The organism is Limnohabitans sp. (assembly GCF_040401495.1).
Taxonomy (GTDB): domain Bacteria; phylum Pseudomonadota; class Gammaproteobacteria; order Burkholderiales; family Burkholderiaceae_C; genus Limnohabitans.
Map to the genome: position 1 here is coordinate 1 of NZ_JBBAOI010000009.1, position 57,671 is coordinate 57,671.

Here is a 57,671-nt window from a genome sequence, read left to right on the forward strand (position 1 = left end):
CAATCTCTCCTTTAAGAAATTAGCCCATCTGTCTCAAACCATTTGAAGACGGACACGTCCGTAGGTGGGGCGTATACCCACAATGCCATTGATGGCCGAGGGCAATCGAATGGAGCCACCAGTGTCTGTGCCAATGGCGCCCCAGCAGGTACGCGCTGCCACCGCCACGCCTGAGCCGCCGCTGGAACCTGCGGGGAAACGTGTGGTGTCCCAAGGGTTTTTCACCGCGCCGTAATGCGGGTTGTCCGAGGTGCCGCCCCAAGCGAACTCGTGCATATTGAGCTTGCCCACAAAAATCGCACCCGAGGCGCGAAGCCGCGAGGCGATGGTGGCATCATGGTCGGGCAGCCAATCGGACAGCACCTTGCTGCCTGCGGTGGTACGCAAACCTTTTAAAGCAATGTTGTCTTTCAGTGCAATAGGGATGCCATGCAGCGGCCCCAAATCGTGACCCGCGGCTTGCATGATGTCGGCAGCCTTGGCCACCTCTCGCGCCTGCTCATAGACGCTGATGTAAGCGTGTAAATCGCCATCGATTCTGGCAATACGCGCCAAAGAAGCGTCGACCAACTCCACCGGCGAGACTTTGCGGCTTTTGACCAAAGCAGCGGCTTGGGTCAGGCTGAGTTCTAACAATTCGCTTGGGGTGTTCATGCTGCGCCCTCGCCTTCATGGTTGCCGGGATGGGCGAACACCGTCGCTGGCACCAGTGCTTGGTGTTGGGCGGCCGACATTTTCTCGCTGAGTTGGTTGGCGTCTTTCAGCCACGCATCCAGCAAAGGGGCGACCACGGCCAAGCGTTCTTTACTCAGTGGCAAGGCACCAAAGTGACCCAGTTGGGCCACCAGTTCAGGGGAGACGGGGGTATGTGTGCTCATGGTTTTCTCCTTGTTCACATCGACGCTTGCAGCATGACGCGGTAATCGTCTGGCGAGGCTTCACGCGGATTGGTTTTGTGCGAGTGGTCAGCGATAGCGCCCACAATGATGTCGTCAAACTGCAAGGCACTCACACCCATCGAGGCTAAACCGCTTGGCAGGCCCAAAACAGCGTTCATGGCGTGGATGGCGTCTCCTAGGGTTTGTGCAGGTTTGGCGCTTTCGGGCAAACCCATGGCTTGGGCCATGCGGGCCAAGCGAAGTTCTTTTTGCATCGCAGGCGCTTGGGCATTGAAGGCAATGACCGCGGGCAAAAACATGGCGTTCAAAGTGCCGTGGTGCAACTTGGGGTTGATGCCGCCCAAACTGTGGCTGAGCGAATGCACACAGCCCAAACCTTTTTGAAACGCCATCGCCCCTTGCATGGAGGCGCTCATCATGTTCAGGCGTGCATCGCGGTCGCTGCCGTCACGGGTGGCGCGTTCGATATTGGCCCAACCACGCGCCAAACCGTCCAAAGCGATACCGTCGGCAGGTGGGTTGAAAGCCGAGGACATGAAAGTTTCCATGCAGTGTGCAATGGCGTCCATGCCTGTTGCTGCGGTCAAGAGGGGCGGCAAGCCCAGGGTGAGCGCAGGGTCGAGCAAAGCCACTTTAGGCACCAAATGCCAAGAGTGAAATCCCAGCTTGCGACCATCGTCCACAATGAGAATGGCACCTCGGGCCACCTCACTGCCCGTACCCGCCGTGGTGGGCACCGCAATCAGAGGCAAGACTTTGTCGGTGATGCGGGGTGAGCCACCCTCGATGGTGGCGTAGGTGGTGAGCGGCCCCTCGTGGGTGGCAGCAATCGCTACGCCCTTGGCGCAGTCGATGGAGGAGCCGCCGCCAAACGCAATCAGGCCATCGCATTTGTTTTGTAGACACAAAGCGGTGGAGGCGCGAACTGCGGCTTCGGTGGGGTTGGACGGTGTGGCATCAAACACCGTCACCGAAACGCCTTTGAGCGCATCCAGCGCCTGTTGCAGTAAACCCGCGGCTTTGATACCTGCATCGGTAACGATCAGAGGACGCGAGACCCCAATGCGCTGACACTCATCGGCCAAGCGTTGCAAAGCGCCGTATTCGATATGGACTTGGGTGATGTAAAAAATACTCGCCATGGTGATTTCCCGCTCTGCTCGTTGTAGGATGCCCCCCACTTTAACGGACAACACCCCCGCCATGAACCGCCAAGACTTTCGCTTTTTTCACGCCCTCAGGGTGCGCTGGGTTGAGGTCGATATGCAAAAAATCGTCTTCAATGGTCACTACCTGATGTACCTAGATACCGCTGTTTCTGACTATTGGCGAGCCTTGGCCCTGCCCTACGAGGAAAGCTTGCACGGCATGGGCGGCGATTTGTTTGTGGTCAAGTCCAGCTTGGAATACAAAGCCTCGGCGCTCTACGACGATTTGCTGCACATTGGTATGCGTTGTTCGCGCATAGGCAACTCCTCCATAGTGTTTGACGGCGTGGTATTTCGTGGTGAGCAAGTTTTGGTCAAAGGCGAGTTGGTGTATGTCTATGCCGACCCCGATACACAAACCTCCAAACCCGTGCCACAGGTTTTGCGCGATGCCTTGCTGGGCTTTGAGCAAGGCGAGCCTATGACGAGCTTGCAGCTAGGCACTTGGGCGCAATTGAAACCGCTCACAGGCCTCTTGCGTACCGAGGTATTTGTTCAAGAGCAAGGCGTGGACCAAGCCATGGAATGGGACTCCCTCGATGAACATTGTGTTCACGCGGTTTTGTGCAACCGTTTAGGCTCGCCTGTGGCAACAGGTCGTTTGCTTCCATCGGCCAATGGCGTGGCCAAAATTGGACGCATGGCGGTCAAACGGGTGCTGCGCGGTCAGCGTTTAGGCGATCAAGTCTTGTCAGCGTTGATGGACGCAGCCCGCGAGCGTGGTGACAAACAGATACTGCTCCATGCCCAATGCAGCGCTGAAAACTTCTACCGCCGCCAAGGCTTTAGCCGCCAAGGCGAGGTATTCATGGAAGCCAATATGGCGCATGTAGAGATGGTCTGCGCTTTGTAACGCAAGCCCTTAGAGGGCTTCGACTTTGCCAAAGTCGGGTTGCAACAACCAGTTGGCCAACTCGTCTGCCAAACGCTCAGCCTCACCCACGGCTTGTTTCCATACCTTGACCCGAGCGGTCAAATCTTGGCCGTAGGTGGTGAAGTCACTGCGATCAGGTAACTTGCCGTTGGGCAGACTGCTCACCCATTCGGGGTCAGGTGCCAACAAAATGGTGCTGTCTAAAAACACGCTGGCGTGGTGGCGGCTGGTCAGCTTTTTGTCCAACCAGCCAGGCACCACGGCTTTTTGGAAATGCGGATACAGCGTCAAGCCCTTGGCTTGGCGGTAATCCAAGTGCAAGTGGTAGTCGGTGATACCGCCATCCCAATAGGCACCCGCAGGTGCGCCATGAATGGCTTTGACCGCTTCCAACACAAAAGGGATGGAGCAACTGGCTTGTACTGCGTCCATGAAGTTGTCTTCGCTCAGGGCCAGTTGGCGTGAGGGGTAGTCGCTGGTTGCAAATGGCAGTGGGTGGGGCTGGCCCATGAAGGGGCTGGAAAACACCACACGCTCTAACCACTTGCCCATGGCGGGGCGGCTGACAAAGTTGCTGATGTAGGCCGCGGCATAGCCCAGTGGTGTTCGCCACGCATTGTCTTTTGACAGCAAACCCAAGCCGCGCGAGGTCATCACATGCAGGCGATAGCGCGGATGCTGAATCACTTGGTGAATACGTCCGCTGTAAAAGCGCTGCAAATTGGCGGCGAAATCTGTGCTGACTTGGTGCGGCGTGGGGCGACGCTGGCCGGCACTGAGTTGGTAGTGCTGATGGATATAGGCTTCTTCCAGCGCCAGCAATTCTTGTTCGGGGCGCGGTAAGCAGGCGGTGGCCAAACGCCATGCCCCAATGGAGGCACCCACCAGATCGATGGGCTGGTCACTGCGAGAAAGCCAATGGCCAAACAAAAAGCGGTCCATGGGCCCCAAGATCAAGCCCTTGGGGCCGCCCGCCGCCCCTGGCACCACGCTGATGTGCTGGGGCAACAAGCCTTTGTCTGCAATATGCTGACGCGCCGTGGGCCCCGCGTAAATGCGCAAGGCCTTCACGGGTAAACAGCGCTCAGGGTTTGCAGGCTTGGATGTCGGGGGGTAACTGGGCGAACCACGCTTGGTATCTTGGGTCTTGTAATGACATCAAGTGTATTTGAATTGACATCCAAGTTTCTTTGGGTACGTTCATGCACATGCGCTTGGCCAATTGGTTGGCAATCTCGGTATCTCTGTCTTGGATGGTGATTTTGAGTAGCGGTAAGTTGATGAACAAAGTTTGCGAAAACACATTGGCGTTTTGTTTGGCAATGGAGCGCAGCGCTTCTCGTGTGTTGTCATTGACCACGGTGTTGACCATGAAAACACTTTGGAACAGCAAACGGTTCCACCATACGCTTCGGTTGTCGGCTATGTATTGTTCTTGTGATGATTTTTGGAGGGAAAAACGCTCATAAGCGCTCACAGCTTTGTCATGGTCGATGCCAAACCATGCGGTGAAAAAAAGCATGGCGATACCCAAGGCCTTCACTGCCCACAAGGGTAAGCGCCAAACTATCGCGTCGTTGGGTAGCAAGGCGATCGCAAAGCCAAACAAGAATAAAAACAGCGCATGCCACAAGGGATATTCCAACATGCTGTGAATGCCCAATGCCAGCACCATGCACAGCATGGCCAGTTGCGGGCCGTCCACCTTGCGCCAAGGTTGTTGCTTGAACAACCAATAGGCTGCAAACCCCAGCAAAGACAGTGTGCCAAAGATACCTAACTCGACTTGCACTTGGGCCAACAGGTTGTGCGCATGGTCGACGGGTTCGTCGATGCTGGGGCTTAGCACCTCGCTGACTTGCAGTTGACGCCAGCCCACACCCATGAAAGGATGGTGTTGGATCAATAGCCAAACATCTTTCAATATCCGAAGACGGTGATTGCTGGAAGCTTCCACGGCTTTGCGTGAGTCATCCATTAATTGGCCTGACATCAGACCATAATTGGAGAGCAATTCCCCCGCGCCTATGGCCAACAGCTGCCAGACAATCATCGCCACCCAGACTATGGAGAGGCCTAGGCGATGGCGCATCCACACGAAAACTGCGCTGAGCATCGCTATCTCTAAGTAGCCGGTGCGTGAACTGGTGGCATAAATCGCCACCATCATGAAGCCCATGGCGATCAAGCGCCATGCTGAAGGTTGAGCACTTTCTTGCCCCTCCTCAGGATGCACAAATACCAAGCTAACCAGTGCGCAAACCATCAAACTGGCACTTAAATTAGGTTGAGCTAAAAAACCACCTTGGCGCGGAAACGATGCCGAAGTGTTCAGCCACGGACTAAGCCAGCTTTCCAGCTGAAGCATTTGCAGCCAAATGCCTGCGGCTTGCATCAGACCAGCTACCAACACACAGCTCATGACCGCTTGCGCCAGCGCCCTGCCCAGCCCAGCTTGTAGCCACATCTTGACCCAGATAGACAGCAACACACTGGCCAACAGGTAAGAGAGGGATACCAGTAAATAGCAAAAATATGCGGTGTTGACCCCTGCGATGTATTGAACAAAGCCCCACAACAGCCAAACGCCACACAAAATACCCAGTGAACCCAGTTCAATGTGCTCAGAGTGCCTTGGCAGACCGTAACAGCTGACCAAGCCGAACAAGCTCAGCCCGAAAAAGGCCATAAGGTCGCTGTTGAGGCGCGGTGTAACGGGGTTGACGAACGCAAGGGCAGCGCCTACAAACAGCAGAAAAAGTGCTAAAAACGCTATATTTATAGGTTTATTTGAATCGGCAAATGTTTTTTTGAAAGTATTCATTTTTTCAGTTTTGGTGAAATAAATGAATACATTATACACATTTATTGTTTTAATGAATTCCTAAGTGTTATACCTATATCGGGGCGCTCCGCAAACGGGTCAGGCGGGTTGTTTCCATGAACAATTGCATCAAAGCGGGTTTGGGCATTTCCCAAAGCTTTGGGATGGCTGTACACATAGAACTGATCCGATTTCATGGCATCAAACACCATTTGTGCCACCTGCGCTGCGCTGACTTTGCCGCTGCTCACGGCCTTGTCGCTCATGGCCTGACCGATCAATTGGCTTTGCGTGGGCGTTTGTGCGCTTAAATGTTCAGGGCGGTTGCGCTCGCTTTGGTTGATACCCGTAGGCACAAAGTAAGGACACAGCACAGAGGCACTGACTTGGTCGTTGACCAACTTCAGGTCTTGGTAAAGGGTTTCGGTCAAAGCCACCACCGCGTGCTTGGTGACGTTGTAAATGCCCATATTGGGTGGAGTCAGCAACCCCGCCATGCTGGCCGTATTGACAATATGCCCTTGGTAAGCGGGGTCGTGTTTGGCAGCTTCGAGCATCATGGGGGTGAACAAACGTACCCCGTGAATCACGCCCCACAGGTTGACGCCCAATAACCACTCCCAGTCCTTGACTGAGTTTTCCCAGACCAAGCCGCCCGCACCCACACCGGCGTTGTTGAACACAAAGTGCGGAGCGCCAAAGCGCTCTTGCACCGCCGTGGCCAGTTCTTGCATATCCTCGGCGTTGGAAACATCCACACGCTTGGCCATGACTTGAACACCCAAAGCTTTCATTTCGTCGTGTGCAACTTTGAGGGCGTCTTTTTGCACATCCACCAACACCAGGTTCATGCCCAGCGAGGCGCCAATGCGGGCGCATTCCAAACCGAAACCCGAAGCGCCGCCTGTCAAGACAGCGGTTTTGCCTTTGAAATCAGAAATCATGCCTCTGCCTTTTTCATGATGAATCCGTTGCGAGGGAAATGCACATGCACAGTGCCTGTAAGCGCGTCGTGGCGGCGCAAGCTAAAACGCGTACGCGTGGCAGCCACCAACTCGCCCTGAGTGGGTTCGGTGCCAAAACTCTCCGCATGCACAACAACCTGTGTGCCCAAAGGAATGCCGTGCTCATCTTGAAACACCTCTTTGCTCACATCCAAAGGCGAGGCCTCATGGGCGACCTTCAGCGCATCGGTGGCGCTCAGGCTTGTGCTGCTGCCATGGCCAAAAGCTTGCATGCGTTCAACCCAGGCTTTCACTAAGGGGGTGGTGTCCAAAATACCCGCCAGTACAGGGACTTTAACCACCGTGAACCACACCGAGTGGTAGACAGAAAAGTCAGCCAAAGTAGGCTGTGCACCCAGTAGAAAGTCCTTGCCTTCCAACATACTGGAGACGCGGCGCAGGTAGTTTTTATAGGCGCCTGTGGCGTCTGCGGCGGGCATACGAGATGCACCGCCACGCATGGCTTGGCGGTCGGCAGCAAACACTTTCACCACCTCGGGATCGGTACTGGCAAACACATGAGCAGCACCTGCAGGTTGGAAGTTGTAGCCCATGGCAGCGGGAAACACAATGTTGTCGGCCCATTGCGCCAAGGATCGAACCAAGCCTTTGGCATGTGAGCCATACAAAGAGGGGTTGGGCTGAGCGTGTTCCAACATGGTGCAAATCAGGCTGGTATCGCAGTAAATGTCAGCGCCAATTTGCAACACAGGGGTACGCCGGTAGCCGCCCGTCAATGGCATGAGGTCAGGTTTGGGCATGACCATGGGAATCGTCACACCTTGCCAAGACAGCTTTTTATAGCCCATGATCAAACGCACTTTTTCAGCAAAGGGCGAGGTGGGGTAGTGGTGAAGAATCAGTGCGGACATCAGATTTTCACCACTTGCTTGCCAAAGTTTTTGCCTTTGAGCAAACCAAAAAATGCCTCGGGTGCATTGGCTAAACCATGGGCCACGGTTTCGCGGGGTTTGAACTTTCCGCTGCCGACCATTGCGCCCAGTTCTTTCAAAGCTTCAGGCCAGTCGGCAGGGTGTTCGCTCACGATAAAGCCTTGCACTTTCAATCGGCTCATCAAAATCAAGGAAGGGTTGGTCATGGGAATCGGTTTGCCGTTGTAGCCGGCGATCATGCCGCACACTGCAATGCTGCCGAACTCGTTCATGCGCAGCATGACCGCATCCAAAACCATGCCACCCACGTTTTCAAAGTGGCCGTCGATGCCGTTGGGACATGCGTCTTTCAAGGCTTTAGACAAGGACAGGTAGTCGCTGTGCTGTTTGTAATCGATGCAAGCGTCAAAGCCGAGTTCTTTCACAACGTAATCACACTTGTCTTGGCCTCCCGCAAAACCCACCACGCGGCAACCGCGGGCTTTGGCCAAGGCACCAAAGGCGCTGCCCACTGCGCCACTGGCAGCGCTCACCGTCAAGGTTTGACCTGCTTTGGGGTTGATGATGCGAACCAAGCCGTGCCATGCGGTCACACCTGGCATACCGACAGCACCCAAAAAGTGGCTGATGGGCACGTGGATGGTATCGATCTTGCGAAGCGCAGCCGGTACATCGGCATCCACCACGCTGTAGGTTTGCCAACCGCCCATCCCGACCACCTTGTCGCCTACGGCAAATTGGGGATGGCGGCTTTCGACCACCTCGCCAACGGTGCCAGCGACCATGACGGCGTTCAAGGCTTGGGGAGCGGTATAACTTTTGCCGTCGTTCATGCGGCCACGCATATAGGGGTCAAGGCTCATGTACTCGTGCTTGACCAGCACCTGCTTGTCTTGCAAAGCGGGCGTGTCCAAGGTGAGAAGTTTGAAGTTGTCAGCAGAGGGTTCGCCTGTGGGGCGGCTGACCAAATGGATTTGGGGGTTGTGTGGCATGGAAGTCTCCTGTTTTATCCGCTGGTGATGCAGCTCACGCCGCCGTCCACCGCCAGCCATTGGCCGGTGATGTGCTTGCCAGCATCCGATGCGTAAAGCACCGTGATGCCTTTCAAGTCTTCGTTGTCGCCCAAACGCCGCAAGGGGGCGCTGGACTTCAATAGATCTTCGCCGTAGGTCTCAAAGGTGCCCGCAGTCATTTTGCTGGGGAAGAAGCCTGGGCAAATCGAGTTAACGCGGATATTATGAACACCCCACTCGCCAGCCAAGGCGCATGAGAAATTGATGACCGCAGCTTTGGAGGTGTTGTAGGCGATGGTGTTGATGCCTGTGGGGTTGCCCCCCAAACCGGTGATGGAGGCCACATTGATGATGCTGCCGCTGCGTCTAGGAATCATGCTGTGCTTGCCAATGTACTGGCTGAGGATGAAATAACCACGCACATTCAGGTTCATCACCTTGTCCCAGGCTTCCAAAGGGTGGTCCTCGGCAGGCGAACCCCATGCAGCACCAGCGTTGTTGAGCAGCACATCAACATGGCCAAATTGTTTCAAAGTTTGTGCACCCAGTGTTTGCAAATCATCGGGGTCGGCGCAGTTCGCCGCCATCCAATGTGCATCAATGCCAGCGGCTTTCAGTTCTGCGGCGGCTTGCTCTAACTCGGACGCTTTGCGGGCGCTGATCATGACCTTGGCACCCGCTTCGCCCAAGGCATAAGCCATTTGCAAACCTAAGCCCCGAGAACCGCCTGTGACCAAGGCGGTTTTGCCGGTTAAATCGAAGAGTTGGGTGACGGTGCGGGTCATGTGGCGGTCTCGCAGAAAAATGGGGCTGGGTAAAGTTGAAACGAATGGGCATTGTGCCGTGGCCTCAAAACGCCGCTTCTGGCGTATCGGCGCAGGTGTTGTCGCGGCTGTTGACCACGTTCAACCAAGCGCCAATTTTGGGCAATTCGTAGTGAAAGAAAAACTGGCAAGCCTGTCTGCGACCCAGGTTGGCGTCGCCCTCGCCTTGTGAAGACATGGCCACTTGCAGCCACACCCAAGCAATGACGGTGTGGCCAAAAGCCTGCATGTACGGCACGGCATTGGCCAGTGCCACAGCGGGTTCGCCACCTGACCAAGCTGCTTGGGTGGCATCACTCAGCTGTTGCACCGCTTGTTGTAAAGCTTGGGCATGGGGTTTGAATTCAGGGTTCGCCGCTTGTGCTTGGGCCACGGTGGCCAACATGTGTTGCGACAGCAGTTTCAAGCCGCGCCCGTCTTCCAATAGCACTTTGCGTCCGAGCAAGTCCATGGCTTGGATGCCGTGGGTGCCTTCGTGGATCATGTTCAGGCGCTGGTCGCGCCAATACTGCTCGACCGGAAAATCGCGGGTGTAACCATAGCCACCATGGATTTGGATGGCCAAGCTGTTGCCCTCCAAACACCACTCGCTGGGCCAGCTTTTCACAATCGGGGTCAGCACCTCCAGCAGCCATTGGGCGTCGCTTTGTTGCGTGGCGTCGCCGGTGTGCAACTCGTCGACCAAGCGAGCGCAGTACAACCCCAGCGCCAAAGCGCCCTCCCCATAGGCTTTTTGCGCCAGCAACATGCGCTTGATGTCGGCGTGTTCAATGAGGCGCACGGGTGGCTTGGAGGGGTCTTTGCCCGCTGGCCCCACAGGCCGACCTTGGGTGCGGGTTTTGGCGTAGTCCAGCGATGCGTAGTAACCCGCCAATCCCAGCATGGTGGCGGCCAAACCCACGCCAATGCGGGCCTCGTTCATCATGTGGAACATGCATTGCAAGCCCTTGCCAGCCTCGCCCACCAAGTAACCAATGGCGCCAGATGAACCCCGCACCGGGTATTTGCCCTCGCCAAAGTTAAGCAAGGTATTGACCGTGCCGCGCCAGCCGAGTTTGTGGTTCAACCCAGCCAGCGCCACGTCGTTGCGTTCACCCGTGAGTTGCCCTTGGACATCGACCAAATGTTTGGGCACGATGAACAGCGAAATGCCTTTGGTGCCGGCGATGGGTTTGCCGTCAGGGCCTGGAATTTTGGCCAACACCAAGTGGATGATGTTCTCGGTCAACTCGTGGTCGCCAGTTGAAATCCACATCTTGTTGCCCTTGAGGCGAAAACGTGGTCCCAAGGGGTCTTGTGCGTGGTCGTCACCATCGGGCGTGGCGCGGGTGGCCACATCGGACAAGGACGAACCCGCTTGCGGTTCGCTCAAACACATGGTGCCGGCAAAGCGGCCGTTGAACTCGTTGATCGCAAAAATGGTCTTTTGCAAGTCACTGCCGTGCTTCATAAGCAAATTGGCGTTGCCCACCGTCAACATGCCCCCGCCTATGCTGACGGATGCGCAAGCGAAAAACGCATTGGCTGCGGCCTCGACGGTGTAGGGCAGTTGCATACCGCCGATGTCGTGGTCTTGGGCCGCGCTCAACATACCGCTTTGCACATAAGCATCGTGGGCGTATTGGGTGCAGTCAGGCAGTATGACTTTTTCACCATCAAATGAGGGCTCTTGAATATCTACCGTGCGGTTGAATGGCGCGTACTTGTCGCGGGCGATGCGCTCGCAGGTATCCAAGACCGCATCAAAAGTTTCACGGGAATGGTCGGCAAACCTGCTTCGCGACGTCAAGCCATGAACCATCAGCCAGTCGTACAGCAAAAAATCAACGGTGTCTCTGAGGGCCATGGCTGGACTTTAAAAGAAAAAACCCGCCACTCAGGACGGGTTGGGTATGTGGTGTCCGGTGCGCGACTTAAAGCACCTCAAAGATGCCCGCCGCACCCATGCCCCCGCCAATGCACATGGTCACGCACACGCGTTTGGCACCTCGACGCTTGCCTTCGATGAGGGCGTGACCGGTTAAGCGTTGGCCGCTGACACCATAGGGGTGACCTACCGCAATGGCGCCGCCATTGACATTGAGCAACTCAGGGGGAATGCCCAATTTGTCACGACAGTACAGCACTTGCACCGCAAAGGCTTCGTTCAGTTCCCACAAATCGATGTCTTGGATGGACAGGCCCAAACGTTTCAACACTTTGGGAATGGCATAGACCGGACCAATGCCCATTTCGTCAGGCTCGCAACCCGCCACCGCAAAGCCCAAGAAGCGGCCCAAGGGTTTCAAGTTGTGTTTGGCGGCGTAGGCTTCGCTGGTGACCACACAGGCACCCGCGCCATCGGAAAACTGTGAGGCGTTGCCTGCGGCAATCACGCCACCGGGCATGGCGGGCTTGATGCCGGCAATGCCATCAGCCGTGGTGCCTTCGCGAAGACCTTCGTCGGCGCTGACGGTGACTTGCTTGGTCATCATGCCCATGACTTTGTCGACCACACCGGCTTGCACCGTGATGGCAGCGATTTCATCATTGAACTTGCCTGCTGCTTGCGCCGCGCAGGCTTTTTGCTGGCTGGCCGCACCGTATTCGTCCATGACGTCGCGCCCGATGTTGTAGCGCTTGGCCACTTGTTCGGCGGTTTGCAGCATGTTCCAGTAAATCTCGGGCTTCTTTTTGTTGAGCGCGGGGTCCATCAACATGTGTTGGTTCATCTCTTGTTGCACACAGGAGATGCTTTCCACGCCACCGGCCACATACACATCACCTTCACTGGCAATCACGCGCTGTGAAGCCAAGGCAATAGTTTGCAAACCCGACGAGCAAAAACGGTTGACAGTCAGGCCGCTCACGGTGATGGGGCAGTCGGCCATCAAGGCGATTTGGCGGGCGATGTTGGCGCCGGTCGCGCCCTCGGGGTTGGCGCAACCCATGATGACGTCTTCAACGTGTGCGGCGTCAATGCCAGCGCGGGCGATAGCGTGTTTGACCGCGTGGCCGCCCAAAGTGGCGCCGTGGGTCATGTTGAAAGCACCGCGCCAGCTTTTGGCCAAGGGTGTGCGAGCAGTTGAAACAATGACAGCGTTGGTCATGATGGGTTCCTTAATTGAATGTTTTACCGTCTGCGACCAAACGGGCCAGCAAGGGGGCGGGTTGCCAGAACTTGGCGTCGTCGTGGGGGTTTTGCGCAAAGCGGTGCATGGCTTGCACCACGTTGAACAGCCCAAATTGGTCGGCATAGTTCATGGGGCCGCCCCGGTAGATGGGGAAACCATAGCCGGTGATGTAGACCATGTCGATGTCGCTGGCACGAGCGGCGATGCCCTCTTCCAAAATGTAGGCGGCTTCGTTCACCAAGGAGAACACCAAGCGCTGCACGATTTCGTCGTCGCTGATTTTGCGAGCGGGGACGCCCAAGCTGGTGCGGTGCTGGGCGATCATGTCCTCCACCTCTTTGTTGGGAATGGCGTCGCGTTTGCCTGGCAGGTAGTCGTACCAGCCTTTGCCCACTTTTTGACCATATCGGCCCATCTCACACAGCACATCGGCGGTCTTGCTGTATTTCATGTCGGGTTTTTCCACGTAGCGGCGCTTGCGAATGGCCCAGCCAATGTCGTTGCCCGCCAAGTCGCCCATGCGAAAGGGGCCCATGGCAAAGCCAAACTTTTCCACCGCCTTGTCGACTTGTTGGGGCGTGCAACCTTCTTCGATCAGGAAACCGGCTTGGCGGCTGTACTGCTCGATCATGCGGTTGCCAATAAAGCCATCGCAAACGCCTGACACCACCGCGGTTTTCTTGATCTTTTTGGCCACGCCCATGACGGTGGCCATCACGTCTTTGCTGGTTTTCGCGCCGCGCACCACTTCGAGCAGCTTCATGACGTTGGCGGGGCTGAAAAAGTGCAAGCCCACCACGTCTTGCGGGCGTTGGGTAAAGCTAGCGATGGCGTTGACATCCAAAGTAGAAGTGTTGGAGGCCAAAATCGCGCCGGGTTTCATCACCTCGTCGAGCTTTTTGAACACGGTTTCTTTCACGCCCAGTTCCTCGAACACGGCTTCAATCACCAAATCGGCGTCTTTCAAATCCTCGTAATTCAGGGTGGAGGACAGCAAAGCCATGCGCTGCTGGAGTTTGTCCTCTTTGAGCTTGCCTTTTTTGACCTGAGCTTGGTAGTTTTTCTCGATGATGGCCAGCCCACGGTCCAGGGCATCTTGCTTCATCTCCAAAATCTTGACAGGAATTCCAGCGTTGAGGAAGTTCATGCTGATGCCGCCACCCATGGTGCCAGCCCCAATGACGGCCACGCTTTTGATTTCCCGCACGGGGGTGTCTGAGGGCACATCAGCAATTTTCGTAGTGGCACGTTGCGCCACAAACAAATGGCGCAAAGCGCGGCATTCGGGCGTCCACATCAGGTTGGTGAAGATTTCGCGCTCAGCTTCCATGCCTTGGTCGAACTTCATCTTGGTGGCGTTTTGTACCGCTTCTATGCATTTCAGAGGAGCTGGGTATTTACCCTTGGTCATGCCGTTGACCATGTTGGTAGTGAATTTGAAGAAAGCGTCTGCGTTAGGGTGTTTGCAAGCCATGTCACGCACACGCGGCAAGGGCGAGGTACCGACGACGCTTTTGGCAAAGGCAATGGCTTCGTCCATCAAGGTCGCGGCGCTGGTGGCAATTTGGTCAAAGAGTTTTTGACCGGGCAACATGGCCAGCATCTCGCTCTTGATGGGTTCGCCACTGACGATCATGTTCAAAGCGGGTTCCACACCCAGCACACGCGGCAAACGCTGGGTGCCACCTGCGCCCGGGATGAGGCCGAGCTTGACTTCAGGTAAAGCCACATCGGTGCCGGGCGCTGCAATGCGGTAATGGCAACCCAGTGCCAACTCCAAGCCCCCGCCCATGGCAACCGTGTGAATCGCAGCCACCACCGGTTTGGTGGCGTTTTCAATCGCAGTAATCAGGGTGAGCAAATGGGGCTCTTGGATGGCCTTGGGTGAACCAAATTCTTTGATGTCTGCGCCGCCCGAGAAGGCCTTGCCCGCACCCGTGACCACCACCGCTTTCACCGCGTCGTCAGCCATGGCTTTGCCAAGGCCTTGAATGAACGCTTGGCGGGTGGCCAAACCCAGTCCGTTGACCGGTGGGTTGTTCAAAGTAATGACGGCAACATCGCCGTGAACTGCATAGTCAGCACTCATAGGAATTCCTTGTCAGAAGCGGGTGAAGAGATAAAAAAAGAACGATCGTACTATTTTATACCTCTAACCATTCCTTGCGAACAGCAGCGTTTGCCCGCAAGGCGTCTGGGGTGCCATCAAAAACCATGCTGCCGTGGCCCATGACCAAGGCACGGTCAGAAATTTGCATGGCAATAGTGAGCTTTTGTTCAATTAGCAAGACCGACACCCCACGGTTGCGCAGTTCGCGCAAAAACTGGCCTACCAGTTCAACGATTTTGGGGGCCAAGCCCTCGGTGGGTTCATCGATGATGATGAGTTCGGGGTCGCCCATGAGGCTGCGGCACAGGGTCAGCATTTGTTGCTCACCCCCAGAAAGTACACCGGCCTCGGTGTGCTGGCGTTCACGCAAACGCGGAAAGAGTTTGTACATATCTTCAAAATCCCAACGGCCTTGGGGTTTTTCGCCCTTTAAGCCCAGCAAAAGGTTTTGCTGCACCGTGAGTTTGGGGAAGATGTCGCGGTTTTCAGGCACATAGCCCAAGCCGAGGTGGGCGATCTCAAAGGGCTTGCGCCCTACGATTTGCTGGCCCAGCCAATCGACACTGCCTTGGGCATCCACCAGCCCCATGATGGCTTTGGCGGTGGTCGAGCGTCCAGAACCGTTGCGACCCAACAGTGCCACAATTTCGCCCTTGCCAACTGAAAAGCTCACACCATGCAGCACATGGCTTTTGCCGTAATAGGCGTGGAGGTCTTTGACTTGCAACATTCAGTGGCTCTCTTGCAAACTGCCTAAATAGGCCTCTTGCACCAAGGCGTTGGCGCGGACTTTGTCGGGGGTGTCAAACGCGATGATCTCGCCATACACCAGCACCGCGATTTTGTCGGCCAAGCCAAACACCACGCCCATGTCGTGTTCCACCGCCAGCAAGGTTTTGCCATGCGTGACCTCTTTAATCAGGCCAATAAAACGCTCGGTCTCGCTGTTGTTCATGCCAGCAGTGGGTTCATCGAGCAACACCACCTCGGCGCCACCGGCCATGGTGATGCCAATTTCCAAAGCTCGTTGCTCGGCATAGGTCAGGTTCATGGCGAGTGTGTCACGCTTAGGCGCCAAACGGATGCGCTGCATCCAGTTCTCGGCCAGTTCGTTAGCGTCTTTCAAATTGCCCAAGAAAGACCAAAAGCTGTAACGGTGGCCCAAACTCCACAGCACCGCGCAGCGCAGGTTTTCAAACACGCTGAGTTTGGGAAAAATATTGGTGATTTGGAAGCTGCGTGACAAGCCCATGCGGTTGATCTCAAAGGGCTTGAGTCCGTCAATGCGCTGCCCCTTGAGGCTGATACTGCCAGCGCTTGGAGCAAAGCGACCGCTAATGAGGTTAAACAGCGTGGACTTGCCAGCGCCGTTGGGACCAATGATGGCGACCCTCTCCCCCGCCTTGACCTGTAAGTTCACCCCACGGATGATTTCTGTTTTGCCAAACTGTTTGGTCAGGCCTTGGATGTCCAGCGAAAACGACGCATCGTTCATGCGGCCTCCTTGGCTTGTTGAGCGGCGGCGATCTCTGTTTGTATATCTCCCCAAACCAAGGAAAAGCGGCGACGCACCGTTTCAAACACGGCCAAACCTACAGTGAGCAAGGCAAGCGAAACGCCCCATGTCGAGCCACTGTCGGTATTGAGTACCCAACCTGCAAAGGCCAGTTCAGGGCCGTTAGCGGCATTGAGTTGCAGGTGGTAAATCATCTCAACCAAAGCGCCTGCACCTGCCAACATCAAGCCCATCGCCACAGCCAAACCTGCATAGGAGGGCAGCAAGCGCTTGAAGGCACCAGTTTTTGCAATCCTGAGATTCATCATGATCAAACCCGCCAAGCCCCCTGGGGCATACACCACCATGAACAAAAACACCAAACCAAGGTAGAGCAACCACGCTTTGGTGATTTCAGACAGCAGCACAAAGGCCAGCACCATCAATATGCCGCCCAAAATAGGTCCGAAGAAAACCGTTGCACCCCCTAAAAAGGTGAACAATAAGTAAGACCCCGAGCGCGCAGGCCCGACCACTTCAGCAGTGACGATTTCAAAATTGATGGCCCCCAAACCACCCGCAATGCCTGCAAAAAAGCCGGCAATGATGAAGGCTCGGTAGCGCACTTGCTGGGTGTTGTAGCCCACAAATTCCACACGTTCGGGGTTGTCACGCACCGCATTCAATATGCGCCCCAAGGGAGTTTGGGTCAAGGCGTACAAGAGCGCCACAGAGACAAAGGTGTAAAAAGCAATCAGGTAGTAGACCTGCCGTTGGGGTCCAAAAGTGATGCCCATGAAAGCCTCGCCCACCACGCGGTTGGCTGACACGCCGGCCTCACCGCCAAAAAACTCGGAGAACATCAGCGACATGGCAAACACCAACTCGGCCATGCCCAGCGTGATCATGGAAAACGTGGTTCCTGATTTTTTGGTGGTCACATAGCCCAGCAAAATGGCGAAACCCATGCCTGCCAAACCACCCACCAAGGGAAGAATCACCACAGGCAGGTGCAGCACGCCCTGCCCAATCGCATTGAGCGCATGGATGGCAAAGTAACTGCCCATGCCGCTGTAGACCGCATGGCCAAAGCTGAGCATTCCGCCTTGTCCCAGCAGCAAGTTGTAGGACAGGCAAGCGATGATGGCGATGCCCATTTGCGACAGCATGGTTTGTGACAAATTGCTGGTGAACAGCCAAGGCGCTACCACCAATACCAGCGCAAAGCCCAGCCACACGCCATAACGAGTCAAGAGGTTTGACATGCTCATGTGTCCCGTTTGCCAAGTAAACCGCGTGGGCGAAAAATCAAAATCAGCACCAACATCAGGTAGGGCAAGATGGGAGCAACTTGTGACACCGTGAGTTTGATCACGCTGTTATTTTTCCAATCGGCAGAAAGCGGCAAGCCAATATCTTTGACCAGTTGCAACAAGGAATAGTCAATCGCCACGGCAAAGGTTTGCACGATGCCGATGACAAGCGAAGCTAAAAATGCACCGCTGAGAGAACCCATGCCACCCACCACCACCACCACAAAAATGACCGATCCCACGGTGGCTGCCATGGCTGGCTCGGTGATGAAGGTGAACCCTCCAATCACACCCGCCAAGCCAGCCAAGCCTGTTCCCATGGCAAACACCAGCATGAACACACGAGGCACGTTGTGACCCAAGGTTTCCACGGTTTCGGGGTGCGTAAGTGCCGCTTGGATGATGAGACCCGCACGGGTGCGGGTCAGCACCCACCAAAGGCTGATAACCATGGCAATGGCTGTGAACATAATGAAAGCGCGGGTAGCAGGGAAAGGGGTGCAAACAATGCGCACCGCGGTATCTGTGGCTTGACAGACCTCGCCGCCTGCACCTGAAACCAGCGACAAACCCAGTTGGCCGTGGTTGATCAGGGTGAATACTGGGCCTTGCAAGAAGGCAGGCGGGGTGAACTCCACCGCCACCCGTCCCCACAAGAGTTGCACCAACTCCAGCACGATGTAGGACAGACCAAACGTGACCAGCAACTCGGAGACATGGCCCATTTTGTGGACTTTGCGCAGAACTTTGCTCTCGAACAAAGCGCCAGCCGCCCCCGTCAAAACAGGTGCCAAAACCAAGGCGGGCCAGAACCCGATTCGACTCTCTAAGGTATAGCCGAAATAAGCACCCAACATATAAAAACTGGCGTGCGCAAAATTGAGCACCCCCATCATGCTGAAGATCAGGGTCAGGCCAGAGCTGAGCATGAACAGCAACAGGCCATAGCTCAGCCCATTGAGCGAGGAGATAAGGAAAAATTCCATGTCAGATCATGGCACTTAAAGCTGTCTCTAGATCACGCAGGGACAGCGAAAAAGCACCCATGCAACTCGATCAGGAAGGCATCTTCATCTGGCAGCTGGTCGGTGTGCTCGAGACATAAGGCTCAAAAGTTTTCACCAGCGCCAAGGTCATGCCCGTGTTTTCTACACTGTAAGGGAACTTTTTATCCGCTTTTTGCCAAACGGTCATGAACAGGGTTTGCTGCATTTGATGGTCAAGATTGCGCATTTCCATGTCGCCGTTGTAGCCCTTGAATTTGTGACCATGCATGGCGGCAGCCACTTTGACAGGGTCGGTGGAGCCCGCTTTGGCCATGGCTTGGGTGAGTAAATCAAAAATGCCGATCATGGAACCGGTGTACAAATCGTCGTTGTACTTGGCTTTGAAGCCTGCCAAGTACTGGCTCATGCGTCCGCCCATGTTGTAGTGGGCGTAGGCAATTTGGTAAACGCGGCCAGCGCCGCTTTGGCCCAATGCGGTGGGCGTGCCGGTCACACCGGCGTAATAGGTGAAGAAGCGGCCGTTGTAGCCGCCCTCATTGGCAGCTTTGACCAACAAGGCAAGGTCAGAGCCCCAATTGCCAGTGATGACAGAGTCAGCGCCAGAGGCTTTGATTTTGGCGATGTAAGGTGCGAAGTCACGCACCTGCGCCAAGGGGTGCAGGTCTTCGCCAACGATTTCAATATCGGGGCGCTTGCGACTCAGGTTTTCCTTGGCGTATTTGATGACTTGCTGGCCATGTGAATAGTTTTGGTTCAACAAAAAGACTTTTTTCACCTCAGGCATACCCTTGATGAAGGTGGTCATGGCTTCCATCTTCATGGAGGTGTCTGCATCAAAACGGAAATGCCAATAGCTGCATTTGCTGTTGGTGAAGTCGGGGTCCACCGCAGAGTGGTTGAGGAAGATGATTTCTTTGCCAGGGTTGCGTTCGTTGTGTTTGTTCACAGCGTCTAGCAACGCACCCGCAACTGATGAACCATTGCCTTGCGTGATGTAGCGCACACCTTGGTCCATGGCTGACTTGAGTTGGTTCAAACTTTCAGCGGGGCTGAGTTTGTTGTCCAAGCCAATGATTTCAAACTTCACACCTGCAGGGTTGCTTTTGTTGGTTTCCTCGGCAAGGTATTGCAGGGTTTTCAACTGGTTGGAACCGACGGGGGCCATCAGGCCAGACAAGGGGTCAATCCAAGCTATCTTGACGGTTTCACCCTTTTGGGCATAAGCGTTCAAAGACAAAATACTGGTCAGTGTCAAAGCCAGCCATGTTTTATTCGGTGCCATTCAAGTCTCCTGATTTCAATACCCTGAGCGTAATCGCAAACAGGGTTTTACACGGCTAGGGAATATCCTAGGAAGGAAGTTGATAAGTGCTCAACATTTCACGCAGTTTGGTCTTGAGCATTTTTCCTGTTGCGCCTAGCGGTATGGATTCGACAAAAACCACATCATCAGGAATTTGCCATTTCGCAATTTTCCCTTCGTAAAACTTCAGCAACTCCTCACGCACCACGGTTTTACCCGGTTTGAGCACCACCACCACGATAGGGCGCTCGTCCCATTTGGGATGTGCCATGCCTATGCAAGCGGCCATCAACACATCGGGGTGCGCCATGGCGATGTTTTCTACGTCGATGGAACTGATCCATTCGCCGCCCGACTTGATGACGTCTTTGCTACGGTCAGTGATTTGCATGTAACCATCGGCATCCACTGTGGCCACATCTCCCGTGGGAAACCAACCGTCCACCAAGGGCGAAGCGCCTTCTTGCTTGAAATATTCATTGATGACCCAAGGCCCTTTGACCAATAAATCGCCATAGGCTTTGCCGTCTTGGGCTTGTTCTTTGCCGCTGTCGTCCACGATTTTGAAGTCAATACCAAAAATCGCTCGCCCTTGCTTCAAGCGAATTTTCATCTTCTCGTCTTCAGGCAAATCGAGGTGCTTGTTTTTCAAGGTACACAAGGTGCCCAAGGGGCTGAGTTCAGTCATGCCCCAAGCGTGCAGCACTTCCACGCCATATTGATTGTTGAATGCCTCAATCATGGCGGGCGGACAGGCCGAGCCGCCTATGACTGTGCGTTTCAAGTAATTGAAGCGCAGCTTGTTGGCGCTCAGGTGACCCAAGAGCATTTGCCATACGGTTGGTACACCCGCAGCTAAGGTCACTTTTTCAGTTTCCAGCAATTCGTAAATTGACTTGCCGTCCAGCGCCGCTCCTGGGAAGACCAACTTGGCGCCGACCATGGCCGCGCTGTAAGGGATGCCCCAAGCGCTGACGTGGAACATGGGAACCACTGGCAGTATCGAGTCACGCGCAGACAGACACATGACATCGGGCAAGGCGCAGGCATAAGCGTGAAGCACGGTGGAGCGATGACTGTAAAGCGCCGCTTTGGGGTTGCCCGTGGTGCCACTGGTGTAGCACATGCAAGATGCCGAGTTTTCGTTCAAGGTCGGCCATACATAGGCATTGGACTGTTGGCTCATCCAGCTTTCATAGCTGACCAAGCCAGGAATGCCGCTGTCGGCAGGCAGTTGGTCTGCGTCGCACAAGGCCACCCAATGCTTCACCGTGCTGCATCGCGCATGGATTTGCTGGGCAATGGGCAAAAAGGTCATGTCAAAGCACATCACCTCGTCTTCGGCATGGTTGGCAATCCAAACAATTTGGTCAGGATGCAAGCGAGGGTTAAGGGTATGAATAACTCGCCCACTGCTGCTCACACCAAAATACAACTCCAAATGCCTGTAACCATTCCATGCCAAGGTAGCAACTCTGGCGCCTTGGCCAATCTTCCATTGGTCCAAAGCATTGGCGACTTGACGGGAGCGACTGGCAATGGCTGCCCAAGTGCTGCGATGGATATCGCCTTCCAATCGGCGCGACACGATTTCCACATCGCCATGGTGTTTTTCCGCAAAATCAATCAAAGAGCCGACAGATAAAGCTTGTTGTTGCATCAGTCCGAGCATGGACAGTCTCCTAGGGTCATCGCCCCGTACGGTTTAAGGTTGGGACGTATTGTGCACAATCTCACTATGCAATCTTTGGCTGATCCTTTATCTACCCTCGTTTGGCGCAACCGTTTCGCCACTTTGGGCGCCTCTTTTTTCACGCCTGTGAACGCTGCTCCATTGCGCGATGTGCATTGGGTAGCTCGCAGCGACGCTTTGGCACACACTTTGGGCCTTCATGCAGATTGGTGGCAAGCCAACACCAGCCTGCAAGCTTTGGCGGGCAATGAGGTGCTGCCAGGTAGTCAGCCCTTGGCCAGTGTTTACAGCGGTCATCAGTTCGGTGTGTGGGCGGGTCAGTTGGGTGACGGGCGGGCTTTGTGGCTTGGAGAAATCGACACACCCATAGGCTCGCAAGAAGTACAACTCAAAGGCGCGGGTTTGACGCCCTATTCCCGCATGGGCGACGGGCGGGCTGTGCTGCGATCGAGTATTCGTGAGTTTTTATGCAGCGAAGCCATGCATGGCTTGGGCATAGCCACCACCCGTGCCTTGGCTATCGTGGGTTCACCCGACAAGGTGTTGCGTGAAGAGGTGGAAACCGCTGCGGTGGTCACGCGAGTGGCGCCTAGCTTTTTGCGGTTTGGGCATTTTGAGCATTTCGCGGCTCTTGGTAGGCATGAGGAGTTACAGCAACTCGCCGACCATGCTATTGCAAACCACTTCCCTGAACTTTTGTCGCTTCCCAACGCAGCCGCGCGGTATTTGGGCATGTTGGAGACGGTGGTGCAGCGCACTGCCGCCCTTTTGGCCCATTGGCAGTCGGTGGGGTTTTGCCATGGCGTGATGAACACCGACAACATGAGCTTGTTGGGCCTGACCATTGACTACGGGCCCTTCCAATTTTTAGATGGCTTTGACCCTGCCCACATTTGCAACCACTCCGATCACCAAGGCCGCTATGCCTATGCACGGCAACCGCAGATCGCTTTTTGGAATCTGTATTGCTTGGGCCAAGCATTACTCCCGCTGGTTCAAGACCAAGATGCCACGGTGAACGTGCTGGATGTTTATAAAACAGCTTACCCAGTCCAACTCGACCAACGCATGGCAGCCAAACTGGGGCTGCAAGAAGTCAAAACTGGCGACCACGAATTGATCGATGCGGTGTTTCGCCTGTTGGCCACAGAACGCACCGACTACACGATTTTTTGGCGACGCTTGAGTCAAGCCGTGGCTGGTTTCGCGCAAAGCAACCAAGCATCCGCGTTTGACAGGGTGGGCGATATGTTCATAGAGCCAACTGCTTGGCAAGCTTGGCTGGGGCAGTATCTGACTCGATTGTCTGGCGAGGACTTGCGCCGCAGCGCCCAAGCCATGCTGGCTTGCAACCCCAAATTTGTTTTGCGCAACCATTTGGGCGAGCAAGCTATTCGCCAAGCGAAAATGGGCGACTTTTCCGAGGTGGCTGTCTTGTTGAAGTTACTGAGTGCGCCGTTTGACGAGCACCTAGACTTTGAGAGCCATGCCGCCTTCCCGCCCGATTGGGCTTCAACCATTTCCATCAGTTGTTCTTCATGACAGACCTTCCCAAGACCCCAGAACAATGGCGAGCTTTGTTGGCCAGCAAAGGCGGCGAACCTTTGGCCTATGAAGTCACAAGGCAAGCTGCCACCGAGCGAGCTTTCACCGGACGCTATGAAGGCCATTGGGCCAAAGGCCAGTACCGCTGCATTTGCTGTGACGCGCTGCTGTTTGATGACAGCACCAAGTTTGACTCGGGCTGCGGTTGGCCAAGCTTTTACCAAAGCGCGGTGGCGGGTGCCATCGAAGAGCGGGTGGACCGAGCGCACGGCATGGTACGCACCGAGACAGTTTGCGCTCAATGTGGCGCCCATTTAGGCCATGTCTTTACTGACGGCCCCGCCCCCACCGGTTTACGCTACTGCATGAACTCGGCGGCCTTGCAGTTTGATCCCCAAGACAAGGGCTGATATGAAGCTGTTGACTGATTTTTTACCCATCGCCCTGTTTTTCATCACCTTCAAGTTGGCCGGCATTTATGTGGCCACGGGTGTGGCGATTGCGGCTACTTTGCTGCAAATTGGCTGGCTGTACTTTCGCAATGGCAAGGTTGAAGCCATGCAGTGGGTTAGCTTGGTCGTCATTGTTTTATTTGGCGGTGCGACCTTGGTGTTTCACGACGACACCTTCATCAAATGGAAACCTACCGTGCTGTACTGGCTGATGGGTGGTGCTTTGGCCTTGGGGCATCTGGTGCTAAAGCGCAATTTTTTGCAAAGCTTAATGGGCTCACAACTGGAGCTTCCCGATACAGCTTGGCTGCGTTTGTTATGGGCGTGGACTGGTTTTTTTGCTCTCATGGGCGTGCTCAACTTGTGGGTGGCCTATAACTTTGACCTTGACACTTGGGTGAGTTACAAATTGTTTGGTGGTATGGGTTTGATGCTGGTGTTTGTGGTGGCGCAAGCCCTCTACCTCAGTCGCTTCATCAAGCCCGAAGAGGCTGGACCGGAAGAAACCCCATGAACATCAGCGCCGATCAATTAGAGCTTGCCTTAAAAGAAAAACTCAAACCCTTTGCGCTTGATATCATGGATGAAAGTGCCGCCCATGCTGGGCACAGCGGCTCAGACGGCACAGGGCAAGGCACACATTTTCGGGTTCGCATTGGTTGTGCCGCCTTCTATGGCCTCTCCAGAGTCGCCAAACATCGGCTTGTGTATGATGCGCTGCAAGCATTTATTGCTCAGGGTCTTCACGCTCTGGCCATAGAAATTGTTGACCCCACTATTTAATACTTTGAAAGACCCTTCATGAGATTTTCTTTTCTTCCCAGCGTTATCACTGCGGCGGTTTTAAGCCTGTCGAGTTTGGCTTTGCAGGCACAAAATGTCGCTATCGTGAATGGTAAGGCTGTGCCCAAAACCCGTCTGAACATGTTGGCCGCTCAGGTAGAGCGCTCTGGCCGAGCCGTCACCCCCGACATGGAGCAGCAGCTGCGCGAAGAAGTCATCATGCGCGAAATTTTTATGCAAGAAGCAGAGAAACAAGGCTTGGAGACAACAGACGACTACAAAGCCCAAATGGAAATCGCCAAGCAAAGCATTTTGATCCGTGAATTGTTTGCCCAATACCAAAAAGCCAACCCCGTGAGTGATGCTGACATCAAAGCCGAATACGACAAATTTGTTGCCAGCAGCGGTGGCAAAGAATACCGCGCTCGCCACATCTTGGTGGAAAAAGAAGAGCAAGCCAAGGCCATCATCGCTAGCTTGAAAAAAGGCGGAAAGTTTGAAGACATCGCCAAAAAGCAATCCAAAGACCCAGGCTCTGGTGCCAACGGTGGCGACCTCGATTGGGCCAATCCCAACAGTTTTGTCAAAGAGTTTTCACAAGCTATGGTCACCTTGAAAAAAGGCCAAGTGACTGACACGCCTGTGAAAACCCAGTTTGGTTTTCACATCATCCGCTTAGACGACACACGAGACACCCCTGTGCCAAAGTTTGATGATGTCAAAGCCCAAATCTCGCAGCAAATGCAACAAGGAAAATTGGCCGAGTACCAACAAGGCTTGCGAGAGAAAGCCAAGATCGAATAAAGCTGGTTTCCAAGCCCAAAAGAAAAACCCTCTTGCGAGGGTTTTTTTATTTCAGCTTGTCTTTGAGAATATGAGCCAAGCTAAAGGTTTCGCTGGTCAGCAGTTTGGCGGTTCGTATTTTTTCAAACTCGTTCAATATGCTGGCAGCGTCCGTGTGGTTGAGTAGCAATAACTTGATCACCGACTCTATTTTCTGTTGAGCCAGCGTGGTTTTAGCCAAGGCTGTATCAGCTAGCGCTGTATTGGCCGCATGGTCCGCCATACGCTTGGCATGGATTGGGTCTTGCTGATCGTTAGCAACCTCTTGGCTGCTTTTGCCGCCCACCACGGTCAAACCCGTTTCCGAGTGGTGCATGTCTTGCAGGCCGTGGATCAGTAAATTCAGGTCGAGTTTGAGGTGCTCCGCCAAATCTACCAAGGCGTACAAAGTATCAGCTAATTCTCGGTCTCGGGTAATGCTCATATATATATCGATCCTACATTAATTTTGTCAATTATCAATTTAGCCAAACCCGAGCATTTCTCCATAAATGTATCCACGGACTTAATTCTGAAGAGGATTCAGACAAGCCCTTAGGTGAGTAACTGAATTGCAGCGTCCTGAACACCCGTTCGGGGTGCGGCATCATGGCGGTGAAGCGTCCATCGGCGGTGGTGACGGCCGTTAAACCACCCGGGCTTGCGTTGGGGTTCAACGGGTAGGCCTCGGTGGGCTGGCCGTGGTTGTCCACAAAACGCATGGCGGCATGCACCTGTTGGGCATTGCCGCGTTTTGAAAAATTGGCAAAACCCTCACCATGTGCCACGGCAATGGGTGCTCTCAATCCCGCCATGCCTTTGAAAAACAAGCTGGGCGACTCCAACACCTCCACCATAGACAAGCGGGCTTCAAAACGCTCGCTTTGGTTGTGGGTGAAGCGTGGCCAGTGTTGGGCACCAGGAATGATGTCGGCCAGCTCGGCGAACATTTGGCAACCATTGCACACGCCTAAGCCAAAGGTGTCGTTGCGTTGAAAAAATGCTTGAAACTGAGCATTCAAGGCTTCGTGGAAAGTGATGCTGCGAGCCCATCCCACGCCGGCGCCCAAGGTGTCGCCGTAGCTAAAACCACCGCAAGCCACCAAGCCTTGAAAGTCTTTGAGGTTGGCCCTGCCCTGTTGCAAATCGGTCATGTGAACGTCGTAGGCCTCAAAACCCGCCTCGGTGAAGGCGTAGGCCATTTCCACATGCGAATTCACGCCCTGCTCGCGCAGCACCGCCACACGCGGCTTGGCCTTATGAACATAGGGCGCTTGAGAGGTGTTTTTCCACCCTTGGGGCAAATGCACATGCAAGCCAAGGTCTGAGGGGTCACCAGCGGCGGCGTGCTCGGCGTCGGCACAAGCGGGGTTGTCTCGCTCACGCGCAATCTTCCAGCTGACGCTGTCCCACACCTGTTGCAAGTCTTGCAGCGAGGCAGAAAAAACCTCTTTGGCGTCACGCCATACGCTGACCACAGGCGTTGCGCTGCTGCGGGTTTTCCCAATGACATGGCTGTGAGCAGACAAGCCGTGTTGACGCAAGACTTGCATCACCACGTCGCGCTGCGCCGTGGCTACTTGAATCACCGCACCCAGTTCTTCATTAAAGAGGGCTTGCAAGGTGAGTTCCTCACGACGTGCGCCGACTTGTTGTGCCCAGTTTTTGCTGTCACCATGGTCGGCACGGCTGTCGCTCAGCCCATCGCCTTCGGTGACCAGCAAATCGATGTTCAGGTCCACGCCCACCCGTCCTGCAAAAGCCATTTCACATACTGTCGCCCACAGGCCACCGTCGCTCTTATCGTGGTAGGCCAAAAGCAAACCTTGAAGGCGTAAATCGTTGATGGCATTCACCAGATGCAGCAAGTCTTGTGGGTCATCAAGGTCGGGGGTGTCGCCGCCGCCTTGGTTCAAGATTTGCGCCAACATGCTCGCACCCATGCGCTTTTGACCATGCCCCAAATCGATCAAGACCAAGCTGCTGTCGGTGCCAGTTTGTAACTGCGGCGTGAGGTTGCCACGCACATCGTCCAAGGCAACAAACGCCGTGACGATCAAGCTGACAGGTGAAGTCACTTGCTGCTCTTGACCTGCCTCGTTCCAGCGGGTGCGCATGGACAAGCTGTCTTTGCCCACAGGAATAGAAATACCTAAGGCAGGGCACAGTTCCAGCCCCACAGCCTTGACGGTGTCATACAAGGCGGCGTCCTCGCCCACTTCACCGCAAGCGGCCATCCAGTTGGCAGACAGCTTGACTTTGTCCATTTGAAAAGGTGCGGCCAATAAATTGGTGATGGCCTCGGCCACCGCCATGCGGCCTGAAGCTGCGGGGTTGAGTGCGGCAATCGGGGTGCGCTCGCCCATGCTCATGGCCTCACCGGCATAACCCTTGAAATCGGCCAAGGTGATGGCGCAATCGGCCACCGGCACCTGCCAAGGACCGACCATGGGGTCGCGGTGGCTCAAGCCGCCCACGGTGCGGTCGCCAATGGTGACCAAAAACCGTTTGCTCGCTACCGTCGGATGCGCCAACACCTGAATGACTGCGTCTTGCAGACGCACATCGTTAAGGTTCAAAGGCGGCGAACTGCGCAAAACACGGACCACATCGCGGTGCATCTTGGGCGGTTTGCCCAACAACACCTCTAGGGGCATATCGACGGGAGACGTGCTGGCACCATTCTTCACCAGCAACTGCGGTTTGGCCAAGGCCTTGCCCACCACGGAGAACGGGCAACGCTCACGCTCGCAAAAGAATGCAAACTGCGGCAAGGACTCGGGGTCAATCGCCAGCACATAGCGTTCTTGGCTTTCATTGCTCCAAATTTCTCGCGCCGACATGCCCGACTCTTCTAAATGCACTTGGCGTAAATCGAACCGCGCCCCGCGACCTGCGTCATTAACCAACTCGGGAAAGGCGTTGGACAAACCGCCCGCCCCCACATCGTGGATAGCGAGAATGGGCGTCATCGCACCCAAGGCATTGCAATGGTTAATCACCTCTTGGGCACGGCGTTGAATTTCGGGGTTGCCGCGTTGCACCGAGTCAAAGTCCAAAGCCACGCTGTTGCTGCCGCTGGCCAAGGAACTGGCAGCGCCGCCTCCCATGCCAATGCGCATGCCTGGGCCGCCCAATTGAATCAGCAAGGTACCAGGAGGAAACTCAATTTTTCGGGTGAGCTCACGTTGCACCACGCCCAAGCCACCCGCAATCATGATGGGCTTGTGGTAACCGCGTTGCACACCGTCGACCACCTGCTCGTATTCGCGGAAATAGCCCAGTAAATTGGGACGGCCAAATTCGTTGTTGAAAGCTGCGCCACCCAAAGGCCCCTCGGTCATGATGGCCAAGGCGCTGGCCATGTGGGCAGGTTGGCCCAAGCTACTGCCCCAGAGTTTGGAGACGCTGAAACCCGTCAATCCAGCCTTGGGCTTGGCACCACGCCCTGTTGCGCCCTCGTCGCGGATTTCGCCGCCTGCACCTGTTGCCGCCCCTGGAAAAGGCGAGATGGCGCTGGGGTGGTTGTGGGTTTCGACTTTCATCAAAATATGTTGCACACCTTGCGACTTGTCGTAGCGTGGCATGTAGCCCGTCAATGGTGCAGCAAATTTCTCTACCGTGTGGCCCTTCATGATGGCCGCGTTGTCCGAATAGGCCACCACCGTGTGCTGAGGCGAGGTGGCGTGGGTGTGGCGGATCATGCCAAACAGGCTGTGGCTTTGCGCCTGGCCATCGATGCTGAAGGTGGCGTTGAAAATTTTGTGGCGACAGTGCTCGCTGTTGGCTTGGGCAAACATCATCAACTCGGCGTCACTGGGGTTGCGCCCCAGTTTGGTAAAGGCGTCCAGCAAATAGTCAATTTCATCCTCGGCCAAGGCCAAACCCCAATCGGTATTGGCCTGCACCAAGGCAGCGCGTCCTTTGGACCAGATATCCACAAAGCTCAAATCTTGGGCAGGCAAAGCCTGAAACAACGCTTGGGCTTCTTGGGCGTTGCGCCACACCGTCTCGGTCATGCGGTCGTGCAGTAGGGCTTGCAATGCGCTGGTTTGGACTTCGGTCAAAGGCTGAAGTGTTACTAAGCGGTATTCGATCAACCGCTCTATGCGTTGCACCGCCAAGCCGCAGTTACGTGCAATGTCGCTGGCTTTGGAGGCCCATGGCGAGACCGTTCCCAAGCGGGGAGAAACCCACCATACCGCCTGATTGCCAGATAAAACCGTGTTGGGCGTTGCTGTGGCGTTGAGCAAGCGCGCCATGCGCTGCGTATCGGCTTGGGTCAGGGGCTTGGCGGTGGCCACCAAAAACACCTCTAGTGTGTGCAAACCGCTGACAGAAGGCGCGGTTTGTTGCAAAGTTTGCAGTAAACGCTGGGTTTTGAAGGGGCTAAAGGCTGCGCCGCCTTGGAAAGTGCTGATCTGAACGGTCACGGGCGAGCCTGTTAGAGGGGGCGGTGGGGGAAAAATTTTGCGGTTCTGAGCCAAGATTTTACTGGCTCGCTCTCAGGCTTAAGGCCTTGGGTGCAGAGCCTGAGATAATTTGGACATGAGCATCACCATCAAAGACGAACAAGGCATAGCAGGTATGCGCTTAGCGGGGCGTTTAGCCTCGCAAGTCCTGGATTTTTTGACGCCCCATGTGCAAGCGGGCATCACCACCAATGCGTTGGACAAATTGGCGTACGACTACATCACCCAAGTACAACTTGCCATTCCAGCCCCTTTGAACTATGCGCCCAACGGTTACAACCCCTACCCCAAATCGATTTGCACCTCCATCAACCACCAAGTTTGTCATGGCATACCCAACGACAAGGCTTTGAAAAAGGGCGATATCGTCAACATCGACATCACCGTCATCAAAAACGGCTGGCATGGCGACACCAGCCGCATGTTTGTGGTGGGCGAGGGCTCCATCGCCGCCAAACGCCTGTGCGCCATGACCTACGAGGCCATGTGGCATGGCATCCTCAAGGTCAAGCCGGGAGCGCGTCTTGGAGATATTGGCCACGCCATTCAACTGTTTGCAGAGGGTTTGGGCTTTTCCATCGTTCGCGAGTTTTGCGGCCACGGCATCGGTCAGGTGTTCCACGAAGAGCCACAGGTGCTGCACTACGGCAAGCCTGGCACTTTAGAGGAACTTCGCCCTGGCATGACCTTCACCATCGAACCCATGGTCAACGCGGGTAAAAAAGACATCCGCGAAACTGGCGATGGTTGGACCATCGTGACCCGCGACCATTCTTTGTCAGCCCAATGGGAGCACACCGTGTTGGTCACGCCTACGGGCTATGAGGTACTGACCCTGTCCGAGGGCAGTCCGCCCTTGCCCTCGTTTGTCACTGCCACTTCCTGCTAAACCTCGGTGAGCCAGCCCTCGCCCGATTTCAAACAACGCAAGAAAGCCTTGTTATTGGCTTGCGCCAATGCGCAAAGCCTGCCCCGCGTGTCGCAGGTACGAAAACACTTGCGTCTACTCAGTCTGTTGTGCGATGACAGCTTATTGAATTTGTGGCGACTGGCTGACATGCCAGAACAAGCCTGCTTGGTGGCGGTAGGTGGGTATGGACGACAAGCCTTGTTCCCTTATTCGGATGTGGATGTGCTGGTGCTGCTGCCCGATGACCTGTCTGCGCATGACAACCCTGATTTGCAAACTGCCATTGAGCGCTTCATTGGCAGTTGCTGGGATGCAGGGCTGGAAATTGGATCCAGCGTTCGCACCCTTCAAGAGTGCATTGTGGAAGCCGCCAGCGACATCACCGTTCAAACCTCCATGTTGGAGGCAAGACGCATAGGCGGCGACGCGGCACTGTTTGAGGCCTTCAGCCAAGGCTTTCACAAACAGCTAGAACCGCGTGCTTTTTTCACTGGCAAAACCTTGGAAATGCAGCAACGCCATACCAAGTTTGCCAACACGCCCTACTCGCTCGAGCCCAATTGCAAAGAGTCCCCTGGTGGTTTGCGTGACCTGCAAATGCTACTTTGGCTGGCGAAAGCCAGTGGGTTGGGGGAATCGTGGAATGACTTGGCCGAACACCAAATGGTCACGCCCTTGGAACGGCAACAGTTACAGCGCAACGAAGACTTGCTGTCCCTGATTCGATGGCGACTGCACTACATCGCCCAGCGGCGAGAAGACCGCTTGGTCTTCGATTTGCAAACCTCGGTGTCGCAAGACCTGGGTCTGGCGCCGCCTGAGGGCGAACAGCGCCACGCACGCCGCGCCAGCGAAGCGTTGATGAAGCATTACTACTGGGCCGCCAAAGCGGTCACACAGTTGAACCAAATCGTGCATCTGAACATGCAAGAGTGGTTGTTTCAAGAAGCCACAGCGCATCCGCCCTTGCCTTTGAACGAATTTTTCGTGGATAAATCGGGCATGCTCGATGTGGTCGATGACGGCGTTTACCAACGCCACCCTGAGACTATCTTGCAAACCTTTTTGCTTTACCAAGAAACGGTAGGTATCAAAGGTTTTTCAGCGCGAACACTAAGAGCCCTCTACAACGCCCGTGGCTTGATGGATGCGGCCTTTCGCCGCGATCCCGCTAACCGTGCAATGTTCATGCGTATCCTGAAAGCCCCGCAAGGCATTACCCACGCCATGCGTTTGATGAACCAGACTTCGGTCTTAGGGCGTTACTTATGGGTGTTTCGGCGCATCGTCGGGCAAATGCAGCACGACCTGTTTCACGTCTACACCGTGGACCAACACATCTTGATGGTGCTGCGCAATCTGCGGCGTTTCTTCATTGTTGAACATGCCCACGAATACCCGTTTTGCTCTCAGTTAGCAGCGGGTTGGGAGCAGCCTTGGATTTTGTTTGTGGCTGCGCTGTTTCACGACATTGCCAAAGGACGCGGCGGCGATCACTCCGACTTGGGCGAGAAAGAGGCGCGTCTTTTTTGCCGCCAGCATGGTGTGTCCAAAGACGACGCCCAGTTGATTGCGTTTTTGGTACGCGAACACCTGACCATGAGCCGTGTGGCGCAAAAAGAGGACTTGAGCGACCCCGAGGTTATCCATGCGTTTGCCAAGCGTGTGGGCAATGAACGCTATCTAAGAGCACTGTATTTGCTGACGGTGGCAGACATTCGTGGTACCAGCCCCAAGGTGTGGAATGCATGGAAGGGCAAATTGCTGGAAGACCTTTACCGAGCCAGCGCAGCGGTATTGGGCGGTCAGACCCATGACCCCGATGCGGTGGTCGAGACTCGCAAGCGCCAAGCCTTGGAGACGCTAAACCTTTACGCCATGCCTTTTGAGTCGCACAAAGATTTATGGGCGACCTTGGATGTGGGCTATTTCATGCGCCACGATGCCGCCGATATCGCCTGGCATACCCGACAACTCTCGCGCCCTTTGTCGCTTGCCAAAGCAGCCGCTACAGCACCTGGCGTTAGCGTCAAAGCCCGTCTATCGCCTTTGGGTGAGGGCTTACAGGTGATGGTTTACACGCCAGACCAAACCGATTTGTTCGCCCGCATTTGCGGCTATTTCGACCAAGCTGGTTTTAGCATCTTGGACGCTAAGGTTCATACCGCTAGAAATGGTTATGCTCTTGATACCTTTCAGATCGTCACAGAGATGCTCGACATCCATTACCGTGAGTTAACTGTGATGGTGGAAAACGACTTGAAGCACGCCATCGAGAGTGCAGCGCCATTGCCTAAGGCTTCGCGTGGGCGGGTGTCTAGGCGGGTGAAAAGCTTCCCTGTGGCCCCGCGTGTGAGTTTGCAACCCGATGAAAAAGCCCAACGCTGGCTACTGTCTATTTCGGCCAGCGACCGGGTGGGTTTGCTGTATGGCGTGGCGCAAGTTTTGGCGCATCACCATATCAATGTTTTATTGGCCAAGGTCACGACCTTGGGTGAGCGTGTGGAAGACACGTTTTTGATCGACGGCGCGGCCTTGCAGCACAACCGCCAGCAACTCGATTTAGAGACCGAGTTGCTTGGTGTCATCGGGCCTAATTAGGCGTCATTGTTCCTTTAGTCGTCCTTGCGAGCGAAACGAAGCGAAGAAATCTGCAAAATCCATTCAAAGGTTCGCGCCGCAGGCTCGGCCTCGCCTCCATGCTTGCACAACGTCGGCTACGGCCGACCTGCAACGCGAACCTTTGCGAAAGCGATTATTGTTTGCTTCGCTACGCTCTCAATGAAGGTTTCCCTAGATGACCGCATTTACACAGCTCTTTAGACTGACGAAACTGGCTTTGGCGTTAGCAAAGACGCGACACAGGACAACGAAGTATCTTGAACATAGCAAGCTTCTCAAGGCGCGGGTCGCAGGTCGGCCGTAGCCGACGTTGTGCAAGCATGGAGGCGAGGCCGAACCTGCGATTTGCGACTGAAAAGGAGATTGCTTCGCTTCTTTCGCAATGACGGCGTAAAGCGATGACAGCTTGTCAGCGAGCAAGCCAAGCAGCGCCACGCACACCAGAAGAATCGCCGTGTAAAGCCTTTATGACAGGTGTACGAACAGTTTTGCTGAAGGTGTAACGCAGTATGTGCGCTTGAACATCTGGGTAAATCTCGTCCACATTGCTCATGCCGCCGCCCAAGACAATGCAATCGGGGTCAAGCAAATTCACCACTTGCGCTAAGCCGCGTGCCAGCCTTGTCACATAACGATCAAAGCTGATGCGCGCTTGTGCGTCACCCTCACGCATGGCCTGTATCAGTTGCACAGCCGTCAAGCGAGCGCCAAATTGTCTGGCGTGGTCATGGGCAAAACCTGTTCCGCTGATCCAAGTTTCCAAGCAGCCCGCTTGGCCACACCAACACGCAGGGACCTGCAGTTCTTCTGGTGTGGGCCATGGCAAGGGGTTGTGTCCCCATTCACCTGCAATGGCGTGTCGCCCAGTCCATGCTTTTGCTTGGAATGCGATGCCCCCCCCACAACCGGTTCCCAAAATAGCCGCGAATACCACTTGACTGCCCTGCCCTGCGCCATCCACCGCTTCGCTGACCGCTAAACAGTTAGCGTCGTTTTGGATGGGCACACGGCATTGCAAACGTCGTTCTAAATCTGCTTGCAAAGCTTGTCCGTTGAGCACCAAGGTGTTAGCCCCTCGAACCTTTTGGTTATCGGGATCTAAGCAACCGGGGATGCCGCAACCAATGGCTTGGGGTCTTGCCATGCCGGTATGAGCTATAGCCTCTTGCACCAGAGCGTGAATGGTGTCCAAGATGGCGATGTAATCGTCTTGGGGTGTGGGTAGGCGTTGTCTGAAAAGAAACTGCCCATGCTCACCCAATACCGCAACCTCGGTCTTGGTACCACCCATATCAATGCCGATGAGCGCACTCATACAGGGGGTTTCACCAAGGCCAGCAGACCTGCCTCATCCAACACGGGAATGCCCAAGGCGTTGGCTTTGTCTAGCTTGCTGCCTGCTGCCTCGCCTGCCACCACCGCGGTGGTTTTTTTGCTGACGCTGCCAGCCACTTTGGCACCAGCTTCTTCCAACAAGGCTTGTGCTTGCTCGCGTGAAAGTGTGGGCAAGGTACCGGTGATGACATAGGTATGGCCGGTGAGTGGCAAATCCAGCCTGCCTTGCGGATCGGCTTCTGGCCAATGCACACCGCAGGCACGCAATTGCTCGACCACCTCGCGGTTATGCGCTTGGTCGAAAAAGGTGCGCAAGCTTTGCGCCACCACAGGACCTACATCGTGGACTTGCAGCAGTTGCTCAACGCTTGCGTCCATGATGGCGTCGATACCACCAAAGTGCCTTGCCAAATCTTTGGCCGTGGCTTCCCCCACGTGGCGTATGCCCAAACCAAACACAAAGCGCGGCAAGGTGGTGGACTTGGATCGCTCCAAACTGGCAAGCAAGTTGTTGGCTGATTTCTCTGCCATGCGATCGAGCGTGGCCAAATGGCTAAAACCCAGTTTGTAGACATCGGCCAAGGTTTTGACCAAACCAGCATCCACCAATTGATCGACCAGTTTTTCGCCCAAGTCTTCGATCTCTACCGCACGGCGTTGCGCAAAATGCAAAATAGCTTGCTTTTGTTGCGCGCTGCAAAACAAGCCGCCCGTACAACGGTAATCGGCTTCGCCTTCTTCTCGCACTGCAACGCTTGCGCATACGGGGCAAATTCTCGGCATGGTAAAGAGGGCAGCTTCATGCATGCGTTTTTCAAGCACCACAGAAACCACTTCGGGGATGACGTCACCGGCTCGACGCACCACCACGGTGTCGCCCACACGAACATCTTTGCGTCGTGCTTCGTCTTCATTGTGCAAGGTGGCATTGGTCACAGTCACACCGCCCACAAAGACGGGCACCAGTTTGGCCACAGGCGTGAGCTTGCCGGTACGGCCTACCTGCACATCGATACCCAACACCGTGGTCAACTCTTCCTGCGCAGGAAATTTATGCGCCACTGCCCAGCGTGGTTCTCGGCTAACCATGCCAAGCAAGCGCTGTTGGTCGATGCGGTTGACCTTGTAGACCACCCCATCGATGTCAAACGGCAGTTGGTCCCGCAAGCCAGCAATGTGCTGATGAAATTGCACCAAACCCTGCGCCCCAGTCACTGTTTGGGTTTGTGCTGCCACCGCAAAACCCCAAGCTTTGAGGCATTGCAGCACCTTGGCTTGGGTGCCATAGTTTTGCAAGCCCCACAAAGTGGCCTCTAAAGGGCTTAAAGCGCTTTGCTCTACGGGGTGAAAATGCATGGCATAAGCGAAAAAACTCAAAGGGCGTTGCGCCGCGATTTGGGGATCGAGTTGGCGTACCGCACCTGCTGCTGCATTACGCGGATTCACAAAAGTTTTCTCATTTTTGGCACCCGTTGCAATACGCTCTCTTTGGCGAACATTCAAGGCTTCAAAGTCGTCACGCCGCATATAGACTTCACCGCGAACCTCTAGCTGAGCGGGGGCTTGAGGCGACAAACGCAAAGGGATTTGTCCAACGGTGCGGATGTTATGGGTAACGTCCTCGCCGGTTTCGCCGTCACCTCGTGTGGCGGCTTGCACCAGCACATGGTCTTGGTAGCGCAAGCTGATCGCCAAACCATCAAATTTCAACTCTGCCACGTAGTCGACAGGCGCATCGCTGTCTTTGAGTTGCAATTGTTTGCGAACACGTTGATCGAAAGCCAATGCACCTTGGTCTGAGATATCGGTTTCGGTGTGAATGCTGAGCATGGGCACACGGTGGATAACGCTTGCGAAGGCGTCTACTGGCGAACCTCCCACGCGCTGTGTGGGCGAATCCGGGGTTAACAGCTCGGGGTGCGCAACTTCTAAAGCCTGAAGCTCTTTGAAAAGCCGGTCGTACGCTGCATCTGGAATGCTGGGTTCATCTAAGACGTAATAGCGATGGGCATGTTCGTTCAACAGTTGCCGCAAATGAGCAGCGCGGTCTTTCATGGCCAGCCCTAGCTGAACAAGCGCCGAGCCTGCAAGGAGCCCGCCGCCAAGTCCCTTGCCGCCAGTGCTTGGTAAAGGTTTTTCAAATCGTTATCGATGATTTGAATTGCAGCATCCGACAGCACTTGGCCGTTGTCATCGGTAATTTGGCCATCCATGGCTTGTGCCAAGGCCTGAGCGGATTCGCACAATCGTGCAAAAGCCTGCTCAGAAGGCGCTACCTGCGGCACATCAAGACCCAGAGAGATGCTGCGCAATGCAGACTGGTTGGGATCCTCGGCCATGGCGGCTCGGGCATCAAAACTCAGCACCAACACAGGCGGTAAACCAGGCGTGGACGCGGCTATCACCATACGCCCTGGGATGACGCCAGGGACGAAGCCGATACGCGCGGCCTGTTGTTGCACATAGCCAGGGCTCCAAGCGGTTTTGCGTGAGGCAATGGTCAAGCTGAGTTGGGCATCATGCGAGGCCGCAAATTGGTCTAACTCACGGGCATGGGCAATCGCCTCACTCATATCGGGCAGTTCGGGGGTCACGCCAAAAGCATCGGCGTACGTCTGTGCTTTAACCACAAACTCGGAAAACTCAATGTCATTAAGTGGCCCTTGGCGGTTAGCCACTTGGATGCCAGCTTGGAAAGCGCTGTAAAAAAGACCGGCTTGGAGGTTTTCCCATTCACCCGTGTCAGCGTTCAATCCCTCGACAATGAAAAGTTTGCTCCCCACACGGCGTACAGGCGGCAAAGCAGCCAAAGCAGCCTCGCCAGAGACAGGCGTTTCTAGCTCCATGCTGGCCATTACATCAATCAAGGGGTCTAACTGGCCACGTTGGTTGGGCTGGGGCAGTTCATGCGCCATGTCCGTGAAGCCATCGAGCAATCCGTTGACCACTGGCGCCGAATCATCCAGTGGCATTTGATGATTGGTTAAGGCGTCAAGTTCTTCTGGCGTGATGAGTGGTTCGGCTTGTTTAGGTTGGTTTTGCCGCGAGGTCCAAGCGTTGTAAGCCACCAAGACAACCAAGACCACACCACCCACAATGGCTAACCACATTTGAAGACTGCTCATACGTTTGCCGCAGGTTCAACCAAGTTCACTGCAGACTCCATGTCAACGGCAACGATACGCGAAACCCCCTGCTCTTGCATGGTCACGCCAATGAGTTGTTCGGCCATTTCCATGGCGATCTTGTTGTGCGAGATGTAAAGAAACTGGGTTTCACCCGACATGCGAGTGACCAACTTGGCATAGCGTTCAGTATTGGCATCATCCAAAGGCGCATCCACCTCGTCAAGCAAACAAAACGGCGCTGGGTTAAGTTGGAAAATCGCAAACACCAAGGCAATGGCTGTGAGCGCTTTTTCGCCTCCTGACAACAAATAGATAGTTTGGTTCTTCTTGCCTGGCGGTTGTGCCATGACTTGCACGCCCGAATCCAAAATTTCGTCTCCTGTCATGACCAATTTAGCGGTACCACCACCAAACAATTCGGGGAACATGCGACCAAAATGTTGGTTCACCGTCTCGAAGGTGTCGCCCAGCAGTTGCCGTGTTTCTGCATCTATTTTGCGAATGGCGTCTTCTAGCGTGGTAATGGCTTCGTTCAAGTCGGCGGATTGGGCGTCAAGAAAGGTTTTGCGTTCTCGGGCGGTTCCCAACTCTTCCAAAGCCGCCAAGTTCACCGCACCCAGGGCTTGAATGTCACGCTGCATTTGATCGATCTCAGACGACAAGCCAGACAACTTGACCGATTCTTGCTCGATGCTGGCAGCGACTACCTCTAGGTCTGTTTGCGCGTCCAGTAACAACTGGTCGTACTGCTCAAACCCCAGACGAGCCGCTTGCGCCTTGAGTTGGATGTCCATAATGCGTTGACGCAAAGGCTCAAGTTGATGCTCTATCTTGAGTCTTTCTTCGTTGCTGGTGCGCAAACGGTTGGTCAAGTCATCGTATTCATTGCGTTTGCTGGCCAACAAGGTTTCGCGCTCAAGTTGGAGGGCCAAAGCGTCTTGTAGGCCAGCACGGGCGGAGGTGTCGCTCAACACATTAAGTTCTTCTTGCTGGCGGCTTTGCTCGTTGTTTAAATTTTCAATTTGCTTGGCTGCGGTGTCTTGGGTGCGCTGCAATTCTTGCTTGCGCGCTTTCAAGCTGCGAACTTGAAATTCAGCCTCTTGGCATTGCTTATCGGTTTGCTGCAAAGATTCACGCAAGCTTTGAAATTCTTTTTCCTTCGCCAAAGATACATCCTGCAATTGGGCGTGGCGCTCTTGGGTTTGCGCTAACTGCAAGTCAAGCTCTTCAAATTTGGCTTGGGCGGCTTGCTGCTTTTGTTCAAGCGTGGAAGCCTGGCTTTGCAATTCGGCAACTTCTGTTGCCAACTGGCCTTGGCGCTCGCGTACCTGCTGGGCTTGTTGTTGAAGACGCAATACATCCACATTCAAGGCATGAGACTTGGCTTGGGCTTCAGAGGACTGTTGTCGCAACTGGGTGCGCTGGGTAGCCGCTTGGCTTGCAGCAGACTCAGCACGCGCCAACTGGGTGCGGGCCTCATCTGTCATCAGAGATTGGGCACGGATTTGTTTGTCCAAGTTTTCAATTTCTTGGGCACGGGCCAGCAAACCAGCTTGCTCTGAGTCTTGAGCATAAAAATGCACGCTGTGCAAACCTACGGCATGACCTTGGGGAATAAACAATTGTTCGCCAGGCTGCAACTTGTCACGCAATGACAGTGCGGAGTCCAAATTCGGGGCGGTGTAACAACCTGTTAACCACTCTGCAAGCAAACCTTTCAGTGCAGCATCGTCTACTCTTAACTGCTCTAACAAGGGTGAAAGCGAGCTAGATTTGCTTGAAGAAACAGCAACCGCAGGGCTGTAAAAACTCAGCTTCGCCAAAGGCACATCCGACGCAAAAGACTTGACGGTATCGAGCTTGCTGACCTCTAGGGCTGCCAAGCGTTCGCGTAAAGCGGCTTCAAAGGCTTGTTCCCAGCCAGGGGTGACATGAACGCGGTTCCACAGGGGTTTGAGGTTTTGTAAGCCATGCTTGGCCAACCAAGGCACCAAGCGCTCGTCTGTACGCAGTTTTTCTTGCAAAGCCGTAAGCGCTTGATGACGTGCTTGCAATTCGACCAATTTGGCCGATTGTTGGTTGCTGTTGTCTTGCGCGGTCTTACGCGCCTCTTCCAAGCTAGGGGTTTGCGATTCCAAATTTTGCAGATCTTGCGACAACTGTTGGGCTGTCGTTTGGGCTTGAACCAACTGAGCCTCAATGCGTTCGACATGGCTGTTGTCAGGTGCAGTCAGCGCATGTTGATCGAGCTGTAATCGATTTTGCCGCTGCTCGAGTTGGCTCAACTGATCTTGCAACCCACGTTGCTCGGCAGCCAAAACTTGGATTTGTTGCTGCACTTGGGTGACCACGGCGGCTTGGTCTTGCGACACCTTTAAAGCATCACGCCAATTTTTTTCGAATGCGGGTTGCTGCTGATCCAAGGTTTGGCGCTGTTGCTGGGTGTTTTCAAGCAGCGATTGAGCCTGCGATTGCTCATGGGTCAAAGCCTGGGTTTGTTCACTGGCTTGGGTTGCTTGTTCGGACCATTGCGCCAATTGCGCTTGAATTTGCAGCAAACGCTCTTGCGCCCGTTGCCGACCTTCCACCACAAAACGAATTTCCGCCTCAAGCCGTCCAACCTCGGCCGTCGCTTGGTAGAGCTGACCTTGGGCTTGGTTAACTTGCTCGCCCGAATCGTAGTGCGCTTGACGCAGCGTTTCTATCTGACTTTCGGTATGCCGCAAATCGGCCGTTTTAGCTTCAAGCGCATTACTGGCTTGCTCGGTTTGTTGCTGCAATTGGGTTTGGCTGACCTCGGCTTCTGCACGCTTTAAGAACCACAACTGGTGTTGCTTGAGGGTGGACTGGCTTTGCAGGTCTTTAAAGCGCTGGGCTACCTCGGCTTGGCGTTCGAGCTTTTCCAAATTGGCGTTCAATTCACGCAGAATATCTTCGACGCGGGTGAGGTTTTCTCGGGTATCCCCAAGTCGGTTTTCGGTTTCGCGACGACGCTCTTTGTATTTGGAAACACCGGCGGCTTCCTCTAAAAACAAACGCAACTCTTCAGGCTTGGATTCGATGATGCGACTGATGGTGCCTTGGCCAATGATGGCGTAGGCACGTGGCCCTAAGCCTGTGCCAAGAAAAACATCTTGCACATCGCGACGGCGCACCGGTTGGTTATTGATGTAGTAGCTGCTGGTGCCGTCTCGGGTCAGCACACGTTTGACGGCAATTTCAGCAAACTGGTTCCACTGTCCACCTGCGCGGTGCGTGGCATTGTCAAACACCAGTTCAACACTGGCTCGGCTAGAGGGTTTCCTGCTGGTGGTGCCATTGAAAATCACATCCTGCATGGACTCACCACGCAGTTCGCTGGCGCGGCTCTCGCCCAAGACCCATCGAACAGCATCAATGATGTTGGATTTGCCACAGCCGTTGGGGCCCACCACCCCTACCAATTGGCCTGGCAATAAAAAATTCGTCGGATCAGCAAAAGACTTGAAACCGGAGAGCTTGATCGAATTAAGACGCACCTAAAGCCCTTTAAAAAGGTTAAATCGTTGAGGAATAAAAATCAGGTAGCAGACTTCAAATCTTTTTCAATCCATTCACCCACTTCAGTCAAAAGGTTTTGCAAGGGGGGGATGGCTTTGGCGATGTCGACTGCAAGTTCAGCCAAATGCTTGGCTCGGCTCATGGCTTCGAGTTGAATCATCTGCTGACTGAGTTCGGGGCCGCATAAAAAAGTGACGTAGCCTTTGAGTGAGTGCAGCAAGCGCTGAACTGGTTCGCTGTCTTGGCTGGTCAAGGCCGCGTTCAATGAAGCCAAGTCTTTTTCCAAGCTTTCCTTGAAGGTTTGCGCCAAATTCAACATCTGCGCCTGATCCATGGCGAATTCTTGGGCTTTGCTGGGGTCGAGGAAGCTGTACATAGGCCCCGATAATATCAGCCATGAACCCCCATCTTGCCCAACTTCAGCCCTATCCGTTTGAGCGTTTACGCCATTTGTTTACAGGCGTCAGCCCCAAACCAGACTTAACCGCTATCAGCCTAGGTATTGGCGAACCGCGTCACCCCGCTCCAGCCTTGGTTTTGCAGGCTTTAGCAGCAAATATGGAGGCTTTGTCAGTTTATCCAGCCACGACTGGTGGCTTGGCATTGCGTCACGCTTGCAGCGACTGGCTCAAACGTCGCTACCAAGTTAACGCTGACCCCGCCAGGCAAGTTCTGCCCGTGAATGGTTCTCGCGAAGCCTTGTTCGCTTTTGCGCAAACCGTATTGAATGGTGCCTGCGATTCTTTGGTGGTCTGTCCCAACCCGTTCTATCAAATCTACGAAGGTGCAAGCCTGCTTGCAGGCGCCAAGCCCTATTTTGTGGCCAGTAGGCCTGAAAACAATTTTGCAGTGGACTGGGACAGTGTTCCCAAAGCCGTTTGGGCCAAAACTCAGCTCGTTTTTGTCTGCTCGCCCGGCAACCCTACTGGTGCAGTGATGCCCTTGACCGAGTGGCAGAAATTGTTTGATCTCTCAGACGAGTACGGCTTTGTGTTGGCCAGCGACGAGTGCTACAGCGAAATCTATTTTGGTGACAAACCGCCGCTTGGTGGGCTAGAAGCAGCGGTGCTTTCAGGCCGCCCAGATTTTCGAAATTTGGTCAGCTTCACCAGCTTGTCCAAGCGCAGCAATGTGCCCGGTATGCGAAGCGGCTTCGTGGCTGGCGACGCCCGGCTTATAGAGGCTTTTTTGCGCTACCGCACCTACCATGGCAGCGCCATGAGCGGCATGGTTCAAGCTGCCAGTATCGCGGCTTGGAGTGATGAAGTGCATGTTGAAGAAAACCGTGCTTTGTACAGAGAAAAATTCGCTCAAATCACCCCTGTCTTGTCCCAAGTGCTGGATGTCGCTTTGCCTGACGCGGGTTTTTACCTTTGGGCAGGTGTGCCGGGTGGTGACGATGAGGCTTTTGCGGTTGAATTGCTGGCTCAATACAATGTCACTGTGTTGCCAGGTCGGTATTTGGCGCGAGAAGTCAATGGCGTCAACCCAGGCCAAGGCCGAATTCGCATGGCTTTGGTCGCACAACCTCAGGAATGTCTTGAGGCGGCACAACGTATCGTTCAATTTGTTCAATCCCATTACCCATCATCCACATGAGCCAACAACTGCAATCCATTATTGACACCGCTTGGGAAAATCGCACCCAGTACAGCCCTTCCTCTGCACCCAAAGAATTGAGCGACGCCGTTGAGCACGTCATTGCCGAACTCAATGCGGGCCGCTTGAGGGTGGCCACCCGCGAAGCTGTAGGGCAATGGACTACGCATCAGTGGATCAAAAAAGCGGTTTTGCTGTCCTTTCGCTTGAAAGACAACGCCGTGGTCAAAGCAGGTGACTTGGGCTTTTATGACAAAGTACAAACCAAGTTCTCCAACATGGATGAGGCCCAGATGAAAGCCAGCGGAGTACGTGTGGTGCCGCCTGCGGTGGCGCGTCGTGGCAGCTACATTGCCAAAGGTGCCATCTTGATGCCCAGCTACGTCAATATTGGCGCCTATGTGGACGAAAACACCATGGTTGACACTTGGGCCACCGTTGGCTCTTGCGCACAAATTGGCAAGAACGTACACCTCTCGGGTGGTGTGGGCATAGGCGGCGTTTTAGAGCCTGTGCAAGCCAACCCCACCATCATTGAAGACAACTGCTTCATTGGCGCACGTTCTGAGGTGGTCGAAGGCGTCATCATCGAAGAAAACTCGGTTATCTCCATGGGCGTGTACATCGGTCAAAGTACCAAAATTTACGACCGCGCCACTGGCGAAGTGACCTATGGACGGGTTCCCTCTGGATCGGTGGTGGTGTCTGGCAACCTCCCCAGTGCGGACGGCAAATACAGTCTTTACTGCGCCGTCATTGTCAAACGGGTAGACGCACAAACACGTGCCAAAACCAGCTTGAACGATTTGCTGCGCGACTGAGATGTCTGCCACCCTTGAGTTGACCGAGCAACTGATTGCTCGCCCCTCTGTCACCCCAGATGATGCCGGATGCTTAGAGATTTTAGGCAACCGTTTACTCGCTTGCAAATTTGAATCAGAGCGTTTGAACTTCGGCCCAGACAACTTCAGGGTGAGCAATTTGTGGGCGATCAAGCGCAGCTCCTCACAAGCACCCACTTTGGTGTTTGCAGGTCACACCGATGTGGTTCCTACCGGCCCTTTAAACCAATGGACCACAGACCCTTTCACCCCAAGCCACCGCGATGGCAAATTGTTTGGGCGTGGTGCCAGTGATATGAAAACTTCTTTGGCTGCCATGGTGGTTGCGACAGAAGAGTTTTTAAAGCAAGAAGCCCATCCTCGGTTTTCCATAGCCTTCTTGCTGACCAGCGATGAAGAAGGTCCCTCAGTAGATGGCACAGTCAAAGTTGTTGAGTGGCTTGAGTCTCGAGAAGAAAAACTTGATTGGTGCATCGTAGGTGAACCCACGGCAGTTCACCGCATTGGGGACATGGTTAAAAACGGTCGCCGAGGCACACTGAGTGGCAAACTCACCATCAAAGGCATTCAAGGTCATATTGCCTATCCGCAACTGGCCAGCAACCCTATCCATTTGTTTGCACCTGCCTTGGCCGAATTAACCACAACCAGCTGGGATAAGGGCAATGATTTCTTTCAACCGACCAGCTGGCAAGTGAGCAATATCCATGCAGGTACAGGGGCAAACAATGTCATCCCCGCAGAAGTGGTGGTTGATTTCAATTTCCGATTCAGTACCGAATCAACCGCTGACGAGTTAAAGCAAGGCTTGGAAGCTGTGTTGCGCAAACACCAACTGGATTTCAACTTGACATGGACCTTAGGGGGCTTGCCGTTCCTAACCATCCCTGGTGATTTATTGGGCGTTGTTCAAGCAGCCATTCAAGCCGAAACGGGTGTTAACACAGAGCTTTCCACAACAGGTGGCACCAGCGATGCGCGTTTCATTGCCCAAATATGCCCCCAAGTCATTGAACTGGGCCCACCCAATGACAGCATTCACAAAATTAACGAGTATGTCCGCGTGAGCGATATAGATACATTGAAAAATATTTACCTGCGGATTTTGCAAGGCTTGCAGCGCCATACCAGCGCATGACAGTTTTTGAATTGATTGAAAACTGCGCCAAGGCCTTAACTGATGCAGGGGTGAGCTTTGGCCAAGGTACGTTGCAAGCCGCTGACGAAGCCGCTTGGTTGGTTCTTTGGAAGTTAGGCCTGCCTTTGGATGTAGATACCCATACGCTGCTTGATGACCTGCCAGACGCTTGTGTTCAAGACGTTCTGAGTTTATTGACCCAGCGTATTCAAACCCGCAAGCCCTTGGCTTATTTGACCCAAGAAGCTTGGCTGCAAGGCGTGTCTTTTTATGTGGATGAACGCTGCTTGATTGCGCGCAGCTTGATTGCCGAGGTGTTAGCGGATGGCAGCATTGACCCTTGGCTAAATCCAAAGGCAAGCAACGCTCTGGATTTATGCACAGGCGGAGGCAGTCTTGCGGTCTTGGTCGGCCTTGCCTACCCACAACTCGACGTGCAGGCCTTGGACATCTCAGAGGATGCGTTGGCGGTTGCAGCCATCAATGTGCAAAGACATGGTTTGCAAGAACGTGTAAAGCTTGTTGCGTCGGATGGTTTAGCAAAAGCCCAAGGCATGTTCGATCTAATTGTCTGCAATCCTCCCTATGTCAATACCCAAAGCATGGCATTGCTTCCCCTTGAGTTTCAAGCCGAACCCCCCTTGGCCTTGGCTGGTGGCAGCGACGGCATGGACTTCATTCGCCAGTTACTTCAAGAAGTCCCCTCTTTTATGAAAGAAGATGGCATCTTGGTATTGGAAATTGGTCATGAGTATGAACATTTCATAGCTGCATTTCCGACACTTGAATTCACCGGCCTGTCTACAAGTACAGGCGATACACAGGTACTGCTGATCACGCAATCGGCATTGTTGGCATGATCACACTTAAAAATATCAGTTTGCGCCGCGGTGCAAAAATTCTGCTTGACCAAACCTCGGTGAGTTTGAATCCAGGGGAAAAAGTGGGCTTGGTGGGCAGAAATGGGGCAGGCAAATCGTCCTTGTTCGCCTTGCTCAACAAAACGTTGACGGAGGACTCCGGAGAGTTTGAAATTCCTTCTCAATGGCGAATGGGCCAAGTGGCACAAGACATGCCAGAGACCGATGCCAGTGCAACAGACTTTGTGATTGAAGGCGACACCGAGTTGGTGGCAGCACGGGCCGAGGTGACTGCTGCCGAGGCCACGGACGACGGTGAACGCATGGCCAATGCCTATATGGCCTTGCATGATGCTGGTGAACACGATGCCGCTTCCCGCGCACAGGCGTTGATACAGGGCTTGGGATTCAAAACCCTTGAACTTAACAAGCCAGTCAACAGTTTTTCCGGTGGATGGCGTATGCGCTTGCAGCTGGCCCGAGCCTTGATGTGCCCAACCGAGTTGCTGTTGTTGGACGAGCCTACCAATCACTTGGACTTGGATGCATTGGTATGGCTTGAAGCGTGGCTCAAACGCTATGAAGGCACCTTGTTAGTGATCAGCCATGACCGAGAGTTCTTAGACGCTGTTACCAATGTCACCTTGCATATTGATGCGGGAAAATTAGTGCGCTACGGTGGCAATTACAGCAAGTTTGAAGACATGCGTGCTGAACAAATGACCTTGCAACAAAATGCTTTTGCCAAGCAGCAAGACAAGATTGCACACTTGCAAAAATTCATTGCCAGGTTCAAAGCCAAAGCAAGCAAAGCCAAGCAAGCACAAAGCCGTGTCAAGGCTTTGGATCGCATGGAAAAAATTGCACCGCTTTTATCTGAAGCTGATTTTCAATTTGAATTCAAAGAGCCTGCCAATCTCCCCAACCCCATGCTGTCTATGCAGCATGTGGACTTTGGCTACCCCGCAGCAAGTGACGCCGCCGATGGTGCTTTGCCTACCGTGATTGTTCGAGATGTCAGCAAGTCAGTGTTGGCCGGACAACGAATTGGTATTTTGGGTGCCAACGGTCAAGGTAAATCCACAGTGGTAAAAACCATCGCACGAGATCTTGCCGCCATCAACGGTGAAATCACCGAGGGTAAGGGCTTGAACATCGGCTATTTTGCTCAACAAGAATTGGATGTGCTGCGCCCTGCAGACAACCCGCTTGACCACATGATTGCGCTTGCCAAAAAAGTAGCTGCTGAGGGAAAATTGGCTGGACAGGCTTCACGAGAACAAGACTTACGCAGCTTTTTGGGTCAGTTCAACTTTGGCGGCGACATGGTCAAGCAAAGTGTGGGCAGCATGAGCGGGGGTGAGAAAGCCCGCTTGGTGCTTTGCATGATGGTGTGGCAGCGACCCAATTTGCTGCTGCTCGATGAGCCTACCAATCACCTTGATTTGGCCACCCGAGAGGCGCTCTCGATGGCGCTCAATGAATTTGAAGGCACTGTCATGTTGGTCAGTCACGACCGCGCCCTGCTTCGCGCAGTATGCGATGAGTTTTGGCTGGTCTCCAAAGGCGGCATTGCGCCGTTTGATGGCGACTTGGATGACTACCAACAGTTCTTGCTCGACGAGGCTAAACGGATGAAAGCTTTGGCACAGGCAGAACAGGCGCAACTTCAACAAAAAGTGCAGGCCGCTGCTGCAAAACCTTCACTGCCCAAAACACCCCCGCAAGGTTCATACAAAAAACAGCAGCGCCTTGAGTCCGATATGCAAACCCTAGAGCAAGAAAAAGAGAAGTTGACTCAGTCCATGTCTTTGACCACCGTACCCACAGAGTTAGCCAGGTTAGGAAAACAATTACAAAACACAGAGGATCAACTCTTACAGCTCGAAGCCCAATGGCTTGAATTGCTTGAACAGTCAGAGAAAGCTTGAACAAGTAGCACACATAAAAAAAAGCCAGCTCTGTTTGAACTGGCTTTTTTGTCTGCGATGGGGGTGGTAGGACGTGCTGGATTCGAACCAGCGACCAACGGATTAAAAGTCCGCTGCTCTACCAACTGAGCTAACGTCCCATCTTGATGCTTACATGCTTTTGGCGGTTCAGCAAAGCCGTAAAGTATAACTGTTTTTTGTCAATTTTTGTGCCTCTATACGGCAGATTTTTGGGACAACAGGTCTAATACCCAAGCAGCTGCGCAGTTGCCAAATGTCGCGGTGACGGTGACCACTGAACCATAGCCATGGCAGTTCAATGAGCTGTCTCTTTGCGCATCAACTACTTGCGAGGGTGCCACACTTTCTTTGCTAAAAACAGCAGTAATTCCCATGGGCTTTGCGGCAGCTGGGACGGCGTTTTGCTTGCGAAGACGTTGGCGCAATTGGGACAGCAAAGGGTCATGGGTAACATCAGCCAAATCTGCCACATCAACTTTGTGGGGCTTACGTTTGCCACCGGCCGCCCCTACCGTGATAAAGGGCGCATGGGTGGCCAAAGCCCAAACAGCCATGGCTTGCTTGGCAGCCATTTGGTCGCAAGCATCTATAACTGCATCTGCTTGCACAGACAATAAGGCAGTGCAATTTTCAGGCGTCAGAAATTCCTCGACCGCAGCCACTTGGCAATCTGGGTGAATGAGGTAAATTCTTTCTTTAAGCGCAAGCACTTTGGACATGCCAAAAGTGGTCGTCAAAGCCGGCAGTTGACGGTTGATATTGGATTCAGAAATATGATCCAAATCAATCAAGGTCAAAGCTCTTACGCCGCTGCGGGCAAGACACTCCACTGCCCATGAGCCTACACCGCCTACACCGACCACCACAACATGGCTTTGACGAATTTGTTGGGCGCCAATTTCTCCATACAAACGTGAAAGACCACTGAAGCGTCTGTCAGCATCTGAGACGTCTTCAAATATCACTTGATTTGTGCCAACCTGTCCTTGGCAGCAGCAGCGGCTTCTGTGGTTGGATATAACTTTAAAAGATCGTTAAAGGTTTTGCGTGCTTCTTTGGTTTGCTTGATTTCCAATTGTGCATTGCCAACAGTCAACATCGCCTCAGGTGCTCTAACGTGGTTAGGAAAGTCAATGACCAACCCTTTGAGCTGGGCAATGGCTTCATTGAAGTCACGACGTGCAAATTTGGCACTGCCTAACCAATACAAAGCGCTGGGTTTATAGCCTGAATCGGAATAGACACGAATAAACTGAGCAAATTCTTTGGCGGCTTGGGCAAAGTCACCTTTTCTAAACAGCACAAAGGCTGCTTCGAAGTCGCGTTTTTCTTCGGGTTCGGCTAGAAACTCAAAACCGTCCACCTGAACATTGACCTTGCTGGACTTGGGTGCCTCTTCCTTAACTGGTGGTGAAGGTGGAGGCGCTTCTTGCTTTGCGAAATGAGCATGAATTTTTTGAAAACGCTCTTCAATTTCTATACTGATGTCCTTTTGCGCACGTTGCAAAAGACTTATTTCTCGCAATAACTGCTCGCGTTCGCCTCGCAAACTTGCGACATCTTGCTTGAGTGAATCAATTTGAGCTTGCAACTGTAAAAGCGGTTGCCGATTGTCTTGTTTGGACTGGTTGAGCTCGACTTCTACTTGTTTGCGCAGAAGCTCAAGTTGCTTTTGAGATTGATCAAGGGATTTTTGTAGCGTTTGTTCTGAGGCTTGCAATTGTGTTTGTCGCTGGTTTTCAAGCCGTTGCCGCAAATCTAATATGGCGCGCCTGGCCTCTTCATCTTCAAACAGGGCAGCCTGTGCAGTGGGTGCCAATACACCCAATAAGCACAGATACGCAACAAGAAGCCAAGATTTCATCGGTAAAAGAACTCAGCGCGACGATTTTTTGCAAATGCGCTTTCATCAGTACCTTGTACTGAAGGTTTTTCTTTGCCAAAGCTCACCGACTCCACTTGAGACTCCTGAACACCAAGCAAACTCAGACTTTGGCGAACTGCGTCAGCACGCTTTTGACCCAAGGCAAGGTTGTACTCACGACCACCACGTTCATCGGTATGTCCTTCAAGTGAGACTTTCGCCTTGGGGTTGGCTTTGAGAAATTGTGCGTGGGTTTCAATGGTGCTTTGGTACTCTGACTTCACCACAAAGCTGTCATAGTCAAAGAAAATCACCTTGGAAACATTGCCCGCAGGACCTGAACTCAAGTTGGAGCTGGCCGAGCTATCAACAGGAACGACTGCGGACTTGGCTTCTTTTGCATCTGGAGCGGCTGTGACAGGGGCAGGCATGACGGGGTCAGGGGTTATGGAAACTTTGGCGCCTGATTTATCTTCGACTGGCACGTCATTGAGTTTGACACCAGAAGCGCAGCCAGAAATTAGCAGGACAAGTCCCAGTGACAAAAATAATTTTTTCATGAAATCTCCAGATGAATCAAGGTTTGAGAAAAGGGCCCCAATGGGGTTCTCGCATGTTGGAAGTTTGTCCAGCGAGTCTGGCGCGTATTTTGCCATCTAAAGTTGTCGTCATCAGGGACTCTCGTCCTTGCGATTGGGTTGAGTACATAATTAGTTTACCGTTTGGAGCAAACGTGGGTCGTTCATCTGCGTTCGTGTCTGTCAAAGGCACAACTTTATCGTTGATCAAATCCATGATGTGGAGTTTGTAGGCAGACCCCACACGAGAGATAAATGCCAGCCATCGTCCATCAGGACTCAGGCTGGGTGAAATGTTGTAACTGCCCGTGAAAGTAACTCTTTGCACCGGACCTCCGGTGGCGGGGGTTCTGTAAATTTGCGGCGAGCCGCCACGGTCACTGACAAAATAAATTGCTGAACCATCAGAACTGAAAATTGGTTCGGTATCTATGCCGTTGGACTGCGTGAGTCGTTTGGGCTCACCGCCCTTGGCGTTAATTAAAAATAACTGTGAGCCACCATCACGGCTCAAAGTAATGGCAAGACTATTGCCATCAGGCGACCAAGCAGGCGCACTGTTGGAGCCTTTGAAATTGGCAAGCACTCTTCGCTTACCAGAAGCAATATCGTGCACATAGACGACGGGTTTGCGAGACTCAAAAGACACATAGGCCAATTCGTTGCCGCTGGGTGACCAACTGGGCGAAATAATGGGCTCTTGACTGGTCAAAGCGGCTTGCGGATTCTCGCCATCAGCATCTGCGACCCAGAGCAAATGTTTGGGGCCTTGCTTAGTGATGTAAGCGATACGGGTTGAGAAAATACCTTTATCACCCGTCAGTTTTTCATAAACGTGGTCGGCGATGCGATGCGAAACCAAGCGCAAGTCTGCGGGGACAACCACATAGCTTTGCCCGCCCATGTCTTGACCCTTAACAGTGTCCCATAGACGAAAACGAACATCGAACCGACCGTCAGCCATTCGTGAAATACTGCCTGTTAAAAGAGCGTCTGCAGGCTTTTGCCGAATAGGTTCAAAGTCGGGGCGAGTAACTTCATCAATGACCATGCCAGCAGGTGTACTACGAAATTGCCCACTGCGATCAAGGTCAGCAGACACAATTTGGGTGATTTTTTGAGGGGCGTTGTCTTCACCGCGGAAGTTGGCTATGGCGATGGGAATTTGTGTCACGCCAACGCCAGAAATTTCAACCCTGAAATCTGCTTGGGCTGGTACAGACCATAAAAAAGTCAAGAGGATCAGTCCAAGAGAGGAAAATAAAGAAGTCATTGCTTTCCTTGGTTCAAACAATACAAAGTAAAGTATTTGCCATAGGCCGCCTGCCCTTGCAGGATACAAACGGCCAGACCCATGGCGCCATCCAAAAATCCCAAGCGAAAAATATAGCTTTTGATAAATGCGACAAGACCTGAGCCGACCGCACGAGACATGGTGGTGGTGTGACCTTGCGCAAATTTTTGTGCGGCCCAAGCTTGGCTGTAAACCTGCAATTTGCGCCAATAGGATTGGGCGCAGGGATAACTGAAATGAAGCAGGGACTGCTTAAGTCTGCCCCTAGGTTGGCCTTGAAGTGAAAGAACTTTTTCATGAACCACATCATCGCTGAAGCGGGCTGTGTGTCTTTGAAACAATCGCGTCACTCGGTCAGGCCGCCAACCACAGTGATGTATCCACTGGCCGCAAAAATTGGTCAATCTAGGAATATCGTAAAGCGAAAAGCTTGGCTGAGATAAAGTTTGTTGAATTTCCAAAGACAATTTGACAGACACACGCTCATCTGCGTCCAAAGACAAGACCCAGTCGTGACTGGCAAAACCCAAGGCTTTATTTTTTTGCGGACCAAAGCCCTCCCAACTGTCAGCTATAAAGACTTTGGCGCCTAGATTTTGAGCTAATGAAACAGTGTCATCTGTGCTTTGACCATCCAGCACAATCACTTCATCTGCAAATGCAACGCTTTCGATACAGGCCACAATATTGGCGCTTTCATTGCGTGTAATGATGATGACACTCAAAGGCATACTGCGATTCTAACCAAGCGAGGTTTCAGTATCGTCATAATCCGAAAAAAGTTTTTTAACAAAACATGACCACTCAGCCTCGTATTCGGCATCGACTTGTTCGTGCATTTGCCCATTTCACCCATCCTATCAGCGCATGGGTGGTGACGGCTGTATGCGTGTTGCTGGTGTCTGTCACAGAGCCCTTGATCCCAGCCTTGCTCAAACCGCTGCTCGACAAAGGTTTTGCACAAAATGATTTTCCAATATGGCAAGTACCGATAGCCTTGATTGGACTTTTCGGTTTGCGCGGTTTGGGCGTCTTCCTCAGTCAGGTGGCCATGGCCAAAGCCACCAACCATGGTTTGATCCAATTGCGAATGAAGATGTTTGCAAGGTTACAAAATGCGGATTTGGCTTTATTCAAGCAGCAAACCGCCAGTGCACTGGGAAATACCCTTGTTTTTGAAGTCCAAAACGGGGCGCAGCTGATGGTGAGTTCGCTAATGAGTTTGGTGCGCGATAGCTTGACCTTGCTCGCCTTGGTGGCCTACCTTCTTTATTTAAATTGGCAGCTCAGTTTGATTGTGGCCTTGCTGTTTCCAGCGGTGGCTTGGTTGATGAAAGCCTTGAGTACACGCTTGTACCAAATCACGCGAGACACGCAAGCAGCCACCGACGAGCTGGCCTATGTGGTTGAAGAGACCTCATTGGCTTACAGAGAAATACGGCTTCATCAAGCCCAGTCCATGCAAATCAGTCGTTTTGAAATTTTGGCAAAAACGCTTCAGCGCTTGGCCATGAAGACATCTGTTGCCAGCTCGAGCATGACCCCCATGACACAGATTTTGTCTGCTATCGCTTTATCAGGCGTGATCAGCGTGGCTTTGTTACAAAGCCACCAAACCGGCATGACTGTGGGTGGGTTTGCTGCATTTGTCACTGCGATGTTGATGTTGATTGCCCCAATCAAACACCTGTCAGAAATCACTGGCCCGCTTACACGTGGTCTAGCAGCGCTAGAACGCGGTTTTGAATTGATTGAAGACACGCCCTTAGAAAGTGGGGGCAGTCACCAATCGCTTAGGGCACGCGGCCATATCCAGTTGGAAAACATCTCTGTGAAGTACCAGTCTGATATGCCGTGGGCTTTACGGCATATTGACTTGAATATCAACCCAGGCGAAACGTTTGCCTTGGTGGGCTCGTCTGGCTCAGGTAAAACCACGTTGGCCAATGTGTTGCTTCGTTTTGTCAGTATCTCTGAAGGCAAAGTTTGCCTTGATGGAATACCTCTTGAGGACTGGGATTTGCTTTCATTACGCAAGCAATTTGCCTTGGTAAGCCAAAACGTGGTGGTTTTGAATGACAGCCTAGCTGCAAATGTTGCTTTGGGTCAAACACCGGACGAGCAACGGGTAATTGCCTGCCTGCAAGCCGCGCATTTGGGCGATTACCTTGCTAGCTTGCCCCACAATATTCATACCTTGGTTGGTCATAATGCATCTTCCTTGTCTGGTGGACAACGGCAACGCTTAGCAATTGCAAGAGCCCTGTACAAAGACGCACCAGTGCTTATTTTGGATGAAGCCACTTCAGCGCTGGATAACGAGTCTGAGCGTTTGGTGCAAGATGCACTTCAAAGTCTGCAAAAAAACCGGACGACCTTGGTTATTGCCCACCGGTTAACCACCATTGAAAAAGCCGATTGCATTATTGTGATGGAGCAAGGCCGCATTGTTGAGCAGGGAACACACCAACAGTTGCTACAAGCGCAAGGTGCTTATGCAGCCATGTTCAAACACAGTCAATCGGCTGTTTTGTCGTAAGCGAGCAGGGTTGACACAGCCGATACAAATGAATCAACACTTGGTTGAATCAAGCGCAGACACCATGCTTCGTTATGAAACGAGGTCACTTCTGGATATGTGAACCAAACCAGCGTAGGTTTGCGCAAAGCAACCGCCATATGGTAGGGGCCAGAGTCAGTTGAAACAAAAACATCACAAGCATCGATCAGACCGGTTGAACTGCTCAACGTGGTTTCACCTGCTGCATCCACGATATGAAGATCTTGCAGGTGTATTTCCCTCAAATGCGTCATAAATGCTTGGTTCACATCTTTTTCAAAAGGTGCGCCACTTAAAAGAATATTGGCAGGGTAAAGCTTCAAAAGGTGATGAAAGCATTGGGCCAAATGTTTCAAATTGGGGCGTTTGACCATGGCGTCTGCTGTGCCACAACCGATGTTCAAACCAATCACGGGCAAATCATTGTGAAAACGATGTTGGTGAAAAGCTTGCCACGCCCTGCCCTCGTCTGTGACTTGCATTTCAATGGGGGTGGTTAAGCGCTCTAAGCCAAGCGCTTGCAAAGCCACAAAGTCGCGATTGGTGTAATCCATGGGCAAAGTCAGTGCATGGCTTTGTGCGAATTCACGCACACTCGGCGAGGACTTTTCATAGAAAAAAGAACGCAAGGGAAACTGTGCAACACCTACAGTGGATGCGTCCACAGCCCTGCCAGCTAACCAAGTGAGTGCCGAGGTTTTGATGCCGTATGGCTCGAAATCAATCACCATATCTGGTTTAACCTCGTGGCAAATTCTTCGCAGCGAGGCCCAGATCGACCAGAAGGAGGCCCTTTTGCCATTTGCGTCTGACGGGTCTTTATCACGCACCGTGATGAAATGCGCACTTTCCAACAAAAAATGTTGCGCTATCAGAGCTTCAGTTGGGTAACCAGGATGTTTACTTAAAAAAACCAAATGCAACTGAACCTTCGGCCATCGGTTTTTCAATACACGCCAAGCCGCAGAACTGCGCAGCAAGTCGCCCACCCCTAGACTGTGGGACTTGATCATCACAATCGAGCGCGGGTCTGTATTCACTGTGCAGCCAGTTTTTGAAATAAGTCGTCGTATTGCTTTGCTGAATCTGACCAGAGGTGGTGCATAGAAAAATCAAGCGCAGCTTCTTGATGCTGGGCATAGGTTGCGGGCTCAGACAATTTCAAAACAGCTGCGGCAAGTGCGTTCACGTCTAAGGGGTCGGGCAAGATCATTGCATTAACCTCATTTTGCAAATCAGCAGCAACACCACAATATTTTGCTTGGCTTACCACTACGGGCAGTCCAAAAGACATGGCTTCAAGAACAACCATGCCAAAAGTGTCTTCTAGCGAAGGGTGAAGCAATATATCTGAACCAGCATAGACTTCCTCCATATTGCTGATAACGCCTAAGTAGCGAACCCGATCTGCCATACCCAGGCGAACCAAGCTGTCTTGCCATGGCTTGGTGGGAGTGGCTTTACCGACAACCAGCAAGCTGTATGAATTATCGAGCGTTGCCAACACTGCCAATACTGTGTCAAGATTCTTTTTGACGGCGTCATTGCCCACCCACAATAAAACTTTGGAAGACTTAGCGTTCACCTTTAAAACTGATGCAGAGCCAATTGCATGCCCAGTTGAACGTGGGTAAATGCCTGGTGAAATACTCAGTAACTGCGCTTGCGGTATGGGCGGTTGCATATTTTGCAAACGCTGTTTCAAAGGTTTTGACACAGCCACCCAAAATCGCTTTGGTTGCAATCGAAAACGAAAAAACTCTAAGGCGGTATAAGTCCATAAACGAGCACTGGTCAAGTATTTAAACCCATTGTGCAAGCGTTGAAGAAAAGTTAAATCTTCCATTGATTTGCAACGCATCGGCAAGACATGAACGGTTTGAACCTGTCCATGCCAAGTGTTTTCATGGGAATGCACAATATCAAAACCGCGCCGAGTAAGCCACCATGTGGCCAAGGCGAACCACAATTGGTTCAGCCATCGGGGACGTTTGAAAAACAAAGGAATGGGATGGTAAGTCACTGTGTCCAACGCGCGGTCCATCTCTTGGGCAAAGACATGGACATCATGCATTTGCGCCAAAGCCACAGCGATTGCCACCGCATAGGCCTCTGCACCTCCCGCATCTCGGCGAAAGGTTCGGTGTAACACAGCGATTTTCAAGCGAGACCTTGCCATAGCCATGCTGACCTAAGCAAGTCTTTTACTGTCTTCATAGCGTGTCAACACTTTAAGAAGAAATTGAATCGGGTTTGTTGAGCGAACCACGGGAACCCTTGGAAGCGCAGTCATTCTGTCAGTTGAACATGCCCTGCCCCGATAGGTAGTGGTAGCAGCCACATAACCCGCTTGTGATACCAAGACTTCATGCTCAGGAGAAAAATGGCCATAGGGGTAGCAAAATTGTGTCACTGATTTTTGCAAAAGGTTCTCTAGATCGCTTTTGCTTTGGTGCAATTCATTGCTCGCTTCAGCTAAGGAAAGTTGGTTTAAGTTCGCATGACTACATGTATGCGAACCCACTTCCATACCCGCATCCACCCATGTACGCATCTCCTGAACACTCATCAAGGCAGCTTGGGCGATACCAAGCGCAGCATCCCACTCGTTATGCTGACCAAGCCTTCCGCTCACAAGATAGCAAGTGGCGCTAAAGCCATGGCTTTTTAAAATGGGAAGCGCTTGCAGGGCATTGCTTTGGTAGCCATCATCAAGCGTGATACCCACCACCTTGCCTATTTTTTCGCCACGCAAATAAGGCATCAGGTCTGACATCGCCAACCCCTTGTAGCCAAGTCGGGCAAGCCAATGCATTTGTGTCGAAAAAGAAGATGGCGATACCCATAGACTGCGCATCGGAAAACCCCTTGGTGGGGCTTGCTCAATATGGTGATAAGTCAATATGGGAATGCTGTGGGCAGATGTCATAGCAACACAATGTTGTAGTCTTCTGGCCCCATGCCTACTTCAGTCATCAAAGAAATAGGTTTTCGAATAAAGTCACTCAGCCCTGCCAAATGATGGTTTTCTTCTTCTTGGAGCAAATCGACCACGGCAGGTGAGGCCAGTACGCGAAATTCATGGGGATTGAATTGCCGAGCCTCTCGCAAGATCTCACGCAATATGTTGTAGGCCACACTGCGTGCCGAGTTGACAATACCGCGACCTTGGCAGCTCGCACATGGTTGACACAATAAATGTGCCAGCGACTCTCTGGTTCGCTTGCGAGTCATCTCTACCAAACCTAATGGTGAAAAACTGCTCACCGATGTCTTGACGCGATCTTTGGCAAGTTGCTTAGAAAACTCACCAAGCACGGCCGCTTGGTGGTCTTGCCTTTGCATATCAATGAAGTCAATGACGATCATGCCACCCAAATTGCGCAATCGCAATTGACGTGCAATAGCGACGGCCGCTTCCAAATTGGTTTTGAAAATAGTTTCATCAAAACTTTTGGCGCCCACAAAGCCACCGGTATTCACGTCCACTGTGGTCATGGCCTCGGTTTGGTCAATGATTAAGTAGCCACCCGATTTCAGATCAACTCTTCGCCCCAAGGCCAAAGCAATATCTTGATCGATACTGAATAAATCGAAAATAGGTCGCTCACCTTTGTAGTGAACCAGTTTGTCAACAGACGATGGCATGAATTCTTTGCCAAAAGCCATCATCATTTCAAATTGCTCGCGTGAGTCGATGCGAATAGTTTGGGTACCGTCAGATACAAAATCACGCAGCACCCTTTGCAAAAGATTCAAATCTTGGTAAAGCATGGACTTGGCAGCTTGGTTAAGGCTAGCT

The 57,671-nt window shown here is 53.3% G+C and carries 48 protein-coding genes and 1 tRNA gene (1 of these 49 running past the window's edge); 14 read left to right on the forward strand and 35 right to left on the reverse strand.

The window, feature by feature from the left end:
• Positions 1-33: 33 nt before the first annotated feature.
• From AC9UEO_RS07600 to gbd, 3 genes are read right to left on the reverse strand one after another with little or no spacing between them, the layout of a single operon-like run.
• Positions 34-654, reverse strand: coding sequence for an amidase (locus AC9UEO_RS07600; protein WP_509531709.1), 621 nt, complete (start codon positions 652-654; stop codon positions 34-36).
• The gene (locus AC9UEO_RS07605) at positions 651-878 is read right to left on the reverse strand and encodes a hypothetical protein (protein WP_509531715.1); all 228 of its coding nucleotides are present in this window, start codon (positions 876-878) and stop codon (positions 651-653) included. The genes AC9UEO_RS07600 and AC9UEO_RS07605 overlap by 4 nt, the downstream gene beginning before the upstream one ends.
• A gap of 14 nt (positions 879-892) precedes the next feature.
• Positions 893-2,041 carry a 4-hydroxybutyrate dehydrogenase gene (gbd, locus tag AC9UEO_RS07610; RefSeq protein WP_509531718.1) on the reverse strand — a complete coding sequence of 383 codons (1,149 nt, stop codon included), beginning with the start codon at positions 2,039-2,041 and terminating at the stop codon, positions 893-895.
• A 61-nt stretch (positions 2,042-2,102) separates the two neighbouring features.
• On the opposite strand from gbd, the gene AC9UEO_RS07615 reads away from it, so the two are divergent.
• Positions 2,103-2,960, forward strand: coding sequence for a YbgC/FadM family acyl-CoA thioesterase (locus tag AC9UEO_RS07615; RefSeq protein ID WP_509531907.1), 858 nt, complete (start codon positions 2,103-2,105; stop codon positions 2,958-2,960).
• Between the two features lie 9 nt (positions 2,961-2,969).
• Here the strand turns inward: AC9UEO_RS07615 and AC9UEO_RS07620 are convergent, their stop codons facing one another.
• The 15 genes from AC9UEO_RS07620 to AC9UEO_RS07690 form a co-directional block, all read right to left on the reverse strand.
• Positions 2,970-4,052 carry a patatin-like phospholipase family protein gene (locus AC9UEO_RS07620; RefSeq protein ID WP_509531720.1) on the reverse strand — a complete coding sequence of 361 codons (1,083 nt, stop codon included), beginning with the start codon at positions 4,050-4,052 and terminating at the stop codon, positions 2,970-2,972.
• Positions 4,053-4,065: 13 nt separating this feature from the next.
• On the reverse strand, positions 4,066-5,670 hold the full coding sequence (locus AC9UEO_RS07625) for a PglL family O-oligosaccharyltransferase (protein WP_509531723.1): 1,605 nt from the start codon (positions 5,668-5,670) through the stop codon (positions 4,066-4,068).
• Between the two features lie 176 nt (positions 5,671-5,846).
• Entirely contained in the window at positions 5,847-6,749 is a 903-nt protein-coding gene (locus AC9UEO_RS07630) for an SDR family oxidoreductase (RefSeq protein WP_509531726.1), read from the reverse strand.
• Positions 6,746-7,681, reverse strand: a complete 936-nt coding sequence (locus AC9UEO_RS07635) for a glutathione S-transferase family protein (RefSeq protein WP_509531729.1) — start codon at positions 7,679-7,681, stop codon at positions 6,746-6,748. Before AC9UEO_RS07635 ends, AC9UEO_RS07630 begins: the two co-directional genes overlap by 4 nt.
• A complete protein-coding gene (locus AC9UEO_RS07640; RefSeq protein WP_509531732.1) occupies positions 7,681-8,694 on the reverse strand; it encodes an NADP-dependent oxidoreductase in 1,014 nt (337 codons plus the stop codon). The genes AC9UEO_RS07635 and AC9UEO_RS07640 overlap by 1 nt, the downstream gene beginning before the upstream one ends.
• 14 nt (positions 8,695-8,708) lie before the next feature.
• Entirely contained in the window at positions 8,709-9,500 is a 792-nt protein-coding gene (locus AC9UEO_RS07645) for an SDR family oxidoreductase (protein WP_509531735.1), read from the reverse strand.
• Positions 9,501-9,564: 64 nt separating this feature from the next.
• Positions 9,565-11,385, reverse strand: coding sequence for an acyl-CoA dehydrogenase family protein (locus AC9UEO_RS07650; RefSeq protein WP_509531738.1), 1,821 nt, complete (start codon positions 11,383-11,385; stop codon positions 9,565-9,567).
• A 67-nt stretch (positions 11,386-11,452) separates the two neighbouring features.
• Positions 11,453-12,628 carry an acetyl-CoA C-acyltransferase gene (locus AC9UEO_RS07655; RefSeq protein WP_509531741.1) on the reverse strand — a complete coding sequence of 392 codons (1,176 nt, stop codon included), beginning with the start codon at positions 12,626-12,628 and terminating at the stop codon, positions 11,453-11,455.
• A 10-nt stretch (positions 12,629-12,638) separates the two neighbouring features.
• Positions 12,639-14,741, reverse strand: a complete 2,103-nt coding sequence (locus AC9UEO_RS07660) for a 3-hydroxyacyl-CoA dehydrogenase NAD-binding domain-containing protein (RefSeq protein ID WP_509531744.1) — start codon at positions 14,739-14,741, stop codon at positions 12,639-12,641.
• Positions 14,742-14,796: 55 nt separating this feature from the next.
• Positions 14,797-15,492 carry an ABC transporter ATP-binding protein gene (locus tag AC9UEO_RS07665; protein ID WP_509531746.1) on the reverse strand — a complete coding sequence of 232 codons (696 nt, stop codon included), beginning with the start codon at positions 15,490-15,492 and terminating at the stop codon, positions 14,797-14,799.
• On the reverse strand, positions 15,493-16,257 hold the full coding sequence (locus AC9UEO_RS07670) for an ABC transporter ATP-binding protein (RefSeq protein WP_509531749.1): 765 nt from the start codon (positions 16,255-16,257) through the stop codon (positions 15,493-15,495).
• Complete coding sequence (locus AC9UEO_RS07675; RefSeq protein WP_509531751.1) at positions 16,254-17,522, reverse strand: branched-chain amino acid ABC transporter permease; 1,269 nt, start codon at positions 17,520-17,522, stop codon at positions 16,254-16,256. Before AC9UEO_RS07675 ends, AC9UEO_RS07670 begins: the two co-directional genes overlap by 4 nt.
• 2 nt (positions 17,523-17,524) lie before the next feature.
• Positions 17,525-18,556 (reverse strand): branched-chain amino acid ABC transporter permease, encoded by a 1,032-nt coding sequence (locus tag AC9UEO_RS07680; RefSeq protein ID WP_509531754.1) that lies wholly within the window; start codon positions 18,554-18,556, stop codon positions 17,525-17,527.
• 70 nt (positions 18,557-18,626) lie between these two features.
• Positions 18,627-19,859 (reverse strand): branched-chain amino acid ABC transporter substrate-binding protein, encoded by a 1,233-nt coding sequence (locus tag AC9UEO_RS07685; protein ID WP_509531757.1) that lies wholly within the window; start codon positions 19,857-19,859, stop codon positions 18,627-18,629.
• 67 nt (positions 19,860-19,926) lie between these two features.
• Complete coding sequence (locus AC9UEO_RS07690; protein ID WP_509531760.1) at positions 19,927-21,552, reverse strand: 3-(methylthio)propionyl-CoA ligase; 1,626 nt, start codon at positions 21,550-21,552, stop codon at positions 19,927-19,929.
• Positions 21,553-21,618: 66 nt separating this feature from the next.
• Here AC9UEO_RS07690 and AC9UEO_RS07695 point away from each other — a divergent pair, with 66 nt between their 5' ends.
• Genes AC9UEO_RS07695 through AC9UEO_RS07715 form a run of 5 tightly spaced genes read left to right on the forward strand, consistent with a single transcriptional unit; the run spans position 21,619 to position 25,157 of the window.
• Complete coding sequence (locus tag AC9UEO_RS07695) at positions 21,619-23,115, forward strand: protein adenylyltransferase SelO (protein ID WP_509531910.1); 1,497 nt, start codon at positions 21,619-21,621, stop codon at positions 23,113-23,115.
• A complete protein-coding gene (msrB, locus tag AC9UEO_RS07700) occupies positions 23,112-23,528 on the forward strand; it encodes a peptide-methionine (R)-S-oxide reductase MsrB (protein WP_509531763.1) in 417 nt (138 codons plus the stop codon). Before AC9UEO_RS07695 ends, msrB begins: the two co-directional genes overlap by 4 nt.
• Position 23,529: 1 nt before the next feature.
• A complete protein-coding gene (locus tag AC9UEO_RS07705) occupies positions 23,530-24,084 on the forward strand; it encodes a septation protein A (protein WP_509531766.1) in 555 nt (184 codons plus the stop codon).
• Positions 24,081-24,353, forward strand: coding sequence for a BolA family protein (locus tag AC9UEO_RS07710; protein ID WP_509531769.1), 273 nt, complete (start codon positions 24,081-24,083; stop codon positions 24,351-24,353). Before AC9UEO_RS07705 ends, AC9UEO_RS07710 begins: the two co-directional genes overlap by 4 nt.
• 18 nt (positions 24,354-24,371) lie before the next feature.
• The gene (locus AC9UEO_RS07715) at positions 24,372-25,157 is read left to right on the forward strand and encodes a peptidylprolyl isomerase (protein WP_509531771.1); all 786 of its coding nucleotides are present in this window, start codon (positions 24,372-24,374) and stop codon (positions 25,155-25,157) included.
• A 46-nt stretch (positions 25,158-25,203) separates the two neighbouring features.
• Here AC9UEO_RS07715 and AC9UEO_RS07720 read toward each other — a convergent pair whose 3' ends face one another.
• Both AC9UEO_RS07720 and purL read right to left on the reverse strand, forming a co-directional pair.
• Positions 25,204-25,620, reverse strand: coding sequence for a hypothetical protein (locus AC9UEO_RS07720; RefSeq protein WP_509531773.1), 417 nt, complete (start codon positions 25,618-25,620; stop codon positions 25,204-25,206).
• A gap of 34 nt (positions 25,621-25,654) precedes the next feature.
• A complete protein-coding gene (gene purL / locus AC9UEO_RS07725; protein WP_509531776.1) occupies positions 25,655-29,608 on the reverse strand; it encodes a phosphoribosylformylglycinamidine synthase in 3,954 nt (1,317 codons plus the stop codon).
• A gap of 115 nt (positions 29,609-29,723) precedes the next feature.
• On the opposite strand from purL, the gene map reads away from it, so the two are divergent.
• Both map and AC9UEO_RS07735 read left to right on the forward strand, forming a co-directional pair.
• Complete coding sequence (gene map, locus AC9UEO_RS07730; RefSeq protein WP_509531779.1) at positions 29,724-30,536, forward strand: type I methionyl aminopeptidase; 813 nt, start codon at positions 29,724-29,726, stop codon at positions 30,534-30,536.
• Positions 30,537-30,542: 6 nt separating this feature from the next.
• Entirely contained in the window at positions 30,543-33,158 is a 2,616-nt protein-coding gene (locus tag AC9UEO_RS07735) for a [protein-PII] uridylyltransferase (protein ID WP_509531783.1), read from the forward strand.
• Between the two features lie 430 nt (positions 33,159-33,588).
• On the opposite strand, the gene AC9UEO_RS07740 is transcribed toward AC9UEO_RS07735, so the two are convergent.
• The 5 genes from AC9UEO_RS07740 to AC9UEO_RS07760 are packed head-to-tail and all read right to left on the reverse strand — an operon-like array spanning position 33,589 to position 41,558.
• Complete coding sequence (locus AC9UEO_RS07740) at positions 33,589-34,494, reverse strand: ROK family protein (protein ID WP_509531786.1); 906 nt, start codon at positions 34,492-34,494, stop codon at positions 33,589-33,591.
• Positions 34,491-36,569, reverse strand: coding sequence for an NAD-dependent DNA ligase LigA (gene ligA / locus AC9UEO_RS07745; protein ID WP_509531789.1), 2,079 nt, complete (start codon positions 36,567-36,569; stop codon positions 34,491-34,493). The genes AC9UEO_RS07740 and ligA overlap by 4 nt, the downstream gene beginning before the upstream one ends.
• Positions 36,570-36,577: 8 nt before the next feature.
• A complete protein-coding gene (locus tag AC9UEO_RS07750) occupies positions 36,578-37,639 on the reverse strand; it encodes a cell division protein ZipA C-terminal FtsZ-binding domain-containing protein (RefSeq protein WP_509531792.1) in 1,062 nt (353 codons plus the stop codon).
• Positions 37,636-41,160 (reverse strand): chromosome segregation protein SMC, encoded by a 3,525-nt coding sequence (gene smc, locus AC9UEO_RS07755; protein WP_509531795.1) that lies wholly within the window; start codon positions 41,158-41,160, stop codon positions 37,636-37,638. Before smc ends, AC9UEO_RS07750 begins: the two co-directional genes overlap by 4 nt.
• A gap of 41 nt (positions 41,161-41,201) precedes the next feature.
• The gene (locus AC9UEO_RS07760; protein ID WP_509531798.1) at positions 41,202-41,558 is read right to left on the reverse strand and encodes an Hpt domain-containing protein; all 357 of its coding nucleotides are present in this window, start codon (positions 41,556-41,558) and stop codon (positions 41,202-41,204) included.
• Positions 41,559-41,578: 20 nt separating this feature from the next.
• Here AC9UEO_RS07760 and dapC point away from each other — a divergent pair, with 20 nt between their 5' ends.
• Genes dapC through AC9UEO_RS07785 form a run of 5 tightly spaced genes read left to right on the forward strand, consistent with a single transcriptional unit; the run spans position 41,579 to position 47,552 of the window.
• Positions 41,579-42,781 (forward strand): succinyldiaminopimelate transaminase, encoded by a 1,203-nt coding sequence (dapC, locus tag AC9UEO_RS07765; RefSeq protein WP_509531800.1) that lies wholly within the window; start codon positions 41,579-41,581, stop codon positions 42,779-42,781.
• Positions 42,778-43,602 carry a 2,3,4,5-tetrahydropyridine-2,6-dicarboxylate N-succinyltransferase gene (gene dapD, locus AC9UEO_RS07770; protein WP_509531803.1) on the forward strand — a complete coding sequence of 275 codons (825 nt, stop codon included), beginning with the start codon at positions 42,778-42,780 and terminating at the stop codon, positions 43,600-43,602. The genes dapC and dapD overlap by 4 nt, the downstream gene beginning before the upstream one ends.
• 1 nt (position 43,603) lies before the next feature.
• Positions 43,604-44,761, forward strand: coding sequence for a succinyl-diaminopimelate desuccinylase (gene dapE, locus AC9UEO_RS07775; protein ID WP_509531806.1), 1,158 nt, complete (start codon positions 43,604-43,606; stop codon positions 44,759-44,761).
• Positions 44,758-45,621 (forward strand): 50S ribosomal protein L3 N(5)-glutamine methyltransferase, encoded by an 864-nt coding sequence (gene prmB / locus AC9UEO_RS07780; protein WP_509531808.1) that lies wholly within the window; start codon positions 44,758-44,760, stop codon positions 45,619-45,621. Before dapE ends, prmB begins: the two co-directional genes overlap by 4 nt.
• Positions 45,618-47,552: an ABC-F family ATP-binding cassette domain-containing protein gene (locus AC9UEO_RS07785; protein ID WP_509531811.1), complete on the forward strand. Its 1,935-nt coding sequence runs from the start codon at positions 45,618-45,620 to the stop codon at positions 47,550-47,552. The genes prmB and AC9UEO_RS07785 overlap by 4 nt, the downstream gene beginning before the upstream one ends.
• A gap of 64 nt (positions 47,553-47,616) precedes the next feature.
• Here AC9UEO_RS07785 and AC9UEO_RS07790 read toward each other — a convergent pair.
• The 6 genes from AC9UEO_RS07790 to AC9UEO_RS07815 all read right to left on the reverse strand — a co-directional run bounded on the left by AC9UEO_RS07790 (position 47,617) and on the right by AC9UEO_RS07815 (position 52,040).
• A tRNA-Lys gene (locus AC9UEO_RS07790) sits at positions 47,617-47,692 on the reverse strand.
• Positions 47,693-47,767: 75 nt separating this feature from the next.
• Positions 47,768-48,538: a tRNA threonylcarbamoyladenosine dehydratase gene (locus AC9UEO_RS07795; RefSeq protein WP_509531813.1), complete on the reverse strand. Its 771-nt coding sequence runs from the start codon at positions 48,536-48,538 to the stop codon at positions 47,768-47,770.
• Positions 48,535-49,437, reverse strand: a complete 903-nt coding sequence (ybgF, locus tag AC9UEO_RS07800) for a tol-pal system protein YbgF (RefSeq protein ID WP_509531816.1) — start codon at positions 49,435-49,437, stop codon at positions 48,535-48,537. The genes AC9UEO_RS07795 and ybgF overlap by 4 nt, the downstream gene beginning before the upstream one ends.
• The gene (gene pal / locus AC9UEO_RS07805; RefSeq protein WP_509531819.1) at positions 49,434-49,997 is read right to left on the reverse strand and encodes a peptidoglycan-associated lipoprotein Pal; all 564 of its coding nucleotides are present in this window, start codon (positions 49,995-49,997) and stop codon (positions 49,434-49,436) included. Before pal ends, ybgF begins: the two co-directional genes overlap by 4 nt.
• 16 nt (positions 49,998-50,013) lie before the next feature.
• Positions 50,014-51,288: a Tol-Pal system beta propeller repeat protein TolB gene (gene tolB, locus AC9UEO_RS07810; RefSeq protein ID WP_509531822.1), complete on the reverse strand. Its 1,275-nt coding sequence runs from the start codon at positions 51,286-51,288 to the stop codon at positions 50,014-50,016.
• Positions 51,285-52,040 (reverse strand): glycosyltransferase family 2 protein, encoded by a 756-nt coding sequence (locus AC9UEO_RS07815; RefSeq protein WP_509531824.1) that lies wholly within the window; start codon positions 52,038-52,040, stop codon positions 51,285-51,287. Before AC9UEO_RS07815 ends, tolB begins: the two co-directional genes overlap by 4 nt.
• Before the next feature lie 65 nt (positions 52,041-52,105).
• On the opposite strand from AC9UEO_RS07815, the gene msbA reads away from it, so the two are divergent.
• Complete coding sequence (gene msbA / locus AC9UEO_RS07820; RefSeq protein ID WP_509531826.1) at positions 52,106-53,848, forward strand: lipid A export permease/ATP-binding protein MsbA; 1,743 nt, start codon at positions 52,106-52,108, stop codon at positions 53,846-53,848.
• Here the strand turns inward: msbA and AC9UEO_RS07825 are convergent.
• The 4 genes in view from AC9UEO_RS07825 to rng are tightly spaced (at most 23 nt apart) and all read right to left on the reverse strand, a layout consistent with a single transcriptional unit that may run on beyond the window.
• Complete coding sequence (locus AC9UEO_RS07825; RefSeq protein ID WP_509531829.1) at positions 53,827-54,882, reverse strand: glycosyltransferase family 9 protein; 1,056 nt, start codon at positions 54,880-54,882, stop codon at positions 53,827-53,829. The genes msbA and AC9UEO_RS07825 overlap by 22 nt on opposite strands.
• Before the next feature lie 23 nt (positions 54,883-54,905).
• Positions 54,906-56,054 (reverse strand): glycosyltransferase family 4 protein, encoded by a 1,149-nt coding sequence (locus AC9UEO_RS07830; RefSeq protein ID WP_509531832.1) that lies wholly within the window; start codon positions 56,052-56,054, stop codon positions 54,906-54,908.
• Positions 56,055-56,060: 6 nt separating this feature from the next.
• Positions 56,061-56,798 (reverse strand): polysaccharide deacetylase family protein, encoded by a 738-nt coding sequence (locus tag AC9UEO_RS07835; RefSeq protein ID WP_509531834.1) that lies wholly within the window; start codon positions 56,796-56,798, stop codon positions 56,061-56,063.
• Positions 56,795-57,671: the 3' portion of a ribonuclease G gene (gene rng / locus AC9UEO_RS07840; protein ID WP_509531837.1), read on the reverse strand. It continues 602 nt past the right edge of the window; the window shows 877 of its 1,479 coding nt (coding positions 603-1,479); its start codon lies beyond the right edge, outside the window; the stop codon is at positions 56,795-56,797. The genes AC9UEO_RS07835 and rng overlap by 4 nt, the downstream gene beginning before the upstream one ends.

Coding starts and splice junctions, on each gene's coding strand:
- AC9UEO_RS07600 (WP_509531709.1), bottom strand. CDS start 654: ATGAACACCCCAAGCGAATTGTTAGAACTCAGCCTGACCCAAGCCGCT.
- AC9UEO_RS07605 (WP_509531715.1), bottom strand. CDS start 878: ATGAGCACACATACCCCCGTCTCCCCTGAACTGGTGGCCCAACTGGGT.
- gbd (WP_509531718.1), bottom strand. CDS start 2,041: ATGGCGAGTATTTTTTACATCACCCAAGTCCATATCGAATACGGCGCT.
- AC9UEO_RS07615 (WP_509531907.1), top strand. CDS start 2,103: ATGAACCGCCAAGACTTTCGCTTTTTTCACGCCCTCAGGGTGCGCTGG.
- AC9UEO_RS07625 (WP_509531723.1), bottom strand. CDS start 5,670: ATGGCCTTTTTCGGGCTGAGCTTGTTCGGCTTGGTCAGCTGTTACGGT.
- AC9UEO_RS07630 (WP_509531726.1), bottom strand. CDS start 6,749: ATGATTTCTGATTTCAAAGGCAAAACCGCTGTCTTGACAGGCGGCGCT.
- AC9UEO_RS07635 (WP_509531729.1), bottom strand. CDS start 7,681: ATGTCCGCACTGATTCTTCACCACTACCCCACCTCGCCCTTTGCTGAA.
- AC9UEO_RS07640 (WP_509531732.1), bottom strand. CDS start 8,694: ATGCCACACAACCCCCAAATCCATTTGGTCAGCCGCCCCACAGGCGAA.
- AC9UEO_RS07645 (WP_509531735.1), bottom strand. CDS start 9,500: ATGACCCGCACCGTCACCCAACTCTTCGATTTAACCGGCAAAACCGCC.
- AC9UEO_RS07650 (WP_509531738.1), bottom strand. CDS start 11,385: ATGGCCCTCAGAGACACCGTTGATTTTTTGCTGTACGACTGGCTGATG.
- AC9UEO_RS07655 (WP_509531741.1), bottom strand. CDS start 12,628: ATGACCAACGCTGTCATTGTTTCAACTGCTCGCACACCCTTGGCCAAA.
- AC9UEO_RS07660 (WP_509531744.1), bottom strand. CDS start 14,741: ATGAGTGCTGACTATGCAGTTCACGGCGATGTTGCCGTCATTACTTTG.
- AC9UEO_RS07665 (WP_509531746.1), bottom strand. CDS start 15,492: ATGTTGCAAGTCAAAGACCTCCACGCCTATTACGGCAAAAGCCATGTG.
- AC9UEO_RS07670 (WP_509531749.1), bottom strand. CDS start 16,257: ATGAACGATGCGTCGTTTTCGCTGGACATCCAAGGCCTGACCAAACAG.
- AC9UEO_RS07675 (WP_509531751.1), bottom strand. CDS start 17,522: ATGTCAAACCTCTTGACTCGTTATGGCGTGTGGCTGGGCTTTGCGCTG.
- AC9UEO_RS07680 (WP_509531754.1), bottom strand. CDS start 18,556: ATGGAATTTTTCCTTATCTCCTCGCTCAATGGGCTGAGCTATGGCCTG.
- AC9UEO_RS07685 (WP_509531757.1), bottom strand. CDS start 19,859: ATGGCACCGAATAAAACATGGCTGGCTTTGACACTGACCAGTATTTTG.
- AC9UEO_RS07690 (WP_509531760.1), bottom strand. CDS start 21,552: ATGCTCGGACTGATGCAACAACAAGCTTTATCTGTCGGCTCTTTGATT.
- AC9UEO_RS07695 (WP_509531910.1), top strand. CDS start 21,619: ATGCAATCTTTGGCTGATCCTTTATCTACCCTCGTTTGGCGCAACCGT.
- msrB (WP_509531763.1), top strand. CDS start 23,112: ATGACAGACCTTCCCAAGACCCCAGAACAATGGCGAGCTTTGTTGGCC.
- AC9UEO_RS07705 (WP_509531766.1), top strand. CDS start 23,530: ATGAAGCTGTTGACTGATTTTTTACCCATCGCCCTGTTTTTCATCACC.
- AC9UEO_RS07710 (WP_509531769.1), top strand. CDS start 24,081: ATGAACATCAGCGCCGATCAATTAGAGCTTGCCTTAAAAGAAAAACTC.
- AC9UEO_RS07715 (WP_509531771.1), top strand. CDS start 24,372: ATGAGATTTTCTTTTCTTCCCAGCGTTATCACTGCGGCGGTTTTAAGC.
- AC9UEO_RS07720 (WP_509531773.1), bottom strand. CDS start 25,620: ATGAGCATTACCCGAGACCGAGAATTAGCTGATACTTTGTACGCCTTG.
- map (WP_509531779.1), top strand. CDS start 29,724: ATGAGCATCACCATCAAAGACGAACAAGGCATAGCAGGTATGCGCTTA.
- AC9UEO_RS07740 (WP_509531786.1), bottom strand. CDS start 34,494: ATGAGTGCGCTCATCGGCATTGATATGGGTGGTACCAAGACCGAGGTT.
- ligA (WP_509531789.1), bottom strand. CDS start 36,569: ATGAAAGACCGCGCTGCTCATTTGCGGCAACTGTTGAACGAACATGCC.
- AC9UEO_RS07750 (WP_509531792.1), bottom strand. CDS start 37,639: ATGAGCAGTCTTCAAATGTGGTTAGCCATTGTGGGTGGTGTGGTCTTG.
- AC9UEO_RS07760 (WP_509531798.1), bottom strand. CDS start 41,558: ATGTACAGCTTCCTCGACCCCAGCAAAGCCCAAGAATTCGCCATGGAT.
- dapC (WP_509531800.1), top strand. CDS start 41,579: ATGAACCCCCATCTTGCCCAACTTCAGCCCTATCCGTTTGAGCGTTTA.
- dapD (WP_509531803.1), top strand. CDS start 42,778: ATGAGCCAACAACTGCAATCCATTATTGACACCGCTTGGGAAAATCGC.
- dapE (WP_509531806.1), top strand. CDS start 43,604: ATGTCTGCCACCCTTGAGTTGACCGAGCAACTGATTGCTCGCCCCTCT.
- prmB (WP_509531808.1), top strand. CDS start 44,758: ATGACAGTTTTTGAATTGATTGAAAACTGCGCCAAGGCCTTAACTGAT.
- AC9UEO_RS07785 (WP_509531811.1), top strand. CDS start 45,618: ATGATCACACTTAAAAATATCAGTTTGCGCCGCGGTGCAAAAATTCTG.
- ybgF (WP_509531816.1), bottom strand. CDS start 49,437: ATGAAATCTTGGCTTCTTGTTGCGTATCTGTGCTTATTGGGTGTATTG.
- pal (WP_509531819.1), bottom strand. CDS start 49,997: ATGAAAAAATTATTTTTGTCACTGGGACTTGTCCTGCTAATTTCTGGC.
- tolB (WP_509531822.1), bottom strand. CDS start 51,288: ATGACTTCTTTATTTTCCTCTCTTGGACTGATCCTCTTGACTTTTTTA.
- AC9UEO_RS07815 (WP_509531824.1), bottom strand. CDS start 52,040: ATGCCTTTGAGTGTCATCATCATTACACGCAATGAAAGCGCCAATATT.
- msbA (WP_509531826.1), top strand. CDS start 52,106: ATGACCACTCAGCCTCGTATTCGGCATCGACTTGTTCGTGCATTTGCC.
- AC9UEO_RS07825 (WP_509531829.1), bottom strand. CDS start 54,882: ATGATCAAGTCCCACAGTCTAGGGGTGGGCGACTTGCTGCGCAGTTCT.
- AC9UEO_RS07830 (WP_509531832.1), bottom strand. CDS start 56,054: ATGGCTATGGCAAGGTCTCGCTTGAAAATCGCTGTGTTACACCGAACC.
- AC9UEO_RS07835 (WP_509531834.1), bottom strand. CDS start 56,798: ATGACATCTGCCCACAGCATTCCCATATTGACTTATCACCATATTGAG.